Below are 56,003 nucleotides of genomic sequence, written 5' to 3' on the forward strand. Positions count from 1 at the left end.
GACGGCCGCGACAGCAGCAGCGATCCAGACGGCGACGACTCCGGCGACGGTGCGCGGCGGTGCGAGATCGGGCGTGGTCACCGTCCCATTGTGGCCCACCGTGTCGTCCGACGCGACGCTGCGCACAGGCGGCATCCAGCGAACGCCTAAGATGAGTGCACGTCCCGGCCGCTCCCGGAGGAATCCCCGTTGGCACAGCTTCTCGTCCTGAGTTCCACGCACGGCGGTGGTCTCGCGCTCCCGGCGCTCGAGCTGCTCAGCCATCGGGTCCGTCAGATCCCCGCCGAACCCGCCCAGCTCGTCAACGCGCCCAGCGCCGACGTCGTCTTCGTCGACGCGCGCCATGACCTGGTCGGCGCGAAGTCGCTGTGCAAGATCCTCGGCAGCACGGGCATCGACGCGCCGCTCGTGCTCATCGTCACGGAGGGCGGCCTCACTGCTGTCTCCACCGACTGGGGCATCGACGACGTCATCCTCGCCACAGCCGGCCCCGCCGAGATCGACGCCCGCGTCCGGCTCGCCATCGGACGCGTGAGCAAGGAGGCGGTGTCGAGCCGCATCCAGACGTCCGGCATCACGATCGACGAGTCGTCGTACTCGGCGAAGGTCCACGGGCGCCCGCTCGACCTGACGTACAAGGAGTTCCAGCTGCTCCACTTCTTCGCGACGCATCCGTCGCGGGTGTTCACGCGCGAGCAGCTGCTCAGCGAGGTGTGGGGCTACGACTACTTCGGCGGCACCCGGACGGTCGACGTCCACGTGCGACGACTGCGGGCCAAGCTCGGCGATCTCGAGCAGCTGATCGGCACGGTGCGCAACGTCGGGTACCGCTTCAACGTGTACGAGGACGAGCCGGTTCCCGCCGGCGGCGAATCCGCGCAGAGCTGACTCTCCGCCTCGTTCACCGGCAGGACACGCAGGACTGCCATGATGAGGGGATGATCGACACCGAGGCTCTGGACTCCGGTCTGGGCGACGCCGACGACGACGACTTCGACCCCGCCGTCGAAGACGTCGACGCGCAGCTGCCCGACCACCGCTACACCGACCGTGAGATCAGCTGGCTCGCCTTCAATCAGCGTGTGCTCGAGCTCGCGGAGGACCCGACCCTGCCGGTGCTCGAGCGGGCGAACTTCCTCGCGATCTTCGCCAGCAACCTCGACGAGTTCTTCATGGTGCGCGTCGCCGGGCTCAAGCGTCGCATCGTCACCGGCCTCGCCGTGCCCACCAACGTCGGTCGCGCTCCGCAGGAGGTGCTCTCCGACATCTCCGCAGAAGCGCACGCCCTGCAGCTGCGCCACTCGAGCGCCTGGGGCGACATGGTCCAGCCCGCTCTGGCGGAGGCGGGCATCGAGATCGTCGGCTGGGATGACCTCGACGAGTCCGAGCGCGGACGTCTGTACGACTACTTCCAGGCGCAGGTGTTCCCCGTCCTGATGCCCCTCGCCGTCGACCCGGCGCACCCCTTCCCCTATATCTCGGGCCTGTCGCTCAACCTGGCGATCCGCATCCGCAACGCCAAGACCGGCCGGCAGGAGTTCGCGCGCCTCAAGGTGCCGCCGATGCTCCCCCGGTTCGTCGAGCTCAACACCGGCACCTCGGTCAAGCGCTACCTGCCGCTCGAGGACCTGATCGCCAACAACCTCGAAGACCTCTTCCCCGGCATGGAGATCCTCGAGCACCACACCTTCCGGCTCACGCGCAACGAGGATGTCGTGATCGAGGAGGACGAGACCGAGAACCTCATTCAGGCCCTCGAGGCCGAGCTGCTCCGGCGCCGCTTCGGTCCGCCGATCCGGCTCGAGGTGACCGAGGACATGGACGACGTCACGCTCGACCTGCTGCTGGGCGAGCTCGACATCACCGATCAGGAGGTCTATCGACTGCCGGGCCTGCTCGACCTGCGCGGGCTCTTCGACCTCGCCCGCATCGACCGTCCCGAGCTGCGCTACAAGCCCCACGTTCCCACCACGGCGACCGCCTTCCAGCCCGCCGAGCAGAACGGGCGCACCGACTTCTTCGGCGCGATCCGGGCCGGCGACGTGCTCGTGCACCACCCGTACGAGTCGTTCACCACGAGCGTCGTCGCGTTCCTCGAGCAGGCGGCTCGCGACCCCCACGTCCTCGCCATCAAGCAGACGCTCTACCGCACGTCGGGCGACAGCCCCATCGTGCAGGCGCTCATCGACGCGGCCGAACGCGGCAAGCAGGTGCTCGCCCTCGTCGAGGTGAAGGCCCGTTTCGACGAAGCGGCGAACATCGTCTGGGCGCGCAAGCTCGAGAAGGCCGGCGTGCACGTCGTCTACGGCCTGGTGGGGCTGAAGACGCACTGCAAGCTTCTGCACGTCATCCGCGAAGAGGACGGCGCGCTCCGCAGCTACAGCCACATCGGCACCGGTAACTACAACCCCAAGACGAGCCGTCTCTACGAGGACTTCGGCCTGTTCACGAGCGACGAGCAGGTCGGCCGCGACCTGACACGACTGTTCAACGAGCTCAGCGGCTACGCGATCGAGAAGAAGTTCAAGCGGCTGCTCGTGGCTCCCCTCCACCTGCGGAAGGGCCTGCTGCGTCACATCGACGCCGAACGCCGCAACGCGCTCGACGGCAAGCCCGCCCACATCCGCATCAAGGTCAACTCGATGGTGGACGAGCAGATCATCGACGCCCTCTACCGGGCGAGCCAGGCCGGCGTCCGCGTTGACGTGTGGGTGCGCGGCATCTGCTCGCTTCGCACCGACCTGGCGGGCGTGACCGACAACATCACGGTCCGCTCGATCCTCGGGCGGTACCTCGAGCACTCGCGCATCTTCACGTTCCACAACAACGGTGACACGATCGCCTACATCGGCAGCGCCGACATGATGCACCGCAACCTCGACCGCCGTGTCGAGGCGCTCGTGCGCGTCGTGGCGCCTGCCCATGTCAAGGAGCTGACGACGCTGTTCGACCTGGCGATGAGCGACTCGACCAGCTCGTGGCATCTCGGTGACGGCGGTGTGTGGACGCGCCACGCGTTCGACGATGAGGGCAAGCCGCTGGTCGACCTGCAGGACCGCACGATGGCGCAGGTGCAGCGGCGCCGCCGGGCGCGGGCGGTGCGATGACCGACACCGCGGTGTACGCGGCCGGTGGTGTGGTCTGGCGGTGGGTCGACGGCAAGGTGAAGGTGCTGATCATCCACCGCACCAAGTACCGCGACCTCACGCTGCCCAAGGGCAAGGTGGACCCGGGTGAGATGCTCGCCGAGACCGCCGTGCGCGAGATCCGCGAGGAGACCGGCATCTCGGTCCGGCTCGGTCCGCCCATCGGAGTGTCGAAATACCACCTGCCGAGCAAGAAGCAGAAGATCGTCCACTACTGGGCGGCCGAGGCGACCGACCTGTCCATCAGGATGTCGACGTTCGTGCCGAACAAGGAGATCGCGGCACTCGAATGGATGGGGCTGAAGAAGGCGCGCAAAGCGCTGAGCTATCCCGTCGACGTCGAGATCCTCGACGAGTTCGTACGGCTGGTCGACGAACGCGCCATCGACACGTTCCCTCTCATCGCCCTGCGCCATGCCAAGGCCGTGGCCCGCGAAGACTGGGACGGCGAGGATGCCGCACGGCCGCTGTCCGCGCGCGGGAAGAAGCAGGCGCACGCGATCGTGGGCCCGCTCGTCGCGTTCGGCGTCCGCCGGATCATCTCGTCCGACGCGCGGCGCTGCGTGCGCACCGTGACACCCCTCGCGGCGGCGATCAGCAAGCGGATCGACAAGAGCGCGCATCTGTCGCAGGACGCCTGGGAGAACGGACTGGCCGACGTCCGATCGGTGGTCGGTGACCGGGTGCGCGCCCGCAAGCCGGTCGTGCTCTGCACCCACGGCCCGGTGCTCCCCGACGTCTTGAACGAGATGGCGCTCGCCACCGGCACCCTGCGCGGCTCGTACCTCGGCAGCGCCTCGGCGCTCGAGACCGGCGCGTTCTCGGTCGTGCACCTGCCGCGTGAGAACCCGGGCTCGGGGATCGTCGCGATCGAAACACACATGCCGAAGGTGTGATCTCGCTCGCGCAACCACGCCGCGAGGCCCGTCTTTCCGCGGCTCGGGAGCGCCGTTCACCTTCTGTTCACCCCCACAGCGCACTCTCGTAAGGGACGGTGTCTACCGTTCGGGACGAACCTGCACCGGGTTCTCGTCACCAACATGCGAAGGATTCACACAGTGAAGCTCTCCCGATTCGCCCAGCTGGGCGCCGTGGCCGCCGTGGCCTCTCTTGCCCTCGCCGGCTGCGCTGCAAACGAAAGCGCTGCGCCCGGCGCCGGCTCGAGCGACTCCTCGGCACCCTCCCTCGAGGGCAACCTCGTCGGTGGCGGCGCCTCGTCGCAGGAGGTCGCCGTCCAGGCCTGGACCCAGGGCCTGCAGACCGCGAACCCCGGTCTCACGATCGACTACGACCCCTCCGGTTCGGGCACGGGACGCGAGTCGTTCCAGGCCGGTGCCGTGCAGTTCGCCGGCTCGGACCGCGCGTTCAAGACCGACGAGATCACGGCCGGCCCGTTCGAGGCATGCGCGGCCGACTCCGACCTCGTCGAGCTGCCGACCTACATCTCGCCGATCGCCGTCGTCTTCAACATCGACGGCGTCGACTCGCTGAACCTCGACGCGACGACGCTCGCGAAGATCTTCGCCGGTCAGATCACGACGTGGAACGACCCCGCCATCGCCGCCCTCAACTCGGGCGTCGAGCTGCCCGCGACGGCGATCACGCCCGTCCACCGCTCCGACAAGTCGGGCACCACCGGCAACTTCACCGACTACCTCGCCAAGACCGCGCCCGATGTGTGGACCGCCGGTTCGGTCGAGGAGTGGCCGGCCCTCGGCGGCGAGGCCGCTCAGGGCACGTCGGGCGTCATCTCGGCCGTCGAGGGCGGACAGGGCACCATCGGCTACGCCGACGCCTCGCGCGCCGGCAACCTCGGCACCGTGGCGATCAAGGTCGGCGAGGAGTTCGTCGAGTACTCGCCCGAGGCCGCGGCCGCGATCGTCGACGCCTCGCCCGAGGAAGAGGGTCGCGCCGCCACCGACATCGCGATCAAGCTCGACCGCACCAGCACCGAGGCGGGCGTCTACCCGATCGTCCTCGTGAGCTACCTCATCGGCTGCGCGGAGTACAAGGACGCCGCGACCGCCGAGATGGTCAAGGGCTTCTTCAGCTACGCCGCGAGCGCCGAGGGCCAGGACGCCGCGGCATCCGCTGCCGGCTCCGCCCCCATCTCGGAGACCCTGCGCACGCAGGTCACCGAGGCCATCGAGGCCATCAAGTAAGACGCTCCGGGTGCCCGGTCCGGTTTCGCCGGGCCGGGCACCTCGCGCGGTTCCCGTCCGTCGCACAGAATCGAAGCCATGACCACCACACCCGAGGTCACCCGCACCGGAGCCCCGAAAGCCAAGACCCGAGCGGGCGACCGCTGGTTCTCCGGCACCGCGCTCTTCGCCGGCTCGATGATCCTCGTGACCCTCGCCGCGGTCGCGATCTTCCTGGTCATCCAGTCGCTCCCCGCTTTCGTCGCCACCAACGAAGACGCCTCGATCCTGCCCGACAACTTCTGGTCGTACGTCGGGCCGCTCGTCTTCGGCACCGTCTGGGCCGCTGCGCTGGCCCTGCTCATGGCCGTGCCGCTGTCGCTCGGCGTCGCCCTCTTCATCTCGCACTACGCACCGCGCAAGCTCGCTCAGGCCCTCGGTTACGTCGTCGATCTGCTCGCGGCCGTCCCCTCCGTGGTCTTCGGCCTGTGGGGCATCGGCGTCCTGGCACCGGCCGTGCAGCCGGTGTACAGCTGGTTCGTCGACAACGTGGGGTGGTTCCCGCTCTTCAACGGCCCCGTCTCCAGCACGGGCCGCACGATCTTCACGGCATCCGTCGTCCTCGCCGTCATGGTCACTCCGATCATCACCGCGATCTGCCGCGAGATCTTCCTGCAGACGCCGACCCTCCACGAGGAGGCCGCCCTGGCCCTCGGGTCGACGCGCTGGGAGATGATCCGCATGGCCGTCTTCCCCTTCGCCCGCAGCGGCATCGTCTCGGCCGCCATGCTCGGCCTCGGTCGGGCGCTGGGCGAGACCATGGCCGTCGCCATGGTGCTCTCCGTGTCGGGCGGCGTCACCTTCGCGCTCTTCACCTCGGGAAACCCCTCGACGATCGCGGCGAACATCGCACTCACCTTCCCCGAGGCCTACGGGACGAACGTCAACGTCCTCATCGCCACGGGCCTCATCCTCTTCGTCGTCACCTTCGCGGTGAACGCGGTCGCGCGCTACATCGTGAGCCGCCGCAAGGAATTCTCGGGGGCCAACTGACATGACCGCGACTCTCACTCCCCCGAGCACGTCGGCGCGCAGCGCATCGACGAGCCTCACCACGGGGCATCTGCCCTCGTGGGGCCCCTGGGCCATCCTCGGCGCCTCGCTCGTGGTCGTCGGGATCTTCTTCGGCGTGATCGCAGCCGCCTCGGGCGACGCACTCAACATCCCGGCCTGGCTGATCCTGTCGGCGGTGGCCTACCTCGTGCTCATCACGGCGGTATCGGCCGCCGTCGAGGGCCGTCGCAAGTCGGTCGACCGCCTGGTGACGGGCGTCGTCACGGTGGCGTTCCTCATCGCGATGGTGCCGCTCGTCTCCGTGGCGTTCACCGTCATCACGCTGGGCGCCCCCAGCTGGAGCGGCGAGTTCTTCAGCTCGTCGATGCGCAACGTCGTCGGCGAAGGCGGCGGTGCGCTCCACGCCATCATGGGCACCGTCCTCATCACGCTCGCGGCGGCAGTCATCTCGATCCCGATCGGCATCTTCACCGCGATCTATCTCATCGAGTACGGCCAGGGGAAGCGCCTGGCGCAGGGCATCACGTTCCTCGTCGACGTCATGACCGGCATCCCCTCGATCGTGGCCGGCCTCTTCGCCTACGCCCTGTTCGCGCTCTTCCTCGGCCCCGGCATCCGTCTGGGCATCATGGGGTCGGTCGCGCTCGCGGTGCTGATGATCCCGGTCGTCGTCCGCTCGACCGAAGAGATGCTGCGCCTCGTCCCCAACGAGCTGCGCGAAGCCTCGTACGCGCTCGGCGTGCCCAAGTGGCTCACGATCGCGAAGGTCGTGCTGCCGACGGCGATCGCGGGCATCACCACCGGCGTCATGCTGTCGATCTCGCGCGTCATCGGCGAGACCGCACCGCTGCTGATCACCGCCGGCTTCACGGCATCCATGAACTACGACCTCTTCAACGGTCGTATGCAGACCCTGCCGGTCTTCACCTACACGCAGTACATGAACCAGGGCATTCCCGCCGAGGCCTTCGTCGGCCGCGCGTGGGCATCGGCCCTGACCCTCATCGTCATCGTGATGCTGTTGAACCTCGTGGCGCGCCTGATCGCCAAGTTCTTCGCACCCAAGACCGGCCGCTGACCCGAAAGAAAGAACCTCCGTGTCCAAGAGCATCGAAGTCAACGACCTCAACGTCTACTACGGCGACTTCCTCGCCGTCGAGGGCGTCTCCCTCGACATCGAACCCCGCAGCGTCACCGCCTTCATCGGCCCGTCGGGCTGCGGCAAGTCGACGTTCCTCCGCACCCTCAACCGCATGCACGAGGTGATCCCCGGCGCCCGCGTCGAGGGCAGCGTCCTGCTCGACGGCGACGACCTGTACGGCCCGGGCGTCGACCCCGTGCTCGTGCGCCGCCAGGTCGGCATGGTGTTCCAGCGGCCGAACCCCTTCCCCACGATGTCGATCCGCGAGAACGTGCTGGCGGGCGTCAAGCTCAACAACCGTCGCATCTCGAAGTCCGACGCCGACGCTCTCGTCGAGAAGTCGCTGCGTGGCGCCAACCTCTGGAACGAGGTCAAGGACCGCCTCGACAAGCCCGGCTCGGGCCTCTCGGGCGGGCAGCAGCAGCGTCTGTGCATCGCTCGCGCGATCGCGGTCTCGCCCGACGTGCTGCTGATGGACGAGCCGTGCTCGGCCCTGGACCCGATCTCGACGTTCGCCATCGAGGAGCTCATTCAGGAGCTCAAGAGCGACTACACCGTCGTCATCGTCACGCACAACATGCAGCAGGCCTCGCGCGTGAGCGACAAGACCGCGTTCTTCAACATCGCGGGAACCGGCAAGCCCGGCAAGCTGATCGAGTACGACGACACGACCTCGATCTTCACCACCCCGTCTGTGCAGGCCACCGAGGACTACGTCTCCGGCCGCTTCGGGTGAGCCGAGCCCCGGCTCGTTGTGCGTCGGGCCCCGCGAGTGCCGGGATGCAAGGGATCGTGCGCGGATGCAAGGGATCGAGTCCGACACCCCGGTGAGGATGCCGCTCGGGCGGGGTGTCGCGTCAAATCCCTTGCATCGCGGAGCGCGGTCATCGGGCGCAGCGGTTCCTGCACGAGGCACCGAGCACCAGAGCAGTGCACAGAACGAGCGATGTGGGCCATCGGCCGGCGCCGGGTCGAGCACGGTTGGGGGATGTGCGAGTCGCGATCGGTCTTCACGACCCGGGAGCTCCGGGCAGACGGGCTGAGCCGCCGGGAGATCACCGCGGCGGTCGACTCCGGCCGGCTCAGCCGCATCCGGATCGGGATGTACGCCTCCCCCGGCGCGTGCACCTCGGCCCGAGCCATTGCAGCGCACGGCGGCTCGATGGCATGCGTCACGGCCGCGCGCCATCACGGCCTCTGGACCCTCGATGACGACGACGAACCGCACGTATGGCTGAAGACCGGCCAGCGAGCCCACCACGACGGGTCGTGCGGGTGCATCGAGCATTGGGACCGCGATGCGCGTGCGGCGGCATCCGGTCCTCTTCCGCTCCGGCAGGTGCTGCGCCAGATCCTCGGATGCCGTGGTCCCGAGCACTTCTTCGTCACGCTGGAATCCGCGCTGCGACAGCGCCGCCTCACGAGGGACGACCTGCGATGGCTCCGAAGACACACCAACGCCCGCGGCCGGGAGGCGATCCGCCTCGCTCGGACGGATGCCGACAGCGGACTCGAGTCGCTCCTGCGGTGGCGTCTTCGGAAGCACGGCCTCCGGGTGAGGACCCAGGTCTCCGTCTTCGGAGTCGGTGTCGTCGACGCGCTGATCGGCGACCGGCTCATCGTCGAGCTCGACGGCAGGGCCAATCATCACGGCAGCGCCAAGCGCCACAAGGACCTGACGCGCGACGCGAACGCGGCGTCGTGGGGCTACGTGACGCTGCGCTTCGACTACGCTCTCGTCATCCACGACTGGGAGCTCGTCGAGTCCGCCATCCTCGGAGCCCTGCGATCGCACCCGAGCCTGCAGCTCGCGGCATCCGCCTGACGCCCCCTCACACCGTGACTCGGTCTCCCCACCGTGCCGGGATGCAATGCTTCGCCCCCGACACCCCGAGGCGACCCGCGACCCGCCGGCGTGGCGCGCACGATCCCTTGCATCGCGCCACCTCGACTCCGCCGCCGCGTGCGGGCCTCAGTCGCGTGGCGAGAGCAGGTAGGCGTTGAGGGATGCCGTGAACTCGGCGTCCATGCCGAGAGCGGCGCCGTCGAGCTCGACGATGGGAGCCGCGAGCCGGACGCTCGACACCAGCCACGCGGCATCCGCTCGTCGCAGCTCGTCGACCGGAATCGTCTCGTACGCCGTCTCGAAGCCGCGCTCGGCGAGGTGCTCGAACAGGCTCAGCTGCGTCGTGCCGTGCAGGATCCCGCCGTTGGGCGCCGGGGTGACGAATGTGTCGCCGCGCCGCAGGATGAGCGATGCCGTCGGCGCCTCGAGCACGAACCCGTCGGAGCTGAGGAAGATCGCGTCATCCGCGCCGCGCCGGTGCGCCTCGCGCAGGGCCGCCATGTTCACCGCGTACGACAGGGTCTTCGCGCCCAGGAGCAGCCACGGAGCCCGCGCGGGCGCGTCGATGGCGTAGCCGCGGTCGAGAGTCACGACGCGGATGCCGCTCGTGCGCGGCTCGGTGAAGTCCGCCGCCGCCGCGGCCGTCGCCCACGCCGTCGGGGTCGGTCCGTGCTCGATGCCGCGGCTGAGGATCAGCTTGACGACTCCCTCGCCCGAACCGCATTCGGATGCCGCGACGGCCACGGCCGCCCGCCACTGGCCGATGTGCGGCACCGGCAGGTCGCAGAGCTTGGCGGAGTGCGCCAGGCGCTCGAGGTGCGCCTCGACCTCCTGCGGGTGGCCGTCGACCACGCCGATGGACTCGAAGATGCCGTCGCCGCGCTGGGTGCTGAGCTCTCCCACTGTCAGCGCCGGGGCCGCGGGATCGACCGGAGTGAAGGTCGACGCCAAGTCAGACCGGGTGTCATCCGCCGCGAGCGGGTCGATCATCAGCGCGAAACGCAGTGCCATGCGCCGAGCCTACGACGCGCCCGGTACCGGGATGCACGACATCCTGCGCGACACCCCGGTACGGATGCCGCTCCCCCGGCACGTCGCCCGCGATCCCTTGGATCGCGGCCCCCGCCCACACCCGAAGCCACCACCCACTACCGGCCGGTTCCCGGATTTGTCCACCCCGGGAATGCCCACGTCCGAGGCTCCGTTAGACTGTATGTGCCGGGCCGCAGTAACCCCGGGCTCCATCTTCAGCCGCTGCGAGCGGCCACGCGCCGAGAGGCGTTCTGCGGCCCGGCACTTCTCTTTTCCGGGTCTTTCCGGCCGGTTTCCGACCTCGCAGCGGTCGGCTCAGGTAAGGGCCTCGCGGCGCCACAACCCGGCGCACGAGCCCAGGTCGTCGGCGTACGTGCTCAGCCGGAGGGCGCGCGCGGTGAGCGCCGACGAGCGATCGGGCTCGCTGACATCGTGGTCGTCGGCCACCGAGGTCGCTCCGGCCGACTGCACCCGGCAGAACGACGCGGCACGTTCGAGCGCGACGGCGAAGTCTCCGCGGAACACACCGCGCATGATCACGTCGATAAGCGCCACCAGCTCTTCCGGCCCGGCCGGCGTGGGAGCCCCGGCGATCACCTCGTCGGCAGAACGCAGCACGACCCGCCCGCGTTCGTAGAGCAGCGCGGCGGTTCGCGGGTCGCGGTGGATCATCAGCTGCAGCAGATACAGCCGCCAGAGCGCACCCGGCAACGACTTGGCGGGCGAGCGTGACCACAATTCGGCGACGGTGTCGATCCCGTGCTCGGCCGTGAAGCCCACGAGCCGATCGACGACGGCGTCGCTCGGGTCTTCGCGCACCCGCGACAGCAGGGCGCCCGCGGTCGCATGCGCAACGCGCGAGACCTCCGCCGGATCTTCACCGGCGAAGTGCCGGTCGAACTCGTCGGCGGGTCGCCGAACGGGCTTGTGGTAGTCCCGGGATCCGTCCGTCATCATTCCAGGCTAAGCGAGAGCGGCATCCCCGCGGCCCTCAGGGCACAAGCCGGGAACGACAGAACGGCCGACCCGTGAAGGGCCGGCCGTTCCGCTGCCGGATAACGGGGTCGGGCAGTCAGGCGCTCGTTGGGATCGCGACGATGGGGTCGGTGGTGGGCAAGCCGCTCGGCGACCCGCCGCTCTGCTCTATGGTGAGAGCGATGACGTCGTCGGGCTCCATGTCGCCCTCGAGCAGCATGGCGGCCGAGCCATCGCTCGATTCGAACGCCCCGGCCGGGATCGGGGCGCTGCCCCGGACGAACCACGCCTCGTACGACTGGTCGTCGGCGATCTCGGGCAGCCCCTCTGCGACGAGCACGACGCCGTCGACGCTCGGCGACCAGTGGACCGTGGCCTCGCCGCCGTCGCCCAACTGCGCGGTGCTCGACTGCGCGTCGCCGGAGCGCTCGATCTGCGCGAGCACACTCTCGGCGGACGGAGCACGCATGTCCTGGGTCAGCGCGCCAACGCCCCAGCCGATGCCGACGAGGAGTGCGATCGACGCCGTCAGGGCGAACAGGCTGCGCGTCCAGTTGCGACGCTGCACCAGCTGCACCTCTTCGGTCACCGGAGAGCCGACGGAGTAGCCGGATGCCGCGGCCCGCGGGTCGTCGTCGTGGAGCTCGTCCGCGGGGTCGGCGACATCGTCCCCGCCGGGCGATGGCTGCTCCGCGACCGGCTCCGCGGCCGGCGCACCGATCTGTGCCAGCAGACTGGCCCGCAGCGCCGGCGGAGGAGCCACATCGGCCACGCCCTCCGAGAGCAGGGCCGCAGCTGCGGCGTCGGCCTCGACCAGCGGCATCCACTCGGGGTGCGCGTCGAGAGCTTCGCGGTAGGCCAGCTCGTCTTCAGGCGACAGCGCTCCGAGCGCGTACCCTGCCGAGAGCTCGGCGAATGTCTGTTCGTTCACGATGTCACCCCCATTGCGCTACGGAGCTTGGTCAATCCATCACGCATCCGTGTCTTGATCGTTCCGAGCGGCGCTCCTACCAGCGCTGCGATTTCGCTCTGACTGTATCCCCCGTAATAGGCGAGGGTGATGGCCTCTCGTTGCGCCTCGGGTAGAGAGCTGAGAGCCCGAGCGACGCGCCGTCCTTCGATGCGCAACTCAACCTGCTCGGCGACACCTTCGGGCTGTGACGCCATCTCGCGGTAGCCCGCACGCACGTCGCGATCGCTGCTCGCCTGCGACGACCGAACCCGGTCCACCGCGCGACGGTGGGCGATCGTGAGAACCCACGATCTTCCTTGACCCTTCTTCGGAGCGAACGTCGAAGCGGATTGCCACACTTCGAGGAAGACCTCCTGGAGCACTTCCTCGCTCTGCGCGCGATCGACGAGCACGCGGAGGATGAGTCCGAAGACGCGCCCCGACAGGGTGTCGTACAGACGGGCGAAAGCACTGTGGTCACCGTCGGCGCAACGCTGGATCAGCTCCGCGACGTGATCCGTCGACGGCCCGTCGTCGGGCACGTCCATTCCATCTATGACCATCGCTACCAGCATGCCGCATCCTCCGACCTGTTCCCGGATGCAGCGCCGACCTGTTATCGGTTCTCTACCTGCCGCCTGCCGCGGTGTGCACCCGCGCCGGCATCCGTGTCGCGCTTGTTCGTATAGGAGGGGTGCTTCGGATGCCTGAAAACTCGGTGTCGAACTTTCTCGAACTTTTTCCGATCCGATCTGTGGGGGCCTCCGAAGAACCCTCGACGCCGGGGACCGACCCACGGCGGAGAACACACGGAGGCAATCATGCTCAGCACCAAGAAGAAGTTCACTGCTGCCCTGGCCCTCGGCTTCGCCGGAGCGCTCGCTCTCTCGGCCTGCTCGTCGGGATCGGGTGACACCATGACCGAGGAGACCGAGGCCCCCTCGTCGACCGCCGCTCCGATGGAGACGGCTTCGCCCGACGCTTCGATGGACCCGGCCGCCAACCTCGTCGGCCCCGGCTGCGCCGACTACGCCGCTGCCGTTCCGGACGGCTCCGGCTCGGTCGCCGGCATGGCTCAGGACCCGGTGGCCACCGCAGCCTCGAACAACCCGCTGCTCACCACCCTCGTCGCCGCCGTCAGCGGACAGCTCAACCCTGACGTCAACCTCGTCGACACACTGAACGGTGACGAGTTCACTGTCTTCGCTCCCGTCGACGACGCTTTCGCCAAGATCGACCCCGCCACCATCGAGTCGCTGAAGACCGACTCGGCGACCCTGACGTCGATCCTCACGTACCACGTCGTGCCCGGCCAGATCGCGCCCGACGAGATCGACGGCACCCACACCACCGTCAACGGTGCCGACCTGACCGTCACCGGCTCGGGCGACAACATCATGGTCAACGACAGCGCCGCGGTCATCTGCGGTGGCGTCACGACGGCCAACGCCACGGTCTACCTCATCGACACGGTGCTGATGCCCCCGATGTGACCCGAACAGCCGCGGTGAGGGGTTCCCGCGGCACGGCCTCGGTATCTCCGTGGCCGAGGCGAAGCCGCCGGTGCGAGCACACCGGCGGCTTTGTCGTGCCCGGACGGATGTCGGCGGATTCGGATGTCGGTCGGTTCTGGGCCTCCCCCGCGGCTACTAAGCTGGGAGGCTCAGGGCCTCTAGCTCAGTCGGTAGAGCATCGGACTTTTAATCCGCGGGTCGTGGGTTCGAGCCCCACGGGGCCCACCGCACTCACCGCGCCCAAGCTGTGACCAGAAGATCTGGATCTACGGGGTAGCACCGACTTCGGTGCGCGTGAATGTCTCGTCGAGCGCCCGGGACTCGACTAAGCCGGCGACCTCACGGTGCGATGCGGCGGCGTTCGATCATCCCATCTTCTAGCTTCCAGACGAACGACACGAGCGTCGAAAGATGCTGCTTTACCCTTCAACGCGGAGCGCCAGGCGGGCCTCAGCGACCGACTTCTTTGCTCGCTCCCCGCCTCTCTGCAAGCCAGTCCCGACTGAATTGCGCCCACGCTTCCCGGCGTGCGTCGTCGAACCTTATGACGTCCTCCACCTTGAGTCTTTCCTCCGGCCTCGTCGCAACGTAGGTGGTAAGTTCCTCCTCGTCGCGATGCCATCGGGCCAGGGCCTGATCCGCGGAAACCCAGCGCGCGCGAAAGTTGAAGAATGGTTCGAGCGCCGTCACTAGGGTCACTACAGCCGATAGCGCGAATCCCCAAGCCGCGAGCCCCGACAGGTCCGCTAGGCCCAGCATGATGGTGGCCAGACCCGAGAGAAGCACGGCCGTCAATCGGAAGACGACCGCTCCGAATGCCCATCCGCGTCGCCTACCTCGAATGTAGTTGCGTAACGTTCCCGCAAGCAGGGTCCTACACCCTGCGTCTCATGAGCGACGACGGGGCCCGCGTCTGGCTCAACGACGTCCTCGTCATCGACAGGTGGGGTTCGCCGGCTGGGACCGAAACCAACAGCGGTAGCTTCACCGTCGCGGCCGGTGAGGTCCGCCGCATCCGCGTGCAGCAGAAGTTCGAGCAAGGCTCCACGACGAATACCTCCACATACGGCTACGACGCGGCAGGCCGACTCGTCTCAGCCCGGATCCCCGGCCACCAGCTGACCTACGAGTTCGCGTCGTCGGGGGGCTGCGGGGTGAACACGGCAGCCGGCGCGTCTGGTAACCGCACAAGGTATACGGACGTTTACACGGCTCCCGGAACCTCCACACCCGTAACCACGACAACCCAGTACTGCTACGACTGGGCTGACCGCCTCACCTCGACCAGCGTCACCGGCGCCATCACCGGATCGACGAGTGTTGTCGACGGCCTGGCGCCATCGGACATCGTCTACGACGCCCGAGGCAACACCGTGCGCCTGGCGGACATGCAGCTCCGATACGACGCGAACAACCAGCACGTGGGCACGATCTACGACGACGGGACCAACGTCAGCATCGTCCGAGACCCCCTCGGGCGCGTGGCATCTCGCACCACCACGCCGTCAGGAGGCGGTGCGGAGGCGGTGGTCAAGTATCTCTACAACGGAACGAGCGATGCCGCATGGGCAACCGTCCCCGCCGCCGGAACGGCAACCCTCTCCCTCTCCCTACCGGGTGGTGTGACGGTAGACATCCCGTCCACCGGACCGTCCACCTGGTTGTACCCGTCACTGCAGGGCCACACCCTCACCACGGGCGACGGTACCAACTCCACCGGGCTCAGCCTCTACGACCCTTACGGTCAACCCCTTGCCGCAGGCACATATGCGATCGGCACAGCCGCCGCAGACGACTCCGGCGTCGTGACAGGAACTTCAGGCTGGCACCAGGGCGGGCAGAAGCTCGTCGAAACCGCCGGCACGACCATGCTCATCGAGATGGGCGCGCGCCTATATGTTCCTGCGCTCGGGCGCTTCCTGCAGGTCGATCCCGTCGAGGGCGGCGTAGACAACGACTACGTCTGGCCCACCGACCCCGTCGGAAAGAGTGACCTATCTGGCCGGGCATGGTGGGACGAGGCGTGGAAGGGCGTTCAGAGCATTGCAAAGGGAATCGCGAACTCGAACGTCGCAGACGCAGCTTTCGCTGTATGCGGCTTCATCCCCGGGCTCGTCAGCGCCGTATGCGGTGTGGCCGAGGCAGTGGTACACGTCGTCGCGGGTGATCCAGTGAGGGCTGCGACGTCCCTCGCCCTCGCCGCCGCCGGCGCTGTCGGCGTCGGCGCGCTGGCACGCGCCCTCGACAGAGGAAGTAGAGGGCTGGCCGTCGTCCGAGCGGCACAGCCCGTTCAACAGCTGACCAGGTCCCAACTAAGGCCGCATCGGCAGAACATACGCCAGACGAATCAGTGGGTTGCGAACGCGCCCTTCGCCGCCGCCTCGATCGCTGCGGGCTCTATCGTGGGGGCTATCATCGCGAAACCCAGTCCAACCAAGGCTATGAGGGGCGGAGGAGGAATGCTCAGGTGGTCGATACGGTGACGGTCCCCAGGGCCATCGCGCATGCGACGCGCGGTGTGCGCGTAGGCGGACTGATAGTCGGACTTTTCCACTCCACCCTCGCTGCCACCACCTATTTCACGCAATCAGACAAGTTTCCAGCATGGATGTCCTGTATGTGGTTGCTTGTTGGCGCTTTCGTTGCTATACGACCATGGTGGCTATCTATCGTGATAGTTGAGGATGGGTTTATCGTCACTTCCTGGTTTCGCCGATATCAGTTCCGGAGAGGTGAGGTGGAGAGCATCGACATGAGGAAGGTCCACAGCATGGGACTGGGGGCGATCGCAGTCGGGTACATACCATTCGTTGGATCCGTGAGAATGATAGAGATCGTTAGGAATGGCGGGAGGCAAGTCTGGCTCCCCTGTCTGCTCGGCAGGCGCAATGATGTCCTTCGGTTAGCGCGCGCACTCCGCGTGCAAGTGGGACTCTCCTCCGCCCATAGCTTGTTGAACGACTAAGAGGCCAGCTCAAGACGGCCATATCGAGGTAGTAGACCATGACGACGAACCTAGTTCGCGTTCGCGAGGACAGCGGTGTCGTGCACGTCCTCACGAGAGAGAGCAGCGTTGAGGAATTCTAAGGTCTCCTGGTCAAGGTTGTCGAAGGATTGCCAGGCTCTATCGCTCAGTCCGACTGCTCTCCGCGGATTGTCCGTTATCCCAAAGATGATATATCCGCCTCGCGCGTTTGCGAATTTGTACCGCCGCACCGCTTCAGCACGTTGCGTCTTCTTCAGCGGCTGACGACGCATCCCGACGCCACGTTCATGGAGGAGCTCGAGCATGCTTGGTTTCGAGATGCGCAACTCGTCGCAGAGCTCCGGTGTTCCAGCGCCCGACTGATACTTCGTCACCATCTCTTCGATCTGCGCGTCGGCGAGCCGACGCCTCACCGCCCACGGCTGAGGCTCTACTTCGACAGCCCCCGGTGCAACCGCCTGACTTGACGCCGCGAGCTTCTGCAGCTCTAACAGGGGCGGCGAAAGCCTCATCGAATTGGTTAAGTCCTTCCCCACCTGGCCACCTCTGATAGCAGCATCAAACCCGCCGACTTCCGCTTTCACGTTGCCGCCGGCGCTGATCGCCAACAACCCTGCCGCGTGGCGCAGATCATGAGGTGTGACGCGCGGGAACAGATGCGGCGTACGCACGCTGGCAACGGTCGCGGCTTCGATACGCCCCTGCGTCTCATCGCGGATCTGCGTGACCGCGCTGTTGAACCACGCGGTCGTCGACTTGGCTCGTCGGATGAAGCCGCCGAGAAGCGACTCGTTACCCGGGCGGGTGACCGCTCGGAAGGCTCCCCTTAGCGGTGAGCGTCCGGATGGGATCGTCGCCGCCGGGCGAGGCGCCCGAGGAGTAGCTATTCAGTCTCGACTAACGCAAAAGGTCCGAGCTCAAGACTGCTGAACATCAGGCCATCGCGAGACGCGGTGATGTCAACGTGGCCGGACGTGACGAAAGGCAGGACAACTCGATCCTCTTGTACTTCGACATCCCCGCCGCCAGATCGAACACGCTGGAGGGCGAGCTCCACATCAACGGTCGCCAAAAAGTCGGCCCGGAGATCGCCCCGCTCCCAGTACTGTCTCACCTCTACCTCGCCCACCAATGGCTCTCCGATGTCTGTGATGAACAGCGCTGCCGGTTCACCAGGCGTACCTAGATCGCGCGGTAGAAGATCGTCTAGTCTCGATTCCCAGAGCGCCGACTGAAGGTACCCGCCGATTTCGCCCGCGCTGACGGCAATGTCAAAGCCCTCCTGAATCTGGTCATGGAAGACCCCTGGCACAGAGAACTCGGCGAGACTCTGTATCCAACGGAACCAGGGATCCTCGGCGCCGCGCTCGGCCAAGTCATCGACAAGGTGTTGGTGGAGCTCGCCGCGTGCGTTTCCCTCCCCGCCGAAGGCGCGGCGATCGGCGCTCACGAACACGATATCCTCGTCCTCAAAGCGGCCATCGACCACTTCGAGCACAGACAGCCAATGGAGCGTGTCACGGTAGCCAGATCCGTTCTCATCGAATGGACGGCGCCGGGCGATTGCTCGTCGCGCAACGTCGCTATGAGTAACCCGCGGGGCATCGATCATCGAGACGCCCACCGCCTCTAGTGCTGTTCGAATGCGTTTCGGATACTTGCGACCTTCCCTGAGCGCCGCCTTCCTCGCCCGCTCCAAGTGCGCCTGAACGTCGCGGGAAGCTTTTCGCCCGACTGCTTGGATCTCTACCGCCTTCGCCTCACGCAGCCGTCGGTACGTGGCGATGGCTTCCTCGAGCGCCAGGGTCGGCAGCAGAACTTCGACCCTGCCGCCTCTCACCGCGTCTGCCAACTGCGGCCAAATGGCGCTTCGGAGCATCGGGTCGGCGACGATCACGTTGGCGTCGAGCACGAGCAGCACGTGGCCAGCATATGATCCCCCGCCCGCTGTTCCTGAGAAGGTGGCTTGATGCCGCAAATCGTCGCCTCGCGAATGGCGTGAAGGCAGAGAGGTTCTGAGTCCTATCGAGCGATACGAGGGGCGGCGGGGGACTGCTGCAGGAGGAGGTGACCTCGTGAACTGGCTCGCATGAGGCCGCTTGTTCACCGATCACCACCCGTCTAGGGATCCCTAACGTGCGGGCTCGCAGCTCCGCGAGCCCGCTTCCCCGAAGGCGCGCCGTGGCAACATATGGCAACACTCCCACTGATTCTCGCCTCCCACGCATATTGAGCCAGCGCTCCGGGGCCTGGACGATCCTGATCGAACACGACACAGCTAGACCCATGGGCCGAGTCCGAGCCCCACGGGCCTAGCGCATGATTGTCAGTCGAGCCTGCCACGACGAGATCGTCGTCGACTCGCCAAACTCGGCGTATGTGGGAGGCCCGGCATCCGCCATTCGTGGCGAGTCGACGATCGGGGCACCCCCCGCAACCCCCTTCCGACCGCATCCGCTCCCCCGTAGCCTCGGCCGCATCCCCACGACGATGCGAACCATACGGAGGACGCGATGACCGATGTATCGAACCAGGGTCCCGCTGAGGGCGACGACCGCCGGGAGCTCACCGACCGGCAGGGACACCCCGTCTACGACAACCAGAACCAGCGGACGGTCGGGGCGCGCGGGCCGGCGACGCTGGAGAACTACCACTTCCTCGAGAAGATCAGCCACTTCGACCGCGAGCGCATCCCCGAGCGGGTCGTGCACGCGCGCGGCTTCGTCGCCTTCGGATACTTCGAGGCGACGGGCATGTGGGGCGACGAGCCCATCGCGCAGTTCACGCGCGCGAAGCTCTTCCAGGAGCCCGGCAAGCGCACCGACCTCGCCGTCCGTTTCTCGACCGTCATCGGCGGACGCGATTCATCCGAGGCTGCGCGCGACCCGCGCGGCTTCGCCGTGAAGTTCTACACCGAAGACGGCAACTGGGACCTCGTCGGCAACAACCTCGGCGTCTTCTTCATCCGTGACGCGATCAAGTTCCCCGACGTCATCCACTCGCTCAAGCCTGACCCGATCACCTTCCGGCAGGAACCGGCGCGCATCTTCGACTTCATGTCGCAGACACCCGAGTCGATGCACATGCTCGTGAACCTGTTCAGCCCCCGCGGCATCCCGGCGAACTATCGCACCCAGCAGGGTTTCGGGGTGAACACCTACAAATGGGTCAACGAGCAGGGCGAGACGAAGCTCGTGAAATACCACTGGATCCCCTCGGTCGGCGTCAGCTCGATGACGGAAGCGGATGCCGCCGCCGTCCAGGCAGGTGATCTCGGTCACGCATCCCGCGACATGTACGAGGCGATCGAGCGCGGCGAGTATCCCGAATGGGAACTGCAGGTGCAGATGATGGACGACCACGACCACCCGGAGCTCGATTTCGACCCGCTCGACGACACGAAGGTGTGGCCCGAGAACGAGTTCCCGCCGCGTGCCGTCGGCAAGATGGTGCTCAACCGGAACGTGTCGAACTTCTTCGCCGAGAACGAGCAGATCTCGTTCGGCACCGGCGTCCTCGTCGACGGCCTCGACTTCTCCGACGACAAGATGCTCGTGGGGCGCACGTTCTCGTACTCCGACACCCAGCGCTACCGCGTCGGTCCGAATTACCTGCAGCTGCCCGTCAATTCCCCGAAGAACGCCTCGGTGGCCACGAATCTCCGCGATGGACAGATGGCCTACCACGTCGACAACGGCGGCGAGAACCCCCACGTCAACTACGAGCCGTCCATCACCGGCGGGCTCCGCGAGGCCCAGTATCCGACACATGACGAGCAGGGGCCGGAGATCGTGGGGCGGCTGACGCGCAAGCGCATCCCCCGGACCAACGACTACACGCAGGCCGGCCAACGCTATCTGCTGATGGAGGACTGGGAGCGCGACGACCTCGTGGCGAACTTCGTCGACCTGATCGGGCAGGCCGCTCGTCCCGTCCAGGAGCGGATGCTCTGGCACTTCTACATGGTGGAGGACGATCTGGGCCGTCGCGTCGGCGAGGGCCTGGGAATCACGCTGGACGAGATCAAGGATCTGCCGCCTCTGCAATCCCAAACACTCAGCGAGGACGAGCTCGAGCGACTGCGCAATCTCGGGCACAACGGCCCGCGCGATGTGGCCGGTCTTCAGATGACTCATTGCGTTCCCAATGCGCGCGCACAGGTGGCCTGAGGACGGGGATCGCCACGACACGAAATAGTGTCGTCGACTGGTGATGCGCAACACGATCAAACCGCTAATATGTCAGCCATGGCCCGCAAACAAATCACCCAGCTCATCGACGATCTCGACGGAACCGTTCTCGAGAGCGGCGAAGGAAAGCAGATCACCTTCTCGATCGAGGGACGCGCTTACGAGATCGACCTCTCGGACGACAACGCCGAGAAGTTTTACAAGGCGCTGGCACCGTTCGTGGACGTCGCTCGCTCGATCCGCGCGAACACGCCTTCGCGTTCGCGCTCCTCGCGCGCGAACAAGAGCGACCTCGACCTGACGGCCGTCCGTGAATGGGCGCGTTCGAACGGTCACACCGTCAACGAGCGCGGCCGTGTTCCGGCAGCCGTGATCGAGGCGTACCGCGCCGCGAACTGACCCCATCCGACCGCAGAAATGGCTCAGGCACCTCCAGGCCTGAGCCATTTCTCGTTCCCGAACATCGACGGAGCGCCTCATGAACAACGGCCCAGCAAGCAATAGCGATCGCGCGAGCAGTGGCGCGAACGGGGTCGCAATCGGAATCGCGCTCGGGCTTCCGCTCGGCAGTGCGATCGGCATGCTCGCGTTCGACAACATCGCGCTCGGCGGCGCGATCGGCCTCTCCCTCGGAATCGTTCTGGGTGTCGCGGCCGACGCGCGTCGCCGCGATCAGTCGGATGACGCGGATGACGCCGACTGAGCCCGCTGCCGGCTGCTCGACGTGAAAGCGCCGTTCACGAGATAGATCGCGGCGAGCATCGGCGCGAATGCCAGCGCGACAGCGACAGGCGCCAGAAACCACAGCCCCGACAGCGCCGACGTGAACATGGTCGACCCGAAGATGATGAAGGCGACCCCGGCGATGCGCACGGCCCGCACTCGACCGGGTTCGCGCGTCGGGAAAGTCCACATCGGGTAGGGAATGCCCGGGCGAAGCCTCTCGAACCAGAGAACCGAGACCACCTGCATCGCCGCTCCGGCGGCGACGAGCAACAACCACATCCACGCGAGTTCCATCTGTTCGATGCAATCACACGGAGGCGTCGACGGCCAGCGACGAATGGATCAGTCGTCGCGAGACGTTTGCAGAGCCCGGCGTCGACGGATGCCGAAAACCAGCGCCACCACCCAGTAGAGCGCGAGCAACGGCGAGATCACGGCGAGGACGATACGAATGACGTCGCCGCCGTTCAGCGCCCAGGGAATCCAGATCGCCGACATCCCGACCCAGACGATCGCCTGCATGACGATCACCCCGAACGGTGTCGCGGCCGAACTCGCTGCGATTCGCTGGAACAGACTCTGCACCCAGCGAACCTAACAGCCGCTCAAGCCCGGTCGTGCAGCGTGACGTGGTAGCCGTCGGGATCGGCAAAGGTGAAGGTGCGACCGAACGGCCCGTCGACAGGCTCAGAGACGATCCGGTGCCCGGCGGCGGCGAGTTCGTCGTGGATAGCCTGCACACCGGTCGCATGCAACCACAGCGCGACGCCCCGTCCGGGCTGCTCGAGCGCATCGAGATCCATGCCGGGCATGGGGTCACGCAGAGCGAACGCGATCGGCGACGTCGAGAACACGACGGCATGCGGCGGCCCTTGCGGCGAGCGCTCGAGCCCCAGGAAGGTCTCGTAGAAGGCTTGAGCGGCCGCGAGGTCGCGCACCTGGAGGGAGATGAAGTCGGGTCCGGTGACGGGCATGAAGGTCGTCCTTTCGTGTCAGTTTTCTGACACTGAACCGTATGTCAGAATACTGACATGAGTCAAGACGACGATGGCATCGACCTGGAAACGTCGATGGGCTACCTCGTGAAAGAGGTCTCGAGCGCCCTGCGATCGGCGATGGAAGACGTTCTGCGCCCTCTCGGGATGAACATCACCCACTACTCGTGTCTCGAACTCCTCGCCCAGCGCCCCGGGCTCTCGAACTCCGAGCTCGCCCGCGGCACGTTCGTCACACGCCAAAGCATGAACGTCCTGCTGCAGACGCTCGAACGCGACGGCGAGGTGACGCGTGCAAGCACCCCCGCATCCGGCAAGGCGCTGCCGACCGAGCTCACCGAACGCGGGCGCGAGCGCCTGGTCGCCGCCACCGCCGCAGTGCGCGGAGTGGAGATGCGGATGCTGTCAGGGCTCGATGACACCGACAGGCTGACGACGTTCCGAGCGCTGCGGCGGATGGCTCGGTCTCTCCGGCAGCCCGAGACCGTCAGCATTGAACCGGCGTCGAGCACGTAGTCTCATCCCCCCTCTCTAGGCTGGGTGCGTGCCCGGCTTCTTCACACTCCTCTTCGCGGCGCTCGGCATCGTCCTCGCCGCTCGCGACTCGCGCCGCCTGCTGCCCGGCGTCCTGCTGACGCTCGCGGCGACCTCGCTCGTCGCGGCGGTGGTGGCCTTCATCCTCGGCGTGACCGTGGTGCTCGCCACGCTCGCCGTTCCCGGGAACGACGTCGTCGGGCTCCTGCTGATCTTCATCGTCCCTCTGCTCGCCGCGATCGGACTCGGCGTCGCGCTGCTCGCCAACGGCGTGGTGATGCTGCAGCGCGAAGGGCGGTCGCTGGCGAACCGCCTCTCGCTCCTCGCCGGAATCGGCGTTCTCGCCATCCTCGCGCTCGGTATCGTCGCCGTCGCGGCCGGGTGGTTCGAGCTCGCCGTCATCCTGCTCCTGCTCGCCGGTCCGATCGGCTACGTCGGGATGGGGTTCGTCGCCTACCTCTGCTGGTCGGCGGTGTACGCGCGCATCGCGCGCCGAAGCGCAGCGCCGGCCGCGATCATCACCCTCGGGTCGGGTCTGCGCCGAGACGGGAGCGTGCCGCCGCTGCTCGCCCAACGCGTGGCGCTCGGTGTCGAGACCCTGCAGCGCTCCCCCGGCGCGATGCTCGTCGTCTCGGGCGGCCAGGGCGCAGACGAGCCGCGAAGCGAGGCGGCCGCAATGGCGGAGTACGCCGCAGAGCTCGGGGCGCCCGCGGAACGCCTGCTCGTCGAGGACGCGTCACGGACGACCGAGGAGAACCTCACGCTGACCCGCCAGATCCTCGCCGAACGCGGCATCGCCGGGCCGGTGCTCGCGGTGACGAGCGATTATCACGCGTTCCGTGCCGCCACTCTTCTGCGGACCCTCGGCATGCCGGGCCACGCGATCGGCGCCCGCACCGCCCGCTACTACCGGCCGAGCGCACTGCTGCGCGAGTACCTCGCCCTGCTCCGCGACCACCTCGTGCTCAACGCCATCGCACTCGGCGTCCTGATGTTGCCGCTCATCGCGTTCGTGGCGATCTCTCTGATCACTCTCATCGCGGATTGAACGTCATCCTGGCGGGGTACGCGAGATCCATCGACGGACTCACGACAGCGAGCTCGCGCCCCGCGAGGCTGGAAGCATGATCGAAACCGCACGTTTCCTCGTCGTCTCCGACGACTGGCTGCCTCGCGACTGGATGCCGGGAGTCGCGACATCCGTCGTCGTGGTGCTCGCCGTGGTCGCGGCCCTCGCGGCGATCCTGTTCATCTCGAGCCTGATCTCGATCCTCGCCTCGCCTCGTTACACCGGTGGCGGCAAGCTGCTGTGGATCGTCGGGATCTTCGTCTTCCCCATCGCCGGTCCGCTCGTCTGGTGGCTCGGCGCGCGCAACGCGCAGATCCGCACCGACCGCCCGTGACCGCAGCGGCGACGCTCAGCTGATCAGGCGATCGCGACGGCGTGCCCCGAGACGGTGATCCCACCGCTGACCGGAATGTCGACGGTCAGCTCCCCCGGTCGTCCCACATGTCGACCCTGCTCGATGACCACGACCGCGGGAATCTCGACCGCGCCGAGCGCGCGCAGATACGCGCCGAACGATGCGGCCGCCGACCCCGTCGCCGGGTCCTCCGTGATGCGACCGACGGGGAACAGGTTGCGCGCCTGGAAGCGATCGGATGCCGCGCGGAACGCGACGGTGATGGTGGCGGGCCACCCGCGGTCGTCGAGCAGCGCCCGAACCGCGTCGGGATCGAACGAGAAGTCGTCGAAGGTCTTCTGCTCCGCAAGCACGACGACCGGATGCGTGTTGCCCGTGTTCGCGAGCCGCGGTGGAAGCACGGGGTCGAGATCTGCCCGCGTCAGGCCGAGCAGACCGAGAATCGCGTCGAGATCGGCGTCGTCGAGGTCGCGGACCGACGGTTCGACGCTGGTGAACGACGCGCGGATGCCGTCGTCGTCGCGCGAGACCGCTATCGGCACGACGCCGACGGGGGTGTCGAACCGAACCGCACCCTCGGAGGAGACCTGGTTTCGCTCGGCGAGCGCGACCGCCGTAGCCACCGTGGCGTGCCCGCAGAAGGGAACCTCGGCGATGGGCGAGAAGTAGCGGATCGAGCGCGCGCCGTCGGCGGTCGTGCCGGTGACGAAAGCCGTCTCGGCATAGTCGACCTCGGCCGCGATGCGCTGCATGGCGCTGGCATCGAGTGCGCCGGCATCCAGGACCACCCCGGCGGGATTCCCACCTTCGGGTCGCGTGCTGAACGCGGTGTATCGCAAGACCTCGGGCGTGCTCATCCGTTCAGGCTACGCCCGCCGTCACGGTGTCCGACGCCGCCGCCATCATGGAACGATGCGACGTGTTCTCATCTCCGACCATGAAGCACCGGAGCGGCCTCCGCTCCGGATCGATCCCGGCGATGTCGTCTCGGTCGGCGCCTGGGACACCGAGTGGCCGGCCTTCGTCTTCGTGACCACGGCGAACGGCTCGGGCTGGGCGCCCGGACGGCACATCCGCATCGAGGGATCAGTCGGCACGGTGTCGACGGGGTACGACACCACCGAGCTCTCCCAGACGAAGGGGAACGTCGTCGAGGTGGTCGTGGATGACGCCGAGAGCGGCTGGTCATGGTGCCGCGCCGAGGACGGCCGCGAAGGCTGGATTCCTCACCGCGTCCTTCGGGACGCCTGAACCACCGGCCCCTGACCGTCAGCGCAGACGCGCCAGGCGCTTTTTGCTCCTGTTCTCGCGGACGATCCAGGCGGTGTCCGGGTCGGCGGTGTCGAACGCGAGCAGGCCCGGCCCGGGACCGGCAGCGACGCTCAGCGCTCGGGCGACGGGGCGAGCCGGTACAGCACCTGCGGACGGCCGCGCTTCCCATAGCGATGGGAGAGGTGGATGACGCCGGTGTCGACCAGGTGCGTCAGGTAGCGGTTCGCGGTCGCGCGCGAGATGCCGCAGGCCGTGGCGACCTCGGCTCCGGTGAGGGCGACGACCGGGTCGAGGGCGGCGACGACCTGCGCGAGCGTCGGTGCGGCGAGGCCCTTCGGCAGGCCGGCGTGGTCGCCGCCGCCCGTCATCCGTCCCGCGGCCCGGCGCGTTCCGGATGCCGCGGCCGGCGCGGTCCGGATCGTGCCGGTCGACAGCAGCCGGTCGATCTCACCCTGGGCCAGAAGCGCATCGCGGTCGCCGATGACGATCCGCTCGCGATCGGCGGCATAGCGTTCGAGCCGCTCGCCCAGCGCGGCCTGCGTGAAGGGCTTGACGAGGTAGCCGACGACACGCGCCGCGAGAGCCTGACGCACGGTGGTCTGATCCTGCGACGAGCTGATGACCAGCACGTCGGGTCCGTCGTCGCCGAGCGTGCGCAACCGATGGAGCACCTCGATCCCGCTGATGCCGGGCAGCCGCATGTCGAGCAGGATCAGGTCGACCCCGGACCGGCTGTGCTCGAGAGCCGCTTCACCGGTGCCCGCGGTGGCGACGACGACGAACCCCCGGGTGTCGGAGACGAATCCCGCGTGGAGGGCACGCGCACCGCGGTCGTCATCGACGACGAGCACCCGGATCGGTCCGGTCATCGCGCAGCCTCCAGCTCGAAGGCGAATCGCGCTCCCCCGAGCGGCGAGCGTCCGACCTCGACCGAGCCCGATCGGCCCGCGACGATCCGGCGCACGACATCCAGTCCCAGGCCGCGCCCGAGGCCCGTCGTGTCGGTCTTCGAGGAGTAGCCGGCCGCGAAGATGCGCCGCGCAACGCGCGGCTCGACTCCGGGACCGTCGTCGTCGACGGAGCCCACGATGCGGGAGCCCTGGTTCCGCAGCGAGCAGACCACGTTCGCGGCGCCCGCCTCCGCCGCGTTGCGGCAGAGGTTCGACACGACCGACACGATTCCCTCGTCGATGTCGTGGGCAAGGCCGAGGTCGAAGCGCACCCGAGCCCCGATCTCCTGCAGTTCGGCGCGCACGGTCGGAATCATCGCGGCGAGCACCGGCTGATCGTCGCGTGCCTCGTCGTCGCCTGTGTCCACGGGACGGCGCACGCTCGCGATCTCTTCGATGTATCCGCGAGCCTCGTCGGCGTCGCCGCGCGACAGCAGGCCGTGGATGACGTGCAGCCGCGTGCTGAACTCGTGCGACTGCTCTCGCAGCGCCGTCGCCGTACGACGCATCTGGGCGTGTTCCGCCGCGATGACGTCCAGCCGACGGAACCGGCGCTCGACCGCGGCGGTCAGGATCGAGCTCGCCAGAGTAGCGATCACGAGCGCACCGACCGCCCAGGGCAGCAGGGCGCCGAAGGCCTCGTCGAGCTCGCCGGCGATCTGCGACTCGAGCACCCCCACAGCCACCATCCCGATGGGTGTTCCGTCGGCGCCGCGCACCGGCACCTTCGCGCGCAGCGACGGCCCCGACGCTCCGACCTCCGTGCCGACGAACGTCTCGCCCGCGAGCACGGAGGCGTTGGTGGTCTCGACCTGCACGCCTCGTTCGGACGCGAGAGGATGGGTGATCCGGACGCCCTCGTCGTCGGTGATGACGACGTAATAGACGCCCGCCGCCTCACCCACGAGCTCGGCGATCGGCTGCAGGATCGCTGTCGCCGGTGCGAGGTCGGCCGCATCGGCGAGCGCGCTCGGCGACCCCGCGCTCATCGCCCCCGCCACGGCCTCACGCACCTCGGGAAGATCCGCGAGGCTCGAGGCCACCTCGAGCACGCGTTCCGTCGTCGCTTCCCGGATCGTGCGCTCCGGCGCCGCGAGGGCGATGGCCACCGTGGCGGACAGGGCCGCGAGCGTCACCACCGACGGGAGCACGAGCAGCACGATGCGCGCGGCAGAGGCCCTCACCGTGAACGGCATCCTGTCCACTTCCTCGTGCGATCGGACGCTGTCGGGCCATGCCCGTGCGCATCTATGAGAACAAATCCCGCCACGCTCGGGGGCGGCTCAGCGAAGTGCCATCCTAATTCGATCTCGCGGAGACGACGATGTCCGCGCGAATGGAGTGATCATGACGCATAGCGCGACAGATGCCGGCGCGCGCCCGGCGCACCGCGGCCGCACGCTCGCGGCTCGCATCATCGGAGGCGCCGTCGCGGCGGCGGCCATTGCGACCGCCGCGGTCGGCTCGGTCACCTCGGCGGCCACCGGCCAGGAGATCAGTGCCTCGATGACGATCATCGCCCCGGCAGCGGCCGGCGGCGGGTGGGACGGTGTGGCTCGTGAGCTGCAGCAGGCCCAGAAGGCGAACGGTCTGGTGAACAACGTGCAGGTGGTGAACATGCCGGGCGCGGGCGGGACGATCGCCCTCGGCAACGTCTCGGTGCTCGACGGTCAGCCGGGAAACATGCTCGTCGGCGGCACCGGGCTTCTCGCTGCGACGATCCAGTTCGACTCAGCCGCCAAGCTGAGCGATGTGACCCCGCTCGCGGTGGTCGTGGAGGAGTACGACGTCATCGTCGTACCGGCCGACTCGCCCTACGAGACCCTCGACGATCTCGTGAACGCCTGGCGCGAGAACCCGAAGTCGATCCCGTGGACGGGCGGCGGGTCGTTCGACCAGCTCGTGGTCACCGACCTGGCACTCGCAGCCGGGATCAACCCCGTCGACACGACTTACATCTCGTCCGACGGCGGCGGCGAGGCCATTCAAGCGCTCCTCAACGGCACCGCGAAGGCGGCCGCCGGCGGCTACCCCGACAACATCGACCAGATCGAGGCGGGTCGGCTGCGGGCCCTCGCACTCGTCGCGAAGGAACCGATCGACGGCATCGACATTCCGACCGCCGCCGAGCAGGGCTACGACATCTCCCTGTCGAACTGGCGCATGCTCGCGGCGCCCTCGGGGCTCGACGACGCTGACGTGACCGCCCTGACCGAGCTCGTGCTCGACTCCGTCGCGACTCCCGAGTGGCAGGACGCGATCGAGCGCTACCGCTGGACCGAGCGCATCATCACCGGAGACGAGCTGACCGCTTTCCTCGACGACGAGGAAGAGCGGATCACGAACCTGTACGAGGAGATGGGACTATGACGTTCCCCCCGAACCCGACCGCGACCTCGGCCGTCGTCGGCGATCGCCTGAGGCTCGTCTCGGGTCCCGGCCTCGCCGCCCTGCTCAAGGGGCTGACGATGCCGGTGATCATCGCCGCATTCGCCACCTATCTGGTGGTGGGAATCTTCACGATGAAGGTGCCGGCGAACGCCGTGTTCCCCGGGCCGCAGTTCTTCCCCGCGATCATCGCCGGAGGCCTGTACATCTTCGCGGCGGCGCTCGTCGTCTCGGCGCTGAAGGAGATGCGCGAGACGAGCGCGGCGCGGCCCGACATCGCAGCGGTCGCCGCCGATGTCATCGGGGGCGACGAACCGGATGCCGAGTCGGGCGACTCCGCTGCCGCCCGACCGGTCCGGGTCGACGTGCGCTCGCTGCTCTGGGTCGTGCTGTCGTTCCTCGGCTTCGCGTTCCTGCTCGAGATCCTGGGCTGGATCATCGCGGCAGGGCTCCTCTTCTGGTGCGTCGCGCGCGCCTTCGGGTCGACGAGGCACCTCGGCGGACTCGTCGTCGGGCTCACGGTGAGCTCGATCGCCTACATCGGTTTCGACATGGTGCTCGGGATGCCGCTCCCCTCCGGCATCCTCGGAGGGTTCTGACATGGATGTGCTTCAGCTTCTCGGCGAAGGGTTCGCCGGTGCCCTGACCCCCGCCAACCTGCTCTGGGTCCTGGTGGGTTGTCTGCTCGGCACGGCCGTCGGCGTGCTCCCCGGCCTGGGATCCTCGATGGCGGTCGCCCTGCTGCTGCCGATCACGTTCTCGCTCGATCCGACGGCCGCCTTCATCATGTTCGCGGGCGTGTACTTCGGCGGGTTGTTCGGCGACTCGACCATGGGCATCCTCATGAACACGCCCGGCCAGGCCTCGGCGATCGCGTCGACGTTCGAGGGCCACAAGATGGCGCTGAACGGACGCGCGGCCCAGGCACTCGCGACCGCGGCCATCGGCGCGTTCATCGGCGGCTTCGTGGCGTCGGTCGTCGTGGTGTTCGTCGCCCCGGCGCTCGCGGATCTCTCGAGCAGATTCGGCCCCGCTGAGTTCTTCGCGCTCGCGGTCTTCGCGTTCGCGGCGACGTCGTCGGTCGTCACCGACAATGTCGTGAAGGGCCTCACCGCCCTGTTCATCGGTCTCGGCATCGCCGTCATCGGCATCGACGGCGTCTCGGGCGCGCCGCGCTTCACGATGGACTCGCCCAACCTGTTCGACGGGATCTCCCTCGTCACGGTGACGGTCGCGATCCTCGCCCTCGGCGAGGTCATCTACGTCGCCTGCCTCGAGCGGCATACCTCGAACAAGGCGCTCATCAAGCCGACGGGGCGGCCCTGGCTCTCACGCCGCGAGCTGAAGGAGGCCGCGCCCGCCTGGGCACGCGGCACCGCGATCGGTCTGCCGTTCGGCGTCGTGCCCGCCGGCGGCTCGGAGATCCCGACGTTCCTCGCCTACGGCCTCGAGAAGCGGCTCGACGCGCGGCGCAAGAAGCCGCAGTTCGGCAAGGGCGCCATCCGTGGTCTCGCCGCTCCGGAGGCCGCCGGCAACTCCACGACCGGCATGGCGATGGGTGCGCTCCTCGCGCTCGGGCTGCCGATCTCGGCGACCGCGGCGATCATGCTGGCGGCCTTCCGCCAGTACGGTCTGCAGCCCGGTCCGCTGCTGTTCGACCGGGCACCCGACCTGGTGTGGTCGCTGCTGGCGAGCTTCTTCATCGCGATGGTCGTGCTGCTCATCCTCAACCTTCCGTTCGCGATGCTGTGGGCGAAGCTGCTGCTGATCCCGCGCCCTTACCTCTACGCGGGCATCACGGTGTTCTGCGGCCTGGGCATCTACGCGACCTCGGGCTCGACGTTCGACCTGCTGATGCTGCTCGGGATCGGGCTGCTCGGGTTCCTCATGCGCGCCCTCGACTTCCCGCTCGCACCGCTGATCATCGGCATGGTGCTGGGACCGCTGGCCGAGACGAGCCTGCGCGACGCGGCGATGAGCTCGAACGGCGACTTCTCCGTGCTCGTCCAGAGTCCGATCACGATCGTGCTCTACGCGCTCCTCGCGCTCGTGCTGGTCTTCTCGGTGCGGGGCCGTGTCGTGGCTCGCAAGCGCGAGAAGCAGCTCACCAGCGCCTGAACGAGCAGAAGAAGAACGAAGGGGCGGATGCCGCAGCCCGCAGCATCCGCCCCTTCGTTTTCATCGTCCCGCCGATCAAGCCGTCGCGAGCAGGCGGTCCGCCGTGCGCAGCGACAGCGCCATCTGCGTCAGGCCCGGATTCGCCGACAGCGCGCTCGGGAACGTCGAGTTGTCGCAGATCCACATGTTGGGGATGTCGTGCGACCGGCCGTCCGGGTCGACGACGCCGTCAGCGGGATCGGTGCTCATACGGCACGTGCCCATCGTGTGGGCTGTCCGCGCGAGCGTTCGCGTCTCGCGTGCGCCGGCGGCCTCGAGGATCCGCGTCATGACACCGACGGCGTGATCGTCGATCCCCTTCTCGTTCGGCCCGGGCGAGAAGCTGATCTCCGCGCGCGGGATGCCCCATTCGTCGGTCTCATCCGAGAGGATCAGCCGATTGTCGTCCGACGGAAGACACTCGCCGTTGATCCCGATGCCCGCCGAGAACTGCCAGGCGTCGAGGGCGTCCATGAGGTCCTGTCCCCAGAGCGAACCGCCGCGCACGAGCGAGGTCGCATAGGTCAGGGGCATGACACCCAGGCTCTGGATGAGGTAGCCGCCCGCGAAGTCGGCGCCGTCGGGACGCACGAAGTCCTCCGTGATCGCCGCGGACGGGTAGCCGCGGTAGCCGCGGATGCTCTCGTCGAACCGCCCCCACACCTGTACGGCGCCGTGGGCGAGGAAGTTCCGTCCCACCTGGCCGCTCGAGTTCGCGAGCCCGGTGTTCAGCAGCAGCCGCGGGGTCTCGATACCGCCGCCCGCGAGCACGAGGGCCGCGCAGCGCTGTCGATACTCGGTTCCGTCGTGCAGGTAGACGACGCCGGTGACCCGTCCCGCGGCATCCTGCTCGACACGGTGCACCATCGAGTCGGGACGGATCTCGGCGCCGTGCGCCACGGCGACGGGCAGATACGTGATCGCCGTCGTCGCCTTGTAGCCGAAGCGGTCGCCCTGGTGGATGCCGCCGACGTCGATGCTGGCCTTGCGCTGACCGTAGTGCGGCTGCTCGCGGTCGCTGGTGATGATGGCTGCAGGCGCATCGGTCGCCGTGATGCCCAGGTGCTCGCACCCTCGCAGCACGAGATCGGCCGGGGCGTTGCGGCGAGTCGGACCGTCGAGGTACTCGCGCTGCGGATCCCACGGGTAGGGGGTCGGCCCGCTGACGCCGATGACTCGCTCGACCTCGACGATGTACCGGATGAGCTCGTCGTAGTCGATCGGCCAGTCGCGCCCCTGTCCCGTCTCGCTGCGCAACGAAAGATCGCGGCGGTCGGGTCGGGGCGTGAACGCACCCCAGTGCAGCGTCCCACCGCCGACGCCCCAGCCGCTGTTGTTCGGTCCGAAGGCCGTGGGGGTGGCGCCGCCGCTGAACCGGTCGGACATCCAGTTGATGCGGGTCGCCTCGCGCTCGTCCGGGGTGAACTCGTCCATCTCGAGGTTCGGCCCCGCCTCGAGCGCGACCACGCGCAGTCCGCGTTCCGCGAGCCTGCTGAGCAACGGCCCGCCGCCGGCCCCCGTGCCGACGACGACGACATCCACGACCTCGTCGAGGTCGTACCGGCGCATCCCGGAGAGGTTCATGCGGTGCGTCCTTCCGCGGCGCCGAGGCGGCCGAGTTCTTCCGGTTCCCATTCCTCGCGCTCGCCCGCGGCCAGCACGAGGTAGCCGGCGGGCTCCGGCCCGGTGCCCCCGGTCGCGAAGCCGGTGTAGCCGACACGTGCGAGCGACGCCGGGTGCGACAGCCAGACCCGCGCGAGATCGTTGCGGGCATCCTCGAACCACAGGCTCAGCTGATCGGGCGTGAGAACAGAGCCTGACGGGGCTTCGCCGTCGATCACTCGACGGATGACGGCATCCTGGGCGGCGTGCCCGCGCATCCAGATCGCGGCGAGCGCGTCGAGCCCCGCGCGGTAGGCCTCGACATCGGTCGACATTCCGGTGGGGCGCCAGCCGTCGCTCTCCCCCGCCTCGACCATGCGATCGAGACGAGCAGCGAGATCGATCGCGGGTCCGTCGCCCTGGGGCACGATTCGGCGCGCGACGTCGCGCAGGAGGGCGAGCTGCTCGGGGGTGAGCGCTCGCGGATGGTACGCCGGGTCGTCGACGAGCGCTCGGCGAGAGAGGGTGGCGCGCATGGCGACATCCGTCCGCGACGAGGCGATGATGCGCGCCCACGACTCGGGAACGCGCGGGCCCCAGGCGGCGATGTCGGCCGCCAGGCGTCGGACCGCTGCTGCGAGGTCGTCTGTCGCGAGCGCTGCAGGCACCTCGTGCGCACGGATGCCCTCGGGAATCTCGGCGGCGTCGAGCACCGCTCCGGCGAGACCGAAGACACCGAGCGCTCCGTCGAGGATGCGGTCGATGAGGTCTTCCGCGAGCCCCTGATCGTCAGGGCCGGCCACGAGGATCCACGGCGTGGTGATCTCGGCGTCGGCGATGGCCTCGATCAGACCATCAGCGCCGAGAGCCGCGTCGACCGCGACCTGGCGGAACGGGCCGATGGCGTCCTCTGACGCGTCATCGAGCTGCGGTACGTCTCCGCGGAGCGAGACGACCGCGAATGGGTTGTCGCTCACGGGGTGACCATGCCCCCGTTGACGTTAAGCGTCTCGCCCGAGACGTAGCTCGACTCGGCTGAGGCGAGGAAGACGAAGGCGGGCGCGATCTCGGCCGGCTGCCCGGCTCGCTGGTAGGTGCTCTCGTCGTCGAAGGCCCGCATCTGCTCGTCCGAGACGCCGTCGCTCACCTGCAGCGCCGACCACGTCGGACCGGGGGCGACGACGTTGACCCGGATGCCGCGCGGTGCGAGCTGCTGTGCGAGGCCCTTCGAGAGGTTGTTGATCGCGGCCTTCGTCGCGGCGTAGTCGACGCGGTCGGGGGCGGGCTTGTACGCCTCGAGCGAGGCGGTGTTGATGATCGAGGCACCCGCCGGAAGGTGCGGCAGAGCGGCCTTCGTGATCCAGAAGTTCGCGAAGACGTTGGTATGGAAAGTGGCCGCGAACTGCTCGTCCGACAGGTCCTCGAGTCGATCGACGGCGACCTGCTTGCCCGCGTTGTTCACCAGGATGTCGATGCCGCCGAGGAAGTCGGCGGCCTCTGCGACAAGCGCGCGACATGCCTCGGCGGTCGAGATATCGGCGGCGATGGCGTGCCCGCGCACACCGGCGTCGGCGATGAGGCCGAGGATGCGGTCGGCGTCGCGCTGCTCGGCCGGCAGGTGGACGATCACGACGTCGGCGCCCTCGCGGGCGAAGGCGATCGCCGTCGCGCCGCCGATGCCGGAGTCGCCGCCGGTGATGAGGGCTCTGCGACCGAACAGCCGCCCGGAGCCGCGATAGGTCGCTTCACCGAGGTCGGGAACCGGCTGCATGTCGGCCTGGACGCCGGGCTCGGGCTGGTGCTGGACGGGCGGCTCGACCCGGTCGTATCGGGTCACCGGGTTGTCGAAGGTGTACTGATCGCTGTGCTCCACGGGCTCACGGTAGGTCTCGGCCGAAACTCGGCGCGAACGCTTGCCAAAAGTCAAGGGAGGGGCGTAAAGCGGATCACCGGCCGACGCCCTGCGGACCCGCCTTGCGGCGTCAGGGCTGCGGCAACCCCGTGACGAGCGCGATCGCCGTGCCGACAGCGTCCGCCGCGCCGGCGGCATCCACGCGGGCGAGGGCGAAGGCCGAGACGACCAGCCCGGTGCACGCATCGGCGAGGACGGCGACCTCGGTGCTGTCGAGATCGGGACGGCGCGCGGCGACGCCCCGGCCGAAGGCCGCGCGCAGCGCGGCGCGGTACCCGGCGATCACCTGCGCGACGGCTTCGTCCCGCCCGATGGGGGCCGCCGCCGTGTTCACGAGCAGGCACCCACTCGACGCCGGCAGCGAGCTCGGCTGTCGAAGCGCGCCACGCAGTCCATCGAGGTACTCCTCCAGCGCCGCCGGAGTCACGTCCTCGCCGATCAGCGGCGCCAGCCGCGGTCGGATGATCTCGTCGAGATAGCTCTCGACGGCGGCATCGAAGAGGCCCCGCTTCGAGCCGAACGCGTGGTAGATGCTCGATCGGTTCAGACCCGTGACGCGCTCGAGCTCGGGCAGCGGCGCGCCCTCGTAGCCCTGCTCCCAGAAGACGCTCCGCGCCGCGCGGACGACGTCGTCGCGGTCGTAGCTCTGCGTTCGGCCCATGCGCCGCGCCCCCTTTTGTGTATCGTTCAGTTCAGTATATATTGAACCAAGCGATACAGAAACTGCGGTGTCCACCGCCGGAAGGGAACAGCTCATGATCATCGCCGGTCTTGCGCTCGCGGGCCTCGCAGCGCTCATCCACGTCTTCATCTTCTACCTCGAGTCCATCGCCTGGACGAGCGAACGGGCACGCAAGACGTTCGGCACCGGAACGACAGCGCAGGCCGAGGCCCAGAAGGCGCTCGCCTTCAATCAGGGCTTCTACAACCTGTTCCTCGCGATCACGGTTTTCATCGGCATCACCTTCGTCGTCGCCGGAAACCTCCCGGTCGGCGCGGCCCTCGTCTTCGCCGGAGCAGGTTCCATGGTCGCGGCCAGCCTCGTGCTCATCCTCTCCGACTCCTCCAAGTCCGCCGCCGCCCTCAAGCAGGGCGTGGTCCCCGCCCTCGGCGTGCTCGCGCTCGCGCTCGGCATCGCCCTCTGACCCGCCGTAGCGCGCCACCCCTGTCCGCGACTCCGATCGAGCATCGCGGCATCCGTCACCGACCCCTCACGAAGGAGAAACACATGACCCACGGAACCAGCACGCAGGTCCGTCTCGCACGCCGCCCCCAGGGCTGGCCGACGCCCGAGGACTTCTCGATCGAGCGCGTCGAGCTGAGCGACCCCGCTCCCGGCGAGGTCCGCGTGGCGAACGAGTTCGTCTCCGTCGACCCGTACATGCGCGGACGTATGAACGACGTCCGCAGCTACGTCCCCCCGTACGCCCTCGGCGACGTGATCGCCGGCGGCGCGATCGGCCGCGTCGTGGCGAGCGCGTCGGACGACCTGCCCGTGGGCACCGTCGTGCTGCATCAGCACGGGTGGTCGGATGTCGTGCAGGCCGACGCCTCGACGTTCCGCGCCGTCCCCGAGGTGCCGGGCCTGCCCCTGTCGGTGCGGCTGCACATCCTCGGGATGACGGGCCTGACCGCCTACGTCGGACTCACCGCGATCGCGCACATGAAGCCGGGTGACACCGTGTTCGTCTCGGGAGCGGCCGGAGCCGTCGGCACCGCCGTCGGCCAGATCGCGAAGCTCCTCGGCGCGGGCCGCGTCATCGGCTCGGCGGGCTCCGCCGAGAAGGTCGCGCTGCTCACTGAGAAGTACGGCTACGACGCAGCCTTCAACTACAAGGACGCCCCCGTCCGCGAGCAGCTCGCCGCGCATGCTCCCGACGGCGTCGACGTGTTCTTCGACAACGTGGGCGGCGACCACCTCGAGGCCGCGCTCGACGTCATGAACACCGGCGGACGCCTGGCGCTCTGCGGCGCGATCACGGGCTACAACACCACCGAGAAGACCCCTGGGCCCGACAACATGGCCAACATGATCACCCGCGGTCTCACCGCGACCGGCTTCACGCTGGCCGCCTACCTCCACCTGGCGCCGGAGTTCACCGAGAAGATGACCGCCTGGTTCGCCGAGGGCAAGATCGCCTACGACGAGACCATCGTCGACGGCATCGAGAACACCGTCGACGCCTTCCTGGCGATGATGCGCGGCGCCAACACCGGCAAGATGCTCGTGCGGACCTCCGCGCGGTAAGCCCTCGAGCCGACCGAAAAGGCGGTGACGCTTCGCGCGTCACCGCCTTTCGCGTCGGCTCGACGACGGACGAAGCCGTCACCCCCGCAGGTGCAAGCTGCCGTCTCGCCACTCGGCGGAGCGGAGGTCGTCGATCCGGGCGTCGACGACGGCGGTACCGAGATGGTCCCCCACGCCGACGACCCATCCCGCTCCGGCGGCGCGAGCCGAACGCACGCCGGCCTCGGCATCCTCGAACACGACGCATCTCGCAATGTCGACGCCGAGCAGCGCGGCGCCGGCGAGGTAGGGCCCCGGGTCGGGCTTACCGCGACCGACGTCCTCCGCCGCAACGAGCGCGGACGGGACGGGATGCCCTGCGGCCGCGAGTCGCCGGCGCGCCAGCTCGCGCGTGGCCGAGGTCACCACGGCCCACATCCCCGACGGGATGCGCGAGGTCAGGGCGACCGAGCCGGGGATCGGCTCCGTCAGCGCGGCGGATACGACCTCCGCCTCATCGAGAGCGGCGACGGCTTCGTCGCGCAGCCCTGCCGCCACGAGCGTCGCGACGGTGTCGGCGGCGCGCACCCCGTGCTCGATCTGCGTGCGGAAGTCGAACCCCGGGGCGTACCGCGTCGCCCAGGCGTCCCAGGCGGTGGCGGCGGCCTCGAGCGAGTCGACGAGCACGCCGTCGCAGTCGAACAGCACGGCACTCGGGGTGATGGCGGTCACAGGAGGCTCCAGGGAGGAGGATGCCGCCGGGGCGGACCCCGGCGGCATCGGTTCGGTTCAGCGGGACGTGGCTGCGGGGGCCGGAGTCGCGTCGGCCTCGGCTTCCGCCACCTTGCGCCGGTCGCGACCGCGCAGGGCGAAGGTCGTGCCGTAGAGCGCGACGAGGGCGACGGCGAGCGCGACGATGACGGCGATCTGGCCGCCGGCACCGGAGACGCCGCCGAGGATCAGGCCGAAGACGCCGTAGTCCGAGTCGGAGAAGGTCGAGTTCGAGAACCCGATGTCGCCGAGGACCGGCAGCAGGAACAGCGGCAGGAAGGTGATCGCCACACCGTTGGCGAAGGCTCCGAGGACGGCGCCCCGGCGACCGCCGACGGCGTTGCCGATCACGCCCGAGGCGGCACCCGTCATGAAGTGCGCCACGACGCCGGGGATGATGATCGCTGTGCCGAGCGCTGCCATCCCGAGCATGCCGACGATGCCGCCGACGAAGCTCGCGAGGAACCCGATGAGCACCGCGTTCGGGGCGAAGGGGAAGACGATCGGCACGTCGAGCGCGGGCTTGGCGTTCTTCACGAGCTTCTCGGAGATGCCCTTGAAGGCTGGCACGATCTCGGCGAGCACGACGCGCACGCCGGCGAGGATGATGAAGACGCCGGCCGAGAACGTCGCGGCCTGCAGAGCAAGGAAGACGATGAAGTTCTGTCCGTTCGACAGCTCCCCCTCGATGTATGCGGCTCCCGCGAACAGCCCGACGACGATGTAGATCACGGCCATCGAGAGCGCGACGATCACGGTCGTGTCGCGGAGGAAGCCGAGCCCGCTGGGGAATGAGATCTCCTCGGTCGACCTCGAACCGCCCTTGCCCCGAGTGATGAGGGCGACGAGACCGCTGAGGGCGACGCCGGCGCCGCCGGTGTGCCCGAGGGCGACGTCGTCGCCGCCGGTCACGCGGCGCATGAAGGGCTGGACGAGAGCGGGCGAGACCACCATGTAGATGCCCTGCGCGATCGAGCCCCAGAGCACGACGGCCCACGGCTCGAAGCCGGCGACACCGAGGATGACGGCGAACATGGCCGCGATGTAGAACGCGACGTGACCCGACAGGTAGATGTACTTGAAGCGCGTGGTCGCCGCCAGCACGATGTTGACGATCATGCCGAAGAAGAAGATGAGCGCGGCGGCGGAGCCGTAGTCGAGGAGCACCTGCGCGACGATCGCCTCGTTGTTGGGGACGACGCCCTGCACGTTGAACGCGTGCTGGAACATCGCGCCGAACGGATCGAGCGAGCCGACCACGACGCCGGCACCGGCGGCCAGCACGAGGAAGCCGACCAGGGTGCGGATCGTGCCCTTGAGGACGTCGCTGAACGACTTCCCCTGCACGGCGAGACCGATCAGGGCGATGAGCGCGACGATGACCGCCGGCTGGGTGAAGATGTCGAGCAGGACATCGATGACAGCATCCATCGCGGATGCTCCTTTCGTCGGTGAAAGCGTCGGGTGGAGGGACGGTCGGGTCAGGAGTGCCGCTTGACGGCCTCGTCGACCTTCGTCCGGAGCTCCGCGAGGTCGATGATGCTGTCGAGAGCGACGACGTCGTCGCCGAGGCCGCTCGCCGCTTCCGCGATGTCGCGGCCGACGAAGATGGTGTCGGCGTCGCCCCGAGCGACCGAGCCGAGATCGGCGTGATCGACGGTGATGCCGGAGACCCCCAGCTCCTTCAGCACCTTCTCGATGTTCATGTGCACCATGAAGCTGCTGCCGAGGCCGGAGCTGCAGACGGCGAGGAACTTGGTCATTGGGTGACTCCTGTCATGAGGGCCGCGCGGACGTCGGCGGTGGTTCGGGCGGAAAGCAGAACCGCACGGGCGCGGTCGTCGCTGAGCAGTCGGGCGAGCTCCGACATCGTCGAGAGATGCGACTCGGTGTCGGTCGCCGCCAGGCAGAAGAAGAGGGTGATGGGGTGGGCTTCTTCATCGTTGAGCAGAACGGCGGGGTCGACCCAGAGCGCGGAGAGTCCCGTGCGCACGACACCCTTCTCGGGGCGGGCGTGGGCCAGCGCGATGCCGAACCCGAGATCGATGTAAGTGCCGCCGGCGGCGATCGACTCGATCATCGCGTCGATGTACGACCGCGTGATGGAGCCGTCATCGAGAAGCGGTCGGCTGACCGTCTCGATGGCCGCGCGCCATCCGTCGAGTTCGGTCGTGAACTGGATGCGGTCGTCGCTGAGCTGTTCGATGAGCATGGGGATCCTTCCGGTCAGACGCCGGGCCGAGGGCCGTGGAGCGTGAGGGAGATCTCGCTGTTCTCCGGAGCGTGGCGCGCCGTGCCGAAGGCGACCGGCGTGCCGTCGGCGTCGAACACGAGGGAATCGATGGTGAGCAACCGCAGGCCGGCGCTCACGCCGAGGTTCAACGCCACGTCCGGCGCTGCCTCGTCGACGCGCACCGTCATGTCGTTGCGGACGAGGCTGACTCCGTACTGCTCCTGCAGGAAGGCGTACAGCGACTGGTCCGAGAAGTCACCGGTGTACACCCCGGGGTACCGGGCGTGCGGAACCCACGTGAACACGTGCTGGTGGAGCTGGCCGTTCACGTAGCGCAGACGGACGAGCTCGACCACGCCCTCCCCCTCCTCGAGTTCGAGGAGGCGTGCCACCTGCGCACCGGCGGGCACGAGCTCCTGACGGAGCACGCGGGTCGTGACGACGTTGCCCGCGCTCGTCTGCTGACGGTGGAACCCGGTGACGACGTCGGCGAAGTGCTCCGGGTAGTGATCGCCCGCAACCGGCTCGGTGACGAATGTGCCGCGGCCGTGCTCGCGAGCGAGCCATCCGTCCTGCACGAGCCCGTCGACGGCCTTGCGCAGGGTGATGCGGCTCACCGAGAACTCCTCGCACAGCTCGGGCTCGGACGGCAGGCGGTCGCCGACGGCCATCTCGCGGATGCGTCGCAGGAGTTCGTCGTGGACGGTCCGGTACTTCGCGGTTCCGGCTGCTGTCACCATCGGTCGCCTCCTTGCTGACTCGCGTCATCATGACGTCATGACTAGTCCGAGGTCGATCATGCCCCAAACCGACCTTTCGTGCAAGATTGTGCGCCAGAGTCATTATGACATCATGATGACTATGGAAAACTTGATCTCGGCTTCCGCCGCACCGGCCACCATCCCGGATACCCCCGAAGCCACCGAGCACGACGTCGTCGTCGCCGCCCGCTTGCTCGCTGCGGATGCCGTGGAGGCCGCTCGCTCCGGACACCCGGGCACCGCGATCGCCCTCGCGCCGATCGCGACCGCGCTCTTCCAACGGCACATCGAGCACGACCCCGCCGACCCGGAGTGGCAGGGTCGTGACCGCTTCGTGCTGTCGTGCGGGCACGCGAGCATCCTGCTGTACACGCAGCTCTTCCTCACCGGGTACGACGTCACGATCGACGACCTCCGCGCCTTCCGCACGCTCGGCTCGCGCACTCCCGGCCACCCCGAACTCGGACACACCGCCGGGGTCGAGACGACCACCGGGCCGCTCGGACAGGGCCTCGCCACCGCCGTCGGCATGGCCATGGGCATGCTGCACGAGCGGGCGACCTTCGACCCCGACGCCCCGCGGGGCGCATCGCCCTTCGACCGGCACGTGTGGGTCCTCGCCTCCGATGGCGACCTGCAGGAGGGCATCTCGTACGAAGCCGGGGCCCTCGCGGGCCGTCATGGACTCGACAACATCACCGTCGTGTACGACGACAACGACATCCAGATCGAGGGCGACACGCGTCTGACGTCGTCGGAGGACGTGGGCGCCCGCTTCCGCGCCCAGGGGTGGCACGTCGAACGGATCGAGCTGGCCGCAAGCGGCGACGTCGACGTCGACGAGCTCGACCGCGTCCTGGGCGCACCGAACCCCATCGGCAAGCCGCGCCTGGTCATCCTGAAGTCGCAGATCGCGTACCCCTCGCCCGGAGCCCTCAACACCGCGGCATCCCACGGCGCCCCGCTGGGGGCCGCCGAGATCGGACTGCTGCGCGAGGCGCTCGGCACGCAGGCTGCGCCCTTCGACCTGAGCGAGGCGGTCCTGCGCCGTTCGCGCGTCGCGCGAGCGCGCGGTGCGCGTCTGCACGCGGAATGGGACGAGGCGTTCTCACGGTGGCAGGCATCGGATGCCGGTCGAGCCGACGCGCACGCCGCGTTCCGGGCACGCCGTCTACCCGACGACCTCGGCGCGCGGCTCCCCCGCTTCGACCCCGGCACGGAGATGTCGACGCGCGACGCCTCGGGCGCCGCCATCCAGGCACTCGCGCAGGCGCTGCCCGCGATGTGGGGCGGATCGGCCGATCTCGCCGAGCCCAACCGCACCGAGATCCACGCGGGCGGATCGTTCCTGCCCGAGGAGACGGGCCTGGGAACGCGAGCGGGCCGGAACATCCACTGGGGCGTCCGCGAGCACGCGATGGGTGCCGCGATGAACGGCATCTCCCTCGCCGGCGGTTGGCGCGTCTTCGCCGGCACGTTCCTGGTGTTCAGCGACTATCAGCGCCCCGCGATCCGCCTGTCGGCGCTCATGGGACTTCCGGTGACCTACCTGTGGTCGCACGATTCGGTCGCGCTGGGTCAGGACGGTCCCACCCATCAGCCGATCGAGCACCTGGCGAGCCTGCGCGCGATGCCCGGTTTCACCGTCGTCCGCCCAGCCGACGCGAACGAGACCGTGGCGGCATGGCACGCGATCGTCGAGGCGGACTCTCCCGCCGGGCTCGTGCTGGGCCGGCAGGGCGTGCCGGTGCTCGACATCCCCATCGATGACGTACGCGCCGGGGTCCGCCGCGGCGGCTACGTCGTGCGCGACGTCGCCGCTCCGGACGCCGTCATCATCGCGACCGGGAGCGAGGTCGGCCTCGCACTGTCGGCCGCCGAGGCGGCCGCCGTATCCGGCCTCCAGGTCCGGGTCGTGTCGATGCCGAGCCGTGAGTGGTTCCTGGCACAGGACGCCGCGTACCGCGACGCAGTCCTGCCGCCGTCGCTCCACGCGCGAGTCGCGGTCGAGGCGGCGTCGCCGTTCGGCTGGCACGAGATCGTGGGCTCATCGGGCGCCGTGGTCGGCATCGACGAGTTCGGGCTCTCCGCTCCGGCGGCAGATGCTCTGCGCGAGCGCGGCATGACGCAGGAGCGGGTTCTCGACGCCCTCCGCTCCGTCACCGCCCGGAGCTGATCGACCTCATCCCTCGACCCGACCGAGAAGGCGGTGACGCTTCGTGCGTCACCGCCTTTCGCGTCGGCTCGCCGACCGTCAGCGCCCCGGCGTCGCGACAGGGGCCGGCCGGCGGACGAAGAACGTCAGCACCACCGCCGCCGAGGCGATGCATGCGCCGGTGACGAAGGCCGTGTGGACACCCGTGGCGGTGGCCGCGATCGCATCGACGCCGTCGGCCGCGGCCGAGGCAGCGCCGACCGACATCAGCGTCACGAACAGAGCGGTTCCGGCGGCGCCGGCTACCTGCTGCAGCGTGCTCACCGTCGCGCTGCCGTGCGAGTACAGACGCGCCGGCAGCGATCCCAGCGCCGAGGTGAGCAGCGGCGTGAAGACGCAGCCCAGGCCGAGGTTGAGCCCCATGTGCACGGCGATGATCCAGGCGATCGGGGTCCCCACGCCGAATGTCGTCATGCCCCACAGCGCCGAGGCCGCGACGATCATGCCCGGGATCACGAGCGGAGTCGGACCGAACCGGTCGAACAGCGCGCCGACGACGGGAGCGATCAGGCCCATGAGCACGCCGCCGGGAAGCAGCATCAGGCCGACCGTCAGGGTGTCGAGTCCGAGGACCTGCTGCAGGTAGATGGGCAGCAGGATCAGCGAGCCGAACAGTGCCGACATCACGACCACGACCAGCACGACGGCGAGGCTGAACGACCGCGACTGGAACGTCCGCAGGTCGAGCAGGGCTGCATCGGTGCGCTGCAGCTTCAGCTGACGCGCGACGAACGCGGCCAGCGAGAGAGCGCCGATGACGAGCGGGATCCAGACGGGCACCGGCGCGTGGCCGGTCGCGGACTCCCCGATCGAGCTCAGCCCGAAGATCAGGCCGCCGAACCCGAGCGCCGACAGCACGACGGATCCGGCGTCGAAGCGCGCCTCGCGCGTCTCGGTGACGTTCTGCACCCAGATCGCACCGAGGCCGAGGGCGAGCAGCGCGATCGGCAGCACGAGCCAGAACATCCAGCGCCAGTCGAGCACGGACAGGATCAGGCCCGAGACGGTCGGACCGATCGCCGGGGCGACGGCGATCACGATGCTGATGACGCCCATCATGCGTCCGCGGCGGGCGGGCTCGACCACGTTCAGCACGGTCGTCATCAGCAGCGGCATCATGATGGCCGTACCGGAAGCCTGCACGACGCGGCCCGCCAGGAGCATGCCGAATCCGGGCGCGAGCGCGGCGATCAAGGTGCCCGCGGCGAACAGCGACATCGCCGTGAAGAAGACACCCCGGATCGGGAATCGTGCCAGCACATAGCCCGTCAGCGGGATGACGACGGCCATCGTCAAGAGGAAGCCGGTGGTGAGCCACTGCGCGGTCGCCGCGGTGATCTCGAGGTCGACCATGAGCCGCGGGAGAGCGACGCCCATGATCGTCTCGTTGAGGATGACCACGAACGCCGATGCGACGAGGAGGGCGATGACGGGTCCGGTACGCGGGGATGTCGTACGGGACGGGGCCGATGTCGGGATGGCGGAGGTTTCGGGATGCTGCTGCTCGAGTGTCACTCACTGATCTTATGGCAGTCTCTGCCACATTGGCGCTGTGCGACACTTGTCTCATGGAGCGCGAACGCGATCAGGGCACCGCGGACGCCGACGAGCATCCCGCAGGCCTGCGGGAGCGGCGGCGTCAAGAGACTCAGCGCGAGCTGTCCGACGCCGCCCTCGATCTCTTCGAGCAGCACGGTGTGCACGGCACGACGGTGGACGACATCGCTCGCCGCGCCGGCACGTCGCAGCGCACGTTCTTCCGCTACTTCGCGACGAAGGAGGCGGCGGTGTTCGCAAGCGCCGACGACTCGGCGCGTGTCGTCGGCGACGCGATCGAAGCCGTACGTGCGGGAGCGTCCGTCGTCGAGGGCATCGAGCGCAGTTGGCTGAAGCTCCTCGACCGCTTCGACGCGCATCCCGACGAGCACATCCGCGCTCTGCGCATCCGCCGCCTCGTCGGCTCGGAGCCGTCGCTGCTGGCCGTAGCGCTGCGCAATGAGGCCGAAGAGGTCGAGCAGCTCACCGATGCCGCCGTCGATGCGGCGGGGGCCGACGCCGATGTGCTCGCCGCTCGCGCGGCCGTCTCGACCATGGCGCTCGTCCTCCGGCTCACCATCGACGAGTGGGTCCGCCGCGCCGAGCTGAACGAGCGCGCCAGCGTCCGCCAGATCTACCTCGAGATGCGCCGCGGCGTCGCGACGGTCGCCCGTGACCTCGAGGCAGATCCCCCGCATCACGGCTGACCGGCCGCCACTGCTAGCCTGGATCCGTGGGTTACATAATCGCAGCGCCCGTGATGGCGCGCACCTTCACGTTCCGCGACCGCCGCGCCTGACGGCGCGTACGGCATCGCTGGTCTGACCGCGCCGTCCTTCGAGATGTCATCGCACCTCGGACGGGCGCTTTCGCTTGCCTCCCCGCATCCGGGGTGCTCCCCTCGAACATCGGAGCACACCCATGCCTCGTTCCCGCCATGGCGGACGTCACGAACTCGGCCAGAACTTCCTGACCCATCGCCCTACCCTCGACACCATCTCCTCACTCGTCACTGCCACCGACGGCCCGATCCTGGAGCTCGGCGCCGGTGACGGCGCACTCACGCGCGTTCTCGCTTCATCCGGCCGCGCACTGACAGCCATCGAAATCGACGAGCATCGCGCGCGCCGACTGTCGCGCGCCCTTCCAGAGGTCACCGTCATCACCGACGATGCATTACGACGACGCCTGGATGCTCCAGTCGTCGTCGGCAACATCCCGTTCCACCTGACGACACCGATCCTGCGCCACCTCCTCGCCGAGCCCGGCTGGCAGCATGCGGTGCTCGTGACCCAATGGGAGGTTGCACGGAAAAGAGCGGGGGTGGGCGGCCGAACCATGATGACGGCGCAGACCGCTCCCTGGTTCGACTTCGCCCTCCACGGGCGCGTGCCGAACTGGGGCTTCGAACCCCGCCCGTCGGTGGATGGTGGCATCCTCGCCGTCACGAGACGAGCATCGCCGCTGCTTCCCGAAGCCGAACGACGCAGTTACGAGTCGTTCGTACGCACGATGTTCACGGGGCGGGGGCACGGCCTTGCGGGCATCCTCCGGCTGTCGGTCGGCGCGAGCGCCGCGACCGCTCGCGGAGCCTGCCGTCGTGCCGAGGTCGCCCCCGACGCCCTGCCGCGCGATCTGACGCCACGGCAGTGGGCCGAGCTGTGGCGGGCACTGCGAGAGTGCTGGCGAACCCGTCAGGAGCGCACGCGCTGAGGCGACACCGCGCCGCGGGTGCGTCGCCGTGGCGAGCGCGCACCGCGGCGCGGGGCCACCGGCCGAGCTGCTTCGGCGACGGCTGCAGCAGCCGCGTCGGGCGAGGCGTGGGTGCCGAGGTCGGCGCCGTGGCCGCTCTCGGCGTCGAAGGTCGCCGGCATCGAACCGGTGGTCACGAATCCGGCGTACTGGCCGTCGAGAGTCGCGACGAAGAAGTCGGCATCCGCCTGTCGCCAGACGAGCGAAGGCGCGGAAGAAGAAAGAGTTGAAAGCACGATTTCCTGAGAACGAGCGCGCACAGCATGATGCGCGGAGAAAGAAGAGGGCTGGATGAACCAGTGATCGCGTCGGACGATCTGCTCGACGGTGAGCCAGGCGAACGACACACGAGCCCCGAAGGGACGTTTCAACGCTAGCACGCCCCCGCGGGTCGAGGGCCGGACGGGGTCATCCGCACCAGTGGCCGATCAGGTCGCGGAGCCGGATGACCGCGGCGGCGACGAAGCGGGGGTGTGCGCGGTACCAGTCCGCGTGAGCCTCCGCGACGAGTGCCGGATCGACCTCGACACCGTCGACGATCCACGAATGCCGCGGCGTCTCGGGCAGGTCCCAGGCGTCGACCACCCAGTCCTCGAGCGGGGCTCGCACGGCGTTCAGCAGAGGTCGGCCTGGGTCGGTCGGGCCACCGGGCAGGCCGAGCGCCGACAGCACGCGCTCGGCCAGGGACATCCAGACGCCGTTGCCCGGATGGTTGATCGTGCGCATGAGCTCAGCGGATGTGGGCCGCAGCAGATCTGACGCAGCGACGTCGATCGCCTCCTCCCGGCGACGCAGCTCGGCGAGAGAGTCGCTCTCAATCCGCCGCACCGCCCGACGGTCCAGCCGCGGAACCGTCGGAAGCCCGGCCGCCGCGGCGAGAGTGCGGATGTCGTGGTAGGCCACGATCGGCGGCACCTCTTCGATCCCGTCCACGTGCAGCACCGCCTGGAACGGGTGCAGGCCCGCGTAGCGGACGACCGGGAAGGTCACGAGGCGGGCGGACGGCGCGAGGGATGCCGCCAGCTGGCGGGTACCGAGGCGTAGACCGTGGTAGTCGTCACGAACAGGCTGAGCGACGAGGAAGGAAGCCCGGGGAAGCAACTCGTGCAGGCGCTCGACGTCGGCGGCATCCATCTCGTGGACGGGAGGCACCCGAACCGTCGGACGGTCGGGGGCGTCGAGGACGATACGCATCGATTCGGCCTGGCAGTTGCCGACGACGAGCCCGAAGCCCTCGGGCGGTTCAGCGTCCCGGAAGGGGGCGGGGGCGTGAGGCATCCCTCCACTGTGACGATCCGCCTCGACGGGCGCCGGTGTTTGCGGTCAGCCCGCCCGATGCGCTATCGCCGACCGCGCCCGGTGACGACGGACGCCGTCGCGATTGGCGCAGCGCACCGAGCAGTAGCGCTGCCGGCCGTTACGGGTCACGTCGACCACGACGTTTCGGCAGGGATCGCCGGGAACGCGCCCGGCGGCGCACCGCGACAGGCGACCCATCCCCCGCGTCGTCACGTGGAGCGCCGTGCCGACGGCGATGACCGCCCGCAGCACCTGCGGCAGACGCTGATCGTCGTCGCGGTAGTGCAGGTGCCACTCGCCGTCGTGATCGGTCAGCCGGGGATACGCCGTCGCCGCGGCCATGAGCCGGTTCAGCAGCGTCGCGCGCTCCGCCGCAGTCTCGGCGTCCACGACCTCGAGCCAGGAATCGATCACCGCACGGGTCGCCTCGAGATCGGAGGGCCCCGCAGGCGCGTAGACGGCGGTCATGCCGTACTCGTACGTGCGCGCCACGACGCCCTCGCGGTCGCTCGGCCAGTCGTTCGCGAGCGATGCGGCCAGCAGAACCGCGTACTCACCGTAAGGGTTGAGCTGCATAACGGCATTACATCACGATCGAACCATGTCGCCGTCCTCCCCCGCATCTCCCGGGTCCCCCGCCGCTGCGCTGCTCGCCCGCGCGCATGAGCACGGTTGGGCGACCGAGTCGGCGCATCGCACGTCGGACGGGCTCGTCCGTTACGTGCGGTGCGGCGGATGCGGCGTCCGACGTGTGGACGTGCAGGCGAGGGCAACACAGCCGCCGGTCGCGGAAAGCGCCGAAATCGGTCAGCCGATTTCACCCGGATGAGTGAGACGCCACCATTCCGACGGCGGTTCGATGTCGCCGTCGAGCACGACCGGGATCGTGACCGACTCGGGACCGGCCGTCCACGTGATCTCACCGAGCACCTCGCCGTCGGTCCAGTCACGCGGCTCGCGCACGTCGCCGGTGACCGCGATGGGCGTGTCGGACCAGGTGCGCAGCGACGCCCCCTTCGCCAGCACGACCCGGGCCGTGCTGGCCCACGCCGTCGTGTAGACCCCGAGCTCCTGCCCGTGCTGCGCGACAGCAGTGACGTGGAATCCGTCGGTGAGACGTTGCAGGACACCGAGAACACTGGCCGCCACGCCGCGCTGGGATGAGCCGCCGAGCGCCACACCGACGACGCTCAACGGCTCGGGAAGCCCGACATCGAGGGTCGCCGTGTAGAGCAGGTTCGCTCCGCTGTCGTCGAGCGTTCCCGTCTTGAGCCCCGTGATCCCGCTCTGACCGAGGAGGCCGTTGGTGTTCGCCATCGACCCCGGTCCCGGAAGGCTCAGGGACGGCGTGGCGGCGATGCCGGCCACCGTCGGGTCGGCGGCGGCGATGCGGCCGAGCGCGATGAGATCGCTCGGCGTGCTGGTGTTCCCGGGATCCAGACCGGAGGGCTCCACGATGCGCGTGCGCTCCAGGCCGTTCGCGGTCAGCCAGCGGTCGGCGGCGGCGCGGAAGCCCGACACCGAGCCGAAGGCCCAGACGGCGATCGCCTCGGCGTAGTTGCTCGCGGACGGGATGAGCATCGTGGCCAGGGCGTCGCGCAGTGAGAGCGAACTGCCGATCGGCATCGGAGCGATCGTCGCATCGCGGACGAAGTACGCGTCGTAGAGGGCGTGGTCGTCACGGTCGAAGGTCAGCGTCGGCCCCCGGTCGCCGTCGGCGATCGGGTAGGCGTCGAGGACCACCAGTGCCGTGATGACCTTGGTGATGCTGGCGATCGGACGAGGGTCGTCACCGCCCTGGACCATCCAGACACCGGCCGCCTCCGGGCCCAGATACGACTCGGCGCCCGCGACGGACAGCGCCGCGGACCCGTCGGCCGTGAAGCCGATGTCGACGGCGGCCGGTGGCTCGGGTGCTCGCGGGATCGAGACCTCCCCCGCGGCCGGCTTCAGCGGAGCCGTCAGCGCCCATGCGGCGTATCCCCCGGGCGCGCCGACGACGATCGCCGTCGTGATGCCTGCGGCGATCCATCCGTTCCGGCGACGACGGCGGCGCCTGCTCGACACCTCGTCCGCGGTCATCGAGAGCTCGGGAGCGGAGGCCGAGAAGAAGGCCCCGAAGTCGTCGAGGTCGTCGCTCACCGAGTCGCGTCGCGTCATCGCGGTCCCTTCGTCATGGCGCCCATCTTCACGCAGAACGTCATCCTCATGGATGATTCGCGACTCTCAGCGAGCCCATAGTGTTGAGGTGATCTTGAAACAAGGGGGTTGCACGTGCACCGCAAAACACTTCGATGGGCCGCACCGGCGGCGGTCGGTCTGGTCTTCGTCTTGGCGGGCTGCACGGCCGCCGACGGCTCCGCCGACAGCGCCGAGAATTCGCCGCTCACCGAGTACTTCTCGGCGTTCTACGGCGGCGAGATGAGCGAGGAAGAACAGCAGGCGCAGTTCGAGAAGCAGAACAAGCAGCGCGAGGAACTCGTCGCGCAGTGCATGCAGGACGAAGGCTTCGAGTACATCCCCGCCCCCTCCACCATGACGTTCAGCTCGGGCACGGAGTGGAAGCCCGAGGATCGCGAGTTCGTGGCCCAGTGGGGTTACGGCGCCGTCAAGTATCCGGATGCGGACGAGCAGCCCGACCCCGAGCAGATGACACCCGACCCCAACGCGGACTACGTGACGGCGCTCTCCGAGTCGGAGCAGGCCGCCTACTACGAGGCGCTGTACGGCCCGAGCCCGAGCGAGGAGGAGATGTCCGAGGACGGGTCCTATGAGTACAACTGGGAGACGGCAGGCTGCAACGGCTGGGCCGACCACGAGATCAACGGCGACGACCCCCTGCAGTCCGACGAGTTCGCCGACCTGATGGACGCCGTCACGAAGTTCTATGAGAACGCGGCGTCACTCCCCGCCATCGCCGACCTCGATCGCGAATGGGCCGCGTGCATGGATGCCGCGGGATACCCGGGGTTCGCCGCGCAAGCGGACGCTCAGAACTCGATCTTCGACGAGCTCAACGGCATGTACGAGAACATGACGGAAGCCGGCCCGGATCAGGCGACGATGGACGACATCCACAAGCGCGAGGTCGACCTGGCTCTCGCCGACCTCGACTGCCGCAAGGAGACCGACTACCGCGCCAAGTACCAGAAGGCGCAGTTCGACGCCGAGGAGCAGTTCATCGCCGATCACAAGACGGAGCTCGAGGCGATGAAGGCGGCGGCTGAGCAGGCTCGCCCGTGAGCGCAGACCACGTGAAGGACGGCACGACCGGGGCCGATGATTCATTCGACGAGCTCATCGGCGACCCCGCTTCGCCGTCGGAATCCGCCGACAGCCCGGATGCCGCGGCATCCGGTGCCCCCGCACCGGCTGCCGGCAGCCGGCTCGCGGTGTGGCGATCGGTCGTCTCACGCAACCGCGTGCTCTGGATCTCCGCGGCGGTCGCCGTCGTCGCGCTCGTCGGGGGGCTGCTCGTCGGCCGGTTCGTCATGGCGCCCGCCTCGGCGGCGGCCGACGACGCTCCGGCCCCCGGTCTCGTCACCGTGCCGGTGGAGTTCGGCCCCCTCAGCAACGACGTCACCATCCGTGGCGAGGTGGGGTTCGCCGACCCCGTCGAGGTGAAGATCGACACGTCCGCGATCTCGGGGCCGGCGGTCGTCACCGGCCAGGTTCCGGCACTCGGAGCCGAGCTGACTCAGCTCTCGGTCGCGCTCGAGGTGGCGGGGCGTCCCGTCATCGTGCTTCCCGGCGAGCTCCCGGCGTACCGCACCCTGCGATTCGGCGTGGCGGGCCCCGACGTCGTGCAGTTCAAGGAGGCCATGCGCGCCGTCGGCATCGACGCCGGCGACCCGGGCAACGACGTCTTCGACGAGCAGGCCGCCACCGCGGTCACCGCGCTGTATGCGGCGGTCGGCTACACCGGCCCCGAGTCGGAGGACGACGGCGAGAGCGCGGTGCGTTCGGCGCAGGAGGGCGTTCGATCCGCCGAGCAGGCGCTGTCTGCGGCGCGCGCGGCGCTCGGCGCAGCGGGACGAGACGGCAACGCCATCGCGCGCGCCGACCTCGAGGTCGCGAACGCGCGCGCGGTTCTGCAGGGGGCGCGCGACAACGGCGCCTCGTGGGACGAGATCGTCGCGGCCCAGAACCAGGTCGCGACCGCTGAGCTCGCACGCGAGCAGCTGAACGCCGCGCCCGACACGAGCAGCGAGCGCGCTGCGGTCGACGCCGCGGCGAGCCAGCTCTCGCAGGCGCAGGACGACCTCGCGCGCGCCCGCCAGCAGGCCCTGCCCGCCCTCCCCGCCGGTGAAGTGCTCTATCTGACCGAGCTGCCCCGCCGCGTCGACGCGGTGACGGCCGAGCGCGGCAGCATCCTCTCCGGCGCGGCGATGACCGTGTCGGGGGCGACGGTGGCGTTGACCGGCTCAGCGGCGGAGGCGGACGCCAAGCTGGTCGCGGTCGGCTCGACCGCAAGCTTCGCCTTGCCCGACGGGGCCGAGCACGCCGCCACCGTCACCGCGGTGGAGCCGGGCACGGGCGGCGAGAGCCGGTGGAAGGTGAGTCTCGAGCCGGCAGAGCTGACACCCGAGCAGATCTCGCAGCTTCAGGGCACGAACGTGCGAGTCACGATCGCCGTCGGAGCGACGGCGGGCGACGTGCTGAGCGTTCCTGCGGCGGCGCTGACGGCGGGCCCGGGCGGCGAGACGCGCGTCGAGGTCGTCGACGGCGACCCGCGCGACCCCGATGCCCGCACCCGGCTGGTCGTCGTCGAGACCGGGCTGTCGGCCGGTGGCGCCGTCGAGGTGCGTGCCACCGAGGGCGAGCTGGCAGAGGACGATCTCGTCGTGGTCGGGCGATGACGGACGCGCCAGTCCTCACCTCGGACCGCTCGACGGCGCCGGACGAGACCGCCGGCGTCATCCGATCGGATGAAAAACCGCCGGTGATCGAGCTGCGTGACGTGACGAGATCCTTTCCCGGACCTCCCGAGGTGCAGGCCCTGAAGGGGATCAACCTGACGGTCTCCGACGGCGAGTACGTGTCGATCGTCGGCCCGAGCGGGTCGGGCAAGTCGACGATGCTCAACATCCTGGGGCTGCTCGATCGGCCGACCGTGGGCGAGTACCGCCTCGCGGGTGAGCTGACGGGCGGCTACACCGAGGACGAGCGGGCGGCCGTGCGCGCTCGGCGGCTCGGCTTCGTGTTCCAGGCTTTCCATCTGATGCCGCGGCGGACCGTGCTCGAGAACGTCATGCTGCCGATGCTCTACAGCGGAACCCCGCGCGCGGAGCGCACCGAACGGGCACGCGCCGCGCTCGAGCGCGTCGGTCTCGGGCACCGCGTCGACTTTCGCCCCGGGCTCCTGTCGGGCGGCGAGCGCCAGCGCGTGGCGGTGGCGCGTGCCGTCGTCACGCAGCCGCGGGTGATCCTCGCCGACGAGCCGACCGGCAACCTCGACCAGACCACGACGGCAGACATCATGGCACTGTTCGAAGAGCTGAACGCGGGCGGGCTGACGTTCGTCGTGATCACTCACGACCAGGGCGTGGCCGACCGTGCGGCGCGACGTATCCGCATCGCAGACGGCCGGATGAGCGAGCTGAGCTGATGTCGGGATTCTGGAACAAGATCCGGGCGCGGCGGTCTCGCCGCCCGTCTGATGCCGCGGCCACGACGACCGCGGTCGCCGAGGCGCGCCAGGTTCCGCGAGCCGACCGGTTCGGCTTCGGCGACCTCGTGCTCGAGGCGACGACCGACATCGGCTCACGCCCCGGCCGCCTCGTGATGACCGTCATGGGAACAGTGCTCGGCATCGGCGCGCTCGTGGCGACCGTCGGCTTCGCGCAGACAGCCGCCGGGCAGATCGCCCGCCAGTTCGACGCGGCTGCTGCGACGCACCTGAGCATCGGCCCGGCCGAAGCGCAGGCTCGGGGCGGACAGCGCGTCGCCACGGCGTCGCTGCCGTGGGACGCGCCGGCGCGACTCGAGAACCTCGCGGGCGTCGAGTCCGCCGCGGTCCTGGCCCCCGTCACGCTCCGCGAGAACTCGATCACCGCGGTGCCCATCAACGATCCCTCCATCGCGGCCGCCGCTCCCCCGGCGCTCTTCGCCGCGTCGGGCGAGATCCTCGACACCCTGGGCGGGCACATCGTCACGGGCAGGTCGTTCGACGAGGGGCACGACATGCGCGGCGACCGCGTGGCGATGCTCGGCGCCCGCGCAGCGGAGCGTCTCGCGATCAACCGTGTCGACACGCAGCCGTCGGTGTTCATCGGCGGGGTGGCCTACGCCGTCGTCGGAATCTTCGACGAGCTCGACCGCCGCGCCGAGGTCGTCGATGCCGTCGTGATCCCCACGGGTGCCGCGCGGCAGGACTTCCAGCTCGCCTCGCCCGGCGACGCGATCGCGCGCATCGTGGTCGGGACCGGTCCGCAGCTGCGCGAGCAGGCGCCGCTGGCGCTCGCCCCCGACGCTGTCGACACGCTCGAGGTCAGCGCACCTCAGGGGCGCTCCGATCTCGCCCGCGACGTGCAGGGAGATGTCAACGTCGTCTTCCTCATCCTCGGCGTGATCGTCCTGCTGGCGGGAGGGCTCGGGATCGCGAACGTCACGACCCTGTCGGTTCTCGAGCGCACCGGCGAGATCGGCCTCCGTCGCGCGCTCGGGTCCACCGGGAGGCAGATCGCCGGCCAGTTCGTCGTCGAGTCGATCGTCATCGGATTGCTCGGCGGCCTGATCGGGTCGGCCCTCGGCGTGTTCGCCGTGCTGGGTGTCTCGATCGTGCAGCAGTGGTCACCGGTGCTCGATCCCTGGGTGGCTCTCGGGGGCACGGTGCTCGGAGCGGTCATCGGGCTCGCGGCCGGCGGCATCCCGGCTCGACGCGCCTCGCGTATCGAACCGGTCGTGGCTCTGCGCGGCAATGCCTGATCGCTCTCGCACATAGCGCGGACGGGGCGCGAGCGCCAGTCCTCTCCGCGGCGGATCGTGCGGGTCTACCGTTACTCGCGGTGGGGACGGGCGAGGACGAGGACGCGGGATGATCGACGGTGTCGCGAACGATGATGCCGTGCTGCCGGGCGCCCTCCTCGCGGGCCGGTATCGGGTGGTCGAGCCGATCGGGTCAGGCGGAATGGCGAGGGTGTTCCTGGCTCGCGACGAAGCCCTCGGCCGTCCGGTCGCGGTCAAAGTCCTGCGGCCCGAGCTGACCGACAGCGCCGCGTCGGACCGGGCGGCGATCGAGACACGGCTGCTCGCCTCCCTCAACCACCCCGGCCTGGTCACGCTGTTCGACGCGCACCTGAACGACGAGCCGCGATTCCTCGTCATGGAGCACGTCGTCGGGATGACGCTGTCGCAGCGCATCGCGGCGGGCGTCCTCGACGACGGCGAGCTGACCGCGCTCGGCTCTCAGCTCGCCGATGCGCTCCATGTGGTCCACGACGCCGGGATCGTGCATCGCGACGTGAAGCCGTCGAATATCCTCCTCGCCCGGTCGACGGTGCCCGGGGTCCCCCTGCGCGCGAAGCTCGCCGACTTCGGCATCGCGCACCTGCTCGACAGCGAGCGCGTCACCTCTCCGAGCCTGCTGATCGGCACGGCCGCCTACATCGCCCCGGAGCTGCTGCACGGGGCGGATCCGGCACCGCCCTCCGACATCTACGCTCTCGGGCTGGTGCTGGTCGAAGCGGCGACGGGCGAGCGTGCGTTCGCCGGGTCGGACGGAAATCGCGGGCAGCTGCTCGCGCGGCTCTCGCGAGACCCCGACTTGCCCATGCTCCTCGACGTCCGCTGGCGCGATCTGCTGTGCGCGATGACGTCGCGGCGGCCGGAGGACCGCCCGACCGCCCTCGAGGTGATGTCGATCTTGAGCCGACGCGCACCCGGTGCGCCCGCCGGTGCAACGCTGGCTCCTGCCGCCGCGGCGGAAGTGAGCGGGCGCGAGGCTCGGGCCGCATCCCGAGCCTCTCAGGCCGATGTCGCGACCGCGACGTGGCCCGTCACCGGCTCGAGGGCGGTCGATGCGACGGCCCTCGACGCGCCGGTCGCGGCGTCCACCGCTCTGCGGGCACGCGACGCGAGTGTGGAATCGGGGACCGAGCCGATGTTCGTGGCTCGGAGCATCCCTGCCGCTGCGGCGCTGGCGCCCGAGCGCCGGACCCGCGCGCGTCGTCGCCGACGTCGGCGGACGGCGATCACCGTCGGCGCCGTCTCGATCGGAGCGATCGGGGTGGTGCTCGCCGCGCACCTGATGC

General features: G+C 68.9%; 58 protein-coding genes and 1 tRNA gene (2 of these 59 only partly in view). 31 read left to right on the forward strand and 28 right to left on the reverse strand.

Annotated features, from left to right (window positions below):
* Positions 1–81, reverse strand: the 5' portion of a protein-coding gene (locus CI089_RS00850) for a hypothetical protein (protein ID WP_094261177.1). 210 nt of this gene lie to the left of the window's left edge; only the first 81 of its 291 coding nucleotides appear in the window; its start codon is at positions 79–81; its stop codon lies off the left edge, out of view.
* Between the two features lie 108 nt (positions 82–189).
* Between CI089_RS00850 and CI089_RS00855 the strand changes: the two genes are divergently transcribed.
* The 8 genes from CI089_RS00855 (at position 190) to CI089_RS00890 (ending at position 9,327) form a co-directional block, all read left to right on the forward strand.
* Positions 190–888 carry a winged helix-turn-helix transcriptional regulator gene (locus tag CI089_RS00855; protein WP_094259844.1) on the forward strand — a complete coding sequence of 233 codons (699 nt, stop codon included), beginning with the start codon at positions 190–192 and terminating at the stop codon, positions 886–888.
* A gap of 50 nt (positions 889–938) precedes the next feature.
* Positions 939–3,107: an RNA degradosome polyphosphate kinase gene (locus CI089_RS00860; RefSeq protein WP_094259845.1), complete on the forward strand. Its 2,169-nt coding sequence runs from the start codon at positions 939–941 to the stop codon at positions 3,105–3,107.
* Positions 3,104–4,042, forward strand: a complete 939-nt coding sequence (locus CI089_RS00865; RefSeq protein WP_094259846.1) for an NUDIX hydrolase — start codon at positions 3,104–3,106, stop codon at positions 4,040–4,042. The genes CI089_RS00860 and CI089_RS00865 overlap by 4 nt, the downstream gene beginning before the upstream one ends.
* Positions 4,043–4,204: 162 nt before the next feature.
* Positions 4,205–5,308 carry a phosphate ABC transporter substrate-binding protein PstS gene (pstS, locus tag CI089_RS00870; protein ID WP_094259847.1) on the forward strand — a complete coding sequence of 368 codons (1,104 nt, stop codon included), beginning with the start codon at positions 4,205–4,207 and terminating at the stop codon, positions 5,306–5,308.
* Between the two features lie 78 nt (positions 5,309–5,386).
* Positions 5,387–6,340 (forward strand): phosphate ABC transporter permease subunit PstC, encoded by a 954-nt coding sequence (pstC, locus tag CI089_RS00875; RefSeq protein WP_023954902.1) that lies wholly within the window; start codon positions 5,387–5,389, stop codon positions 6,338–6,340.
* A 1-nt stretch (position 6,341) separates the two neighbouring features.
* Positions 6,342–7,439 carry a phosphate ABC transporter permease PstA gene (pstA, locus tag CI089_RS00880; RefSeq protein ID WP_094259848.1) on the forward strand — a complete coding sequence of 366 codons (1,098 nt, stop codon included), beginning with the start codon at positions 6,342–6,344 and terminating at the stop codon, positions 7,437–7,439.
* A gap of 19 nt (positions 7,440–7,458) precedes the next feature.
* Positions 7,459–8,238 carry a phosphate ABC transporter ATP-binding protein PstB gene (gene pstB / locus CI089_RS00885; RefSeq protein ID WP_023954907.1) on the forward strand — a complete coding sequence of 260 codons (780 nt, stop codon included), beginning with the start codon at positions 7,459–7,461 and terminating at the stop codon, positions 8,236–8,238.
* Between the two features lie 252 nt (positions 8,239–8,490).
* On the forward strand, positions 8,491–9,327 hold the full coding sequence (locus CI089_RS00890; RefSeq protein ID WP_094261178.1) for a type IV toxin-antitoxin system AbiEi family antitoxin domain-containing protein: 837 nt from the start codon (positions 8,491–8,493) through the stop codon (positions 9,325–9,327).
* A 147-nt stretch (positions 9,328–9,474) separates the two neighbouring features.
* Here CI089_RS00890 and CI089_RS00895 read toward each other — a convergent pair whose 3' ends face one another.
* From CI089_RS00895 to sigK, 4 genes are all read right to left on the reverse strand, one after another.
* Positions 9,475–10,359: an aminodeoxychorismate lyase gene (locus CI089_RS00895; protein ID WP_094259849.1), complete on the reverse strand. Its 885-nt coding sequence runs from the start codon at positions 10,357–10,359 to the stop codon at positions 9,475–9,477.
* Positions 10,360–10,695: 336 nt separating this feature from the next.
* Complete coding sequence (locus tag CI089_RS00900) at positions 10,696–11,334, reverse strand: hypothetical protein (RefSeq protein ID WP_036306059.1); 639 nt, start codon at positions 11,332–11,334, stop codon at positions 10,696–10,698.
* 118 nt (positions 11,335–11,452) lie between these two features.
* Complete coding sequence (locus tag CI089_RS00905) at positions 11,453–12,286, reverse strand: anti-sigma factor (RefSeq protein ID WP_094259850.1); 834 nt, start codon at positions 12,284–12,286, stop codon at positions 11,453–11,455.
* Positions 12,283–12,882, reverse strand: a complete 600-nt coding sequence (gene sigK, locus CI089_RS00910; protein WP_179223187.1) for an ECF RNA polymerase sigma factor SigK — start codon at positions 12,880–12,882, stop codon at positions 12,283–12,285. Before sigK ends, CI089_RS00905 begins: the two co-directional genes overlap by 4 nt.
* 246 nt (positions 12,883–13,128) lie before the next feature.
* Here sigK and CI089_RS00915 point away from each other — a divergent pair, with 246 nt between their 5' ends.
* Together CI089_RS00915 and CI089_RS00920 are read left to right on the forward strand one after the other, a co-directional pair.
* Positions 13,129–13,800 carry a fasciclin domain-containing protein gene (locus CI089_RS00915; protein WP_094259851.1) on the forward strand — a complete coding sequence of 224 codons (672 nt, stop codon included), beginning with the start codon at positions 13,129–13,131 and terminating at the stop codon, positions 13,798–13,800.
* Between the two features lie 173 nt (positions 13,801–13,973).
* Positions 13,974–14,046: transfer RNA gene (locus CI089_RS00920), tRNA-Lys, on the forward strand.
* A gap of 225 nt (positions 14,047–14,271) precedes the next feature.
* Here the strand turns inward: CI089_RS00920 and CI089_RS16725 are convergent.
* A complete protein-coding gene (locus CI089_RS16725) occupies positions 14,272–14,691 on the reverse strand; it encodes an SLATT domain-containing protein (protein ID WP_143738964.1) in 420 nt (139 codons plus the stop codon).
* Here CI089_RS16725 and CI089_RS00930 point away from each other — a divergent pair.
* A complete protein-coding gene (locus CI089_RS00930) occupies positions 14,637–16,304 on the forward strand; it encodes a PA14 domain-containing protein (protein ID WP_094259853.1) in 1,668 nt (555 codons plus the stop codon). The two genes, CI089_RS16725 and CI089_RS00930, sit on opposite strands and share 55 nt — an antisense overlap.
* Positions 16,305–16,836: 532 nt before the next feature.
* Here the strand turns inward: CI089_RS00930 and CI089_RS16315 are convergent.
* Together CI089_RS16315 and CI089_RS00940 are read right to left on the reverse strand one after the other, a co-directional pair.
* Positions 16,837–17,478, reverse strand: a complete 642-nt coding sequence (locus tag CI089_RS16315) for a hypothetical protein (RefSeq protein WP_179223174.1) — start codon at positions 17,476–17,478, stop codon at positions 16,837–16,839.
* Between the two features lie 212 nt (positions 17,479–17,690).
* On the reverse strand, positions 17,691–18,728 hold the full coding sequence (locus tag CI089_RS00940; RefSeq protein ID WP_094259855.1) for a PIN domain-containing protein: 1,038 nt from the start codon (positions 18,726–18,728) through the stop codon (positions 17,691–17,693).
* Between the two features lie 592 nt (positions 18,729–19,320).
* Between CI089_RS00940 and CI089_RS00945 the strand changes: the two genes are divergently transcribed.
* The 3 genes from CI089_RS00945 (at position 19,321) to CI089_RS00955 (ending at position 21,700) form a co-directional block, all read left to right on the forward strand.
* Complete coding sequence (locus tag CI089_RS00945) at positions 19,321–20,976, forward strand: catalase (RefSeq protein ID WP_094259856.1); 1,656 nt, start codon at positions 19,321–19,323, stop codon at positions 20,974–20,976.
* 78 nt (positions 20,977–21,054) lie between these two features.
* Entirely contained in the window at positions 21,055–21,396 is a 342-nt protein-coding gene (locus CI089_RS00950; protein ID WP_036305878.1) for a histone-like nucleoid-structuring protein Lsr2, read from the forward strand.
* Between the two features lie 79 nt (positions 21,397–21,475).
* On the forward strand, positions 21,476–21,700 hold the full coding sequence (locus CI089_RS00955; RefSeq protein ID WP_094259857.1) for a hypothetical protein: 225 nt from the start codon (positions 21,476–21,478) through the stop codon (positions 21,698–21,700).
* Here CI089_RS00955 and CI089_RS00960 read toward each other — a convergent pair.
* The 3 genes from CI089_RS00960 to CI089_RS00970 form a co-directional block, all read right to left on the reverse strand.
* Positions 21,670–21,993, reverse strand: a complete 324-nt coding sequence (locus CI089_RS00960) for a hypothetical protein (RefSeq protein WP_143738830.1) — start codon at positions 21,991–21,993, stop codon at positions 21,670–21,672. The two genes, CI089_RS00955 and CI089_RS00960, sit on opposite strands and share 31 nt — an antisense overlap.
* A 72-nt stretch (positions 21,994–22,065) precedes the next feature.
* Positions 22,066–22,308 (reverse strand): hypothetical protein, encoded by a 243-nt coding sequence (locus CI089_RS00965; RefSeq protein WP_094259859.1) that lies wholly within the window; start codon positions 22,306–22,308, stop codon positions 22,066–22,068.
* A gap of 20 nt (positions 22,309–22,328) precedes the next feature.
* Positions 22,329–22,697 (reverse strand): VOC family protein, encoded by a 369-nt coding sequence (locus CI089_RS00970; protein WP_094259860.1) that lies wholly within the window; start codon positions 22,695–22,697, stop codon positions 22,329–22,331.
* A 57-nt stretch (positions 22,698–22,754) separates the two neighbouring features.
* On the opposite strand from CI089_RS00970, the gene CI089_RS00975 reads away from it, so the two are divergent.
* The 3 genes from CI089_RS00975 (at position 22,755) to CI089_RS00985 (ending at position 24,655) form a co-directional block, all read left to right on the forward strand.
* The gene (locus CI089_RS00975; RefSeq protein ID WP_094259861.1) at positions 22,755–23,234 is read left to right on the forward strand and encodes a MarR family winged helix-turn-helix transcriptional regulator; all 480 of its coding nucleotides are present in this window, start codon (positions 22,755–22,757) and stop codon (positions 23,232–23,234) included.
* A 28-nt stretch (positions 23,235–23,262) separates the two neighbouring features.
* The gene (locus CI089_RS00980; protein ID WP_094259862.1) at positions 23,263–24,300 is read left to right on the forward strand and encodes a YdcF family protein; all 1,038 of its coding nucleotides are present in this window, start codon (positions 23,263–23,265) and stop codon (positions 24,298–24,300) included.
* A 76-nt stretch (positions 24,301–24,376) separates the two neighbouring features.
* Positions 24,377–24,655, forward strand: coding sequence for a PLDc N-terminal domain-containing protein (locus CI089_RS00985; RefSeq protein WP_218823003.1), 279 nt, complete (start codon positions 24,377–24,379; stop codon positions 24,653–24,655).
* A gap of 23 nt (positions 24,656–24,678) precedes the next feature.
* On the opposite strand, the gene CI089_RS00990 is transcribed toward CI089_RS00985, so the two are convergent.
* The gene (locus CI089_RS00990; RefSeq protein WP_094259863.1) at positions 24,679–25,533 is read right to left on the reverse strand and encodes a PhzF family phenazine biosynthesis protein; all 855 of its coding nucleotides are present in this window, start codon (positions 25,531–25,533) and stop codon (positions 24,679–24,681) included.
* A gap of 55 nt (positions 25,534–25,588) precedes the next feature.
* Between CI089_RS00990 and CI089_RS00995 the strand changes: the two genes are divergently transcribed.
* Positions 25,589–25,927 carry an SH3 domain-containing protein gene (locus CI089_RS00995; RefSeq protein ID WP_094259864.1) on the forward strand — a complete coding sequence of 113 codons (339 nt, stop codon included), beginning with the start codon at positions 25,589–25,591 and terminating at the stop codon, positions 25,925–25,927.
* A gap of 131 nt (positions 25,928–26,058) precedes the next feature.
* Here CI089_RS00995 and CI089_RS01000 read toward each other — a convergent pair whose 3' ends face one another.
* Together CI089_RS01000 and CI089_RS01005 are read right to left on the reverse strand one after the other, a co-directional pair.
* Positions 26,059–26,817 carry a response regulator gene (locus CI089_RS01000; protein ID WP_094259865.1) on the reverse strand — a complete coding sequence of 253 codons (759 nt, stop codon included), beginning with the start codon at positions 26,815–26,817 and terminating at the stop codon, positions 26,059–26,061.
* Positions 26,814–28,082 (reverse strand): sensor histidine kinase, encoded by a 1,269-nt coding sequence (locus CI089_RS01005; protein WP_256977345.1) that lies wholly within the window; start codon positions 28,080–28,082, stop codon positions 26,814–26,816. The genes CI089_RS01000 and CI089_RS01005 overlap by 4 nt, the downstream gene beginning before the upstream one ends.
* A gap of 163 nt (positions 28,083–28,245) precedes the next feature.
* Between CI089_RS01005 and CI089_RS01010 the strand changes: the two genes are divergently transcribed.
* The 3 genes from CI089_RS01010 to CI089_RS01020 are packed head-to-tail and all read left to right on the forward strand — an operon-like array spanning position 28,246 to position 31,404.
* Positions 28,246–29,268: a tripartite tricarboxylate transporter substrate binding protein gene (locus tag CI089_RS01010; protein ID WP_094261182.1), complete on the forward strand. Its 1,023-nt coding sequence runs from the start codon at positions 28,246–28,248 to the stop codon at positions 29,266–29,268.
* On the forward strand, positions 29,265–29,885 hold the full coding sequence (locus CI089_RS01015) for a tripartite tricarboxylate transporter TctB family protein (protein ID WP_094259866.1): 621 nt from the start codon (positions 29,265–29,267) through the stop codon (positions 29,883–29,885). Before CI089_RS01010 ends, CI089_RS01015 begins: the two co-directional genes overlap by 4 nt.
* Position 29,886: 1 nt before the next feature.
* Positions 29,887–31,404, forward strand: coding sequence for a tripartite tricarboxylate transporter permease (locus tag CI089_RS01020; protein WP_094259867.1), 1,518 nt, complete (start codon positions 29,887–29,889; stop codon positions 31,402–31,404).
* A gap of 75 nt (positions 31,405–31,479) precedes the next feature.
* Here CI089_RS01020 and CI089_RS01025 read toward each other — a convergent pair whose 3' ends face one another.
* The 4 genes from CI089_RS01025 to CI089_RS01040 all read right to left on the reverse strand — a co-directional run bounded on the left by CI089_RS01025 (position 31,480) and on the right by CI089_RS01040 (position 35,618).
* On the reverse strand, positions 31,480–33,027 hold the full coding sequence (locus CI089_RS01025; protein ID WP_094259868.1) for a GMC family oxidoreductase: 1,548 nt from the start codon (positions 33,025–33,027) through the stop codon (positions 31,480–31,482).
* Positions 33,024–34,022 (reverse strand): gluconate 2-dehydrogenase subunit 3 family protein, encoded by a 999-nt coding sequence (locus tag CI089_RS01030; protein ID WP_094259869.1) that lies wholly within the window; start codon positions 34,020–34,022, stop codon positions 33,024–33,026. The genes CI089_RS01025 and CI089_RS01030 overlap by 4 nt, the downstream gene beginning before the upstream one ends.
* The gene (locus tag CI089_RS01035; RefSeq protein ID WP_094259870.1) at positions 34,019–34,918 is read right to left on the reverse strand and encodes an SDR family oxidoreductase; all 900 of its coding nucleotides are present in this window, start codon (positions 34,916–34,918) and stop codon (positions 34,019–34,021) included. Before CI089_RS01035 ends, CI089_RS01030 begins: the two co-directional genes overlap by 4 nt.
* A gap of 109 nt (positions 34,919–35,027) precedes the next feature.
* Positions 35,028–35,618, reverse strand: a complete 591-nt coding sequence (locus tag CI089_RS01040) for a TetR/AcrR family transcriptional regulator (RefSeq protein ID WP_094259871.1) — start codon at positions 35,616–35,618, stop codon at positions 35,028–35,030.
* Positions 35,619–35,712: 94 nt separating this feature from the next.
* Between CI089_RS01040 and CI089_RS01045 the strand changes: the two genes are divergently transcribed.
* Both CI089_RS01045 and CI089_RS01050 read left to right on the forward strand, forming a co-directional pair.
* The gene (locus CI089_RS01045) at positions 35,713–36,102 is read left to right on the forward strand and encodes a DUF1304 domain-containing protein (RefSeq protein WP_094259872.1); all 390 of its coding nucleotides are present in this window, start codon (positions 35,713–35,715) and stop codon (positions 36,100–36,102) included.
* A gap of 83 nt (positions 36,103–36,185) precedes the next feature.
* Positions 36,186–37,205 carry an NADP-dependent oxidoreductase gene (locus CI089_RS01050; protein WP_094259873.1) on the forward strand — a complete coding sequence of 340 codons (1,020 nt, stop codon included), beginning with the start codon at positions 36,186–36,188 and terminating at the stop codon, positions 37,203–37,205.
* Positions 37,206–37,283: 78 nt separating this feature from the next.
* Here CI089_RS01050 and CI089_RS01055 read toward each other — a convergent pair whose 3' ends face one another.
* The 5 genes from CI089_RS01055 to CI089_RS01075 are packed head-to-tail and all read right to left on the reverse strand — an operon-like array spanning position 37,284 to position 40,928.
* Positions 37,284–37,916: an HAD-IA family hydrolase gene (locus CI089_RS01055; protein ID WP_179223189.1), complete on the reverse strand. Its 633-nt coding sequence runs from the start codon at positions 37,914–37,916 to the stop codon at positions 37,284–37,286.
* A 57-nt stretch (positions 37,917–37,973) separates the two neighbouring features.
* Positions 37,974–39,386 (reverse strand): PTS ascorbate transporter subunit IIC, encoded by a 1,413-nt coding sequence (locus tag CI089_RS01060; protein ID WP_094259875.1) that lies wholly within the window; start codon positions 39,384–39,386, stop codon positions 37,974–37,976.
* 50 nt (positions 39,387–39,436) lie between these two features.
* Positions 39,437–39,718: a PTS sugar transporter subunit IIB gene (locus CI089_RS01065; protein WP_023954969.1), complete on the reverse strand. Its 282-nt coding sequence runs from the start codon at positions 39,716–39,718 to the stop codon at positions 39,437–39,439.
* Positions 39,715–40,167, reverse strand: coding sequence for a PTS sugar transporter subunit IIA (locus CI089_RS01070; RefSeq protein ID WP_094259876.1), 453 nt, complete (start codon positions 40,165–40,167; stop codon positions 39,715–39,717). The genes CI089_RS01065 and CI089_RS01070 overlap by 4 nt, the downstream gene beginning before the upstream one ends.
* Before the next feature lie 14 nt (positions 40,168–40,181).
* A complete protein-coding gene (locus tag CI089_RS01075; protein ID WP_094259877.1) occupies positions 40,182–40,928 on the reverse strand; it encodes a GntR family transcriptional regulator in 747 nt (248 codons plus the stop codon).
* Positions 40,929–41,049: 121 nt separating this feature from the next.
* Between CI089_RS01075 and CI089_RS01080 the strand changes: the two genes are divergently transcribed.
* Positions 41,050–43,125 (forward strand): transketolase family protein, encoded by a 2,076-nt coding sequence (locus CI089_RS01080; RefSeq protein WP_094259878.1) that lies wholly within the window; start codon positions 41,050–41,052, stop codon positions 43,123–43,125.
* A gap of 78 nt (positions 43,126–43,203) precedes the next feature.
* Here the strand turns inward: CI089_RS01080 and CI089_RS01085 are convergent, their stop codons facing one another.
* Positions 43,204–44,679, reverse strand: coding sequence for a DHA2 family efflux MFS transporter permease subunit (locus CI089_RS01085; protein ID WP_094259879.1), 1,476 nt, complete (start codon positions 44,677–44,679; stop codon positions 43,204–43,206).
* 53 nt (positions 44,680–44,732) lie between these two features.
* On the opposite strand from CI089_RS01085, the gene CI089_RS01090 reads away from it, so the two are divergent.
* Positions 44,733–45,407 carry a TetR family transcriptional regulator gene (locus CI089_RS01090; RefSeq protein ID WP_094259880.1) on the forward strand — a complete coding sequence of 225 codons (675 nt, stop codon included), beginning with the start codon at positions 44,733–44,735 and terminating at the stop codon, positions 45,405–45,407.
* A gap of 214 nt (positions 45,408–45,621) precedes the next feature.
* On the forward strand, positions 45,622–46,413 hold the full coding sequence (erm, locus tag CI089_RS01095; protein ID WP_094259881.1) for a 23S ribosomal RNA methyltransferase Erm: 792 nt from the start codon (positions 45,622–45,624) through the stop codon (positions 46,411–46,413).
* On the opposite strand, the gene CI089_RS01100 is transcribed toward erm, so the two are convergent.
* The 4 genes from CI089_RS01100 to CI089_RS01120 all read right to left on the reverse strand — a co-directional run bounded on the left by CI089_RS01100 (position 46,395) and on the right by CI089_RS01120 (position 49,911).
* Entirely contained in the window at positions 46,395–46,688 is a 294-nt protein-coding gene (locus CI089_RS01100) for a hypothetical protein (protein WP_143738831.1), read from the reverse strand. The two genes, erm and CI089_RS01100, sit on opposite strands and share 19 nt — an antisense overlap.
* Before the next feature lie 172 nt (positions 46,689–46,860).
* Positions 46,861–47,730 carry a WcbI family polysaccharide biosynthesis putative acetyltransferase gene (locus tag CI089_RS01105; RefSeq protein WP_094259883.1) on the reverse strand — a complete coding sequence of 290 codons (870 nt, stop codon included), beginning with the start codon at positions 47,728–47,730 and terminating at the stop codon, positions 46,861–46,863.
* A 45-nt stretch (positions 47,731–47,775) separates the two neighbouring features.
* Positions 47,776–48,327, reverse strand: coding sequence for a CGNR zinc finger domain-containing protein (locus CI089_RS01110; protein ID WP_094259884.1), 552 nt, complete (start codon positions 48,325–48,327; stop codon positions 47,776–47,778).
* A gap of 231 nt (positions 48,328–48,558) precedes the next feature.
* A complete protein-coding gene (locus CI089_RS01120; RefSeq protein WP_094259886.1) occupies positions 48,559–49,911 on the reverse strand; it encodes a D-alanyl-D-alanine carboxypeptidase family protein in 1,353 nt (450 codons plus the stop codon).
* Positions 49,912–50,025: 114 nt separating this feature from the next.
* Here CI089_RS01120 and CI089_RS01125 point away from each other — a divergent pair, with 114 nt between their 5' ends.
* From CI089_RS01125 to CI089_RS16320, 5 genes are all read left to right on the forward strand, one after another.
* The gene (locus tag CI089_RS01125; RefSeq protein WP_094259887.1) at positions 50,026–50,994 is read left to right on the forward strand and encodes a hypothetical protein; all 969 of its coding nucleotides are present in this window, start codon (positions 50,026–50,028) and stop codon (positions 50,992–50,994) included.
* Positions 50,991–52,610: a hypothetical protein gene (locus CI089_RS01130; RefSeq protein ID WP_256977349.1), complete on the forward strand. Its 1,620-nt coding sequence runs from the start codon at positions 50,991–50,993 to the stop codon at positions 52,608–52,610. The genes CI089_RS01125 and CI089_RS01130 overlap by 4 nt, the downstream gene beginning before the upstream one ends.
* On the forward strand, positions 52,607–53,359 hold the full coding sequence (locus CI089_RS01135) for an ABC transporter ATP-binding protein (RefSeq protein WP_094259888.1): 753 nt from the start codon (positions 52,607–52,609) through the stop codon (positions 53,357–53,359). The genes CI089_RS01130 and CI089_RS01135 overlap by 4 nt, the downstream gene beginning before the upstream one ends.
* Positions 53,359–54,678: an ABC transporter permease gene (locus CI089_RS01140; protein WP_094259889.1), complete on the forward strand. Its 1,320-nt coding sequence runs from the start codon at positions 53,359–53,361 to the stop codon at positions 54,676–54,678. The genes CI089_RS01135 and CI089_RS01140 overlap by 1 nt, the downstream gene beginning before the upstream one ends.
* 109 nt (positions 54,679–54,787) lie before the next feature.
* Positions 54,788–56,003 carry the 5' portion of a serine/threonine-protein kinase gene (locus CI089_RS16320; RefSeq protein WP_094259890.1) on the forward strand. 383 nt of this gene lie beyond the right edge of the window, so 1,216 of the gene's 1,599 nt are visible here — the first part of the coding sequence; it begins with the start codon at positions 54,788–54,790; the stop codon falls past the right edge of the window.

Source organism: Microbacterium sp. Yaish 1, from assembly GCF_002245215.1.
Lineage (GTDB): Bacteria > Actinomycetota > Actinomycetes > Actinomycetales > Microbacteriaceae > Microbacterium.

Bases quoted from the DNA above. Each gene is read 5' to 3' on its own strand.
- CI089_RS00895 (WP_094259849.1), bottom strand. From the start codon at position 10,359: ATGGCACTGCGTTTCGCGCTGATGATCGACCCGCTCGCGGCGGATGAC.
- CI089_RS00900 (WP_036306059.1), bottom strand. From the start codon at position 11,334: ATGACGGACGGATCCCGGGACTACCACAAGCCCGTTCGGCGACCCGCC.
- CI089_RS01140 (WP_094259889.1), top strand. From the start codon at position 53,359: ATGTCGGGATTCTGGAACAAGATCCGGGCGCGGCGGTCTCGCCGCCCG.
- pstC (WP_023954902.1), top strand. From the start codon at position 5,387: ATGACCACCACACCCGAGGTCACCCGCACCGGAGCCCCGAAAGCCAAG.
- CI089_RS00890 (WP_094261178.1), top strand. From the start codon at position 8,491: ATGTGCGAGTCGCGATCGGTCTTCACGACCCGGGAGCTCCGGGCAGAC.
- CI089_RS01105 (WP_094259883.1), bottom strand. From the start codon at position 47,730: ATGCCTCACGCCCCCGCCCCCTTCCGGGACGCTGAACCGCCCGAGGGC.
- CI089_RS01000 (WP_094259865.1), bottom strand. From the start codon at position 26,817: ATGACCGGACCGATCCGGGTGCTCGTCGTCGATGACGACCGCGGTGCG.
- CI089_RS01075 (WP_094259877.1), bottom strand. From the start codon at position 40,928: ATGGTGACAGCAGCCGGAACCGCGAAGTACCGGACCGTCCACGACGAA.
- CI089_RS00995 (WP_094259864.1), top strand. From the start codon at position 25,589: ATGCGACGTGTTCTCATCTCCGACCATGAAGCACCGGAGCGGCCTCCG.
- CI089_RS00945 (WP_094259856.1), top strand. From the start codon at position 19,321: ATGACCGATGTATCGAACCAGGGTCCCGCTGAGGGCGACGACCGCCGG.
- CI089_RS00915 (WP_094259851.1), top strand. From the start codon at position 13,129: ATGCTCAGCACCAAGAAGAAGTTCACTGCTGCCCTGGCCCTCGGCTTC.
- erm (WP_094259881.1), top strand. From the start codon at position 45,622: ATGCCTCGTTCCCGCCATGGCGGACGTCACGAACTCGGCCAGAACTTC.
- CI089_RS01020 (WP_094259867.1), top strand. From the start codon at position 29,887: ATGGATGTGCTTCAGCTTCTCGGCGAAGGGTTCGCCGGTGCCCTGACC.
- CI089_RS01110 (WP_094259884.1), bottom strand. From the start codon at position 48,327: ATGCAGCTCAACCCTTACGGTGAGTACGCGGTTCTGCTGGCCGCATCG.
- CI089_RS00990 (WP_094259863.1), bottom strand. From the start codon at position 25,533: ATGAGCACGCCCGAGGTCTTGCGATACACCGCGTTCAGCACGCGACCC.
- CI089_RS01045 (WP_094259872.1), top strand. From the start codon at position 35,713: ATGATCATCGCCGGTCTTGCGCTCGCGGGCCTCGCAGCGCTCATCCAC.
- CI089_RS00970 (WP_094259860.1), bottom strand. From the start codon at position 22,697: ATGCCCGTCACCGGACCCGACTTCATCTCCCTCCAGGTGCGCGACCTC.
- CI089_RS01015 (WP_094259866.1), top strand. From the start codon at position 29,265: ATGACGTTCCCCCCGAACCCGACCGCGACCTCGGCCGTCGTCGGCGAT.
- CI089_RS01040 (WP_094259871.1), bottom strand. From the start codon at position 35,618: ATGGGCCGAACGCAGAGCTACGACCGCGACGACGTCGTCCGCGCGGCG.
- CI089_RS01090 (WP_094259880.1), top strand. From the start codon at position 44,733: ATGGAGCGCGAACGCGATCAGGGCACCGCGGACGCCGACGAGCATCCC.
- CI089_RS01070 (WP_094259876.1), bottom strand. From the start codon at position 40,167: ATGCTCATCGAACAGCTCAGCGACGACCGCATCCAGTTCACGACCGAA.
- CI089_RS00930 (WP_094259853.1), top strand. From the start codon at position 14,637: ATGCCCATCCGCGTCGCCTACCTCGAATGTAGTTGCGTAACGTTCCCG.
- CI089_RS00985 (WP_218823003.1), top strand. From the start codon at position 24,377: ATGATCGAAACCGCACGTTTCCTCGTCGTCTCCGACGACTGGCTGCCT.
- CI089_RS01050 (WP_094259873.1), top strand. From the start codon at position 36,186: ATGACCCACGGAACCAGCACGCAGGTCCGTCTCGCACGCCGCCCCCAG.
- CI089_RS01080 (WP_094259878.1), top strand. From the start codon at position 41,050: ATGGAAAACTTGATCTCGGCTTCCGCCGCACCGGCCACCATCCCGGAT.
- CI089_RS00865 (WP_094259846.1), top strand. From the start codon at position 3,104: ATGACCGACACCGCGGTGTACGCGGCCGGTGGTGTGGTCTGGCGGTGG.
- CI089_RS01010 (WP_094261182.1), top strand. From the start codon at position 28,246: ATGACGCATAGCGCGACAGATGCCGGCGCGCGCCCGGCGCACCGCGGC.
- CI089_RS00860 (WP_094259845.1), top strand. From the start codon at position 939: ATGATCGACACCGAGGCTCTGGACTCCGGTCTGGGCGACGCCGACGAC.
- CI089_RS00955 (WP_094259857.1), top strand. From the start codon at position 21,476: ATGAACAACGGCCCAGCAAGCAATAGCGATCGCGCGAGCAGTGGCGCG.
- CI089_RS00950 (WP_036305878.1), top strand. From the start codon at position 21,055: ATGGCCCGCAAACAAATCACCCAGCTCATCGACGATCTCGACGGAACC.
- CI089_RS01120 (WP_094259886.1), bottom strand. From the start codon at position 49,911: ATGACGCGACGCGACTCGGTGAGCGACGACCTCGACGACTTCGGGGCC.
- CI089_RS01135 (WP_094259888.1), top strand. From the start codon at position 52,607: ATGACGGACGCGCCAGTCCTCACCTCGGACCGCTCGACGGCGCCGGAC.
- sigK (WP_179223187.1), bottom strand. From the start codon at position 12,882: ATGCTGGTAGCGATGGTCATAGATGGAATGGACGTGCCCGACGACGGG.
- CI089_RS01065 (WP_023954969.1), bottom strand. From the start codon at position 39,718: ATGACCAAGTTCCTCGCCGTCTGCAGCTCCGGCCTCGGCAGCAGCTTC.
- CI089_RS01060 (WP_094259875.1), bottom strand. From the start codon at position 39,386: ATGGATGCTGTCATCGATGTCCTGCTCGACATCTTCACCCAGCCGGCG.
- CI089_RS01025 (WP_094259868.1), bottom strand. From the start codon at position 33,027: ATGAACCTCTCCGGGATGCGCCGGTACGACCTCGACGAGGTCGTGGAT.
- pstA (WP_094259848.1), top strand. From the start codon at position 6,342: ATGACCGCGACTCTCACTCCCCCGAGCACGTCGGCGCGCAGCGCATCG.
- CI089_RS00975 (WP_094259861.1), top strand. From the start codon at position 22,755: ATGAGTCAAGACGACGATGGCATCGACCTGGAAACGTCGATGGGCTAC.